Annotated in this window: 45 protein-coding genes and 2 pseudogenes (2 of these 47 only partly in view); 30 read left to right on the forward strand and 17 right to left on the reverse strand. The window is 66.6% G+C overall.

Annotated features, from left to right (window positions below; genetic code table 11):
* Positions 1–70 carry the 5' end (the start) of an AMP-binding protein gene (locus tag UAA55_RS04600; RefSeq protein ID WP_322951477.1) on the reverse strand. Its footprint begins 1,394 nt before the window's first position, so only the first 70 of its 1,464 coding nucleotides appear in the window; it begins with the start codon at positions 68–70; its stop codon lies beyond the left edge, outside the window.
* A 266-nt stretch (positions 71–336) separates the two neighbouring features.
* On the opposite strand from UAA55_RS04600, the gene urtA reads away from it, so the two are divergent.
* The 5 genes from urtA to urtE all read left to right on the forward strand — a co-directional run bounded on the left by urtA (position 337) and on the right by urtE (position 5,255).
* The gene (gene urtA, locus UAA55_RS04605; protein WP_322951478.1) at positions 337–1,542 is read left to right on the forward strand and encodes an urea ABC transporter substrate-binding protein; all 1,206 of its coding nucleotides are present in this window, start codon (positions 337–339) and stop codon (positions 1,540–1,542) included.
* A gap of 151 nt (positions 1,543–1,693) precedes the next feature.
* The gene (urtB, locus tag UAA55_RS04610) at positions 1,694–2,602 is read left to right on the forward strand and encodes an urea ABC transporter permease subunit UrtB (RefSeq protein ID WP_322951479.1); all 909 of its coding nucleotides are present in this window, start codon (positions 1,694–1,696) and stop codon (positions 2,600–2,602) included.
* Positions 2,603–2,624: 22 nt separating this feature from the next.
* The gene (gene urtC / locus UAA55_RS04615; RefSeq protein WP_322951480.1) at positions 2,625–3,737 is read left to right on the forward strand and encodes an urea ABC transporter permease subunit UrtC; all 1,113 of its coding nucleotides are present in this window, start codon (positions 2,625–2,627) and stop codon (positions 3,735–3,737) included.
* On the forward strand, positions 3,734–4,540 hold the full coding sequence (gene urtD, locus UAA55_RS04620; protein WP_322951481.1) for an urea ABC transporter ATP-binding protein UrtD: 807 nt from the start codon (positions 3,734–3,736) through the stop codon (positions 4,538–4,540). The genes urtC and urtD overlap by 4 nt, the downstream gene beginning before the upstream one ends.
* A complete protein-coding gene (gene urtE / locus UAA55_RS04625) occupies positions 4,533–5,255 on the forward strand; it encodes an urea ABC transporter ATP-binding subunit UrtE (RefSeq protein WP_322951482.1) in 723 nt (240 codons plus the stop codon). The genes urtD and urtE overlap by 8 nt, the downstream gene beginning before the upstream one ends.
* Positions 5,256–5,262: 7 nt before the next feature.
* On the opposite strand, the gene UAA55_RS04630 is transcribed toward urtE, so the two are convergent.
* The 5 genes from UAA55_RS04630 to UAA55_RS04645 all read right to left on the reverse strand — a co-directional run bounded on the left by UAA55_RS04630 (position 5,263) and on the right by UAA55_RS04645 (position 11,633).
* Entirely contained in the window at positions 5,263–5,508 is a 246-nt protein-coding gene (locus UAA55_RS04630; RefSeq protein WP_322951483.1) for a PIN domain-containing protein, read from the reverse strand.
* Complete coding sequence (locus UAA55_RS31165; RefSeq protein WP_088874416.1) at positions 5,505–5,756, reverse strand: FitA-like ribbon-helix-helix domain-containing protein; 252 nt, start codon at positions 5,754–5,756, stop codon at positions 5,505–5,507. The genes UAA55_RS04630 and UAA55_RS31165 overlap by 4 nt, the downstream gene beginning before the upstream one ends.
* A 99-nt stretch (positions 5,757–5,855) precedes the next feature.
* Complete coding sequence (locus UAA55_RS04635; RefSeq protein WP_322951484.1) at positions 5,856–6,800, reverse strand: response regulator; 945 nt, start codon at positions 6,798–6,800, stop codon at positions 5,856–5,858.
* Positions 6,793–10,245 carry a hybrid sensor histidine kinase/response regulator gene (locus tag UAA55_RS04640; RefSeq protein ID WP_322951485.1) on the reverse strand — a complete coding sequence of 1,151 codons (3,453 nt, stop codon included), beginning with the start codon at positions 10,243–10,245 and terminating at the stop codon, positions 6,793–6,795. The genes UAA55_RS04635 and UAA55_RS04640 overlap by 8 nt, the downstream gene beginning before the upstream one ends.
* Before the next feature lie 230 nt (positions 10,246–10,475).
* Entirely contained in the window at positions 10,476–11,633 is a 1,158-nt protein-coding gene (locus tag UAA55_RS04645; RefSeq protein ID WP_322951486.1) for a porin, read from the reverse strand.
* Positions 11,634–12,059: 426 nt separating this feature from the next.
* Here UAA55_RS04645 and UAA55_RS04650 point away from each other — a divergent pair, with 426 nt between their 5' ends.
* A complete protein-coding gene (locus UAA55_RS04650; protein ID WP_322951487.1) occupies positions 12,060–12,929 on the forward strand; it encodes an SDR family oxidoreductase in 870 nt (289 codons plus the stop codon).
* Between the two features lie 64 nt (positions 12,930–12,993).
* Here UAA55_RS04650 and UAA55_RS04655 read toward each other — a convergent pair whose 3' ends face one another.
* The gene (locus tag UAA55_RS04655; RefSeq protein WP_322951488.1) at positions 12,994–15,090 is read right to left on the reverse strand and encodes a glycoside hydrolase family 36 protein; all 2,097 of its coding nucleotides are present in this window, start codon (positions 15,088–15,090) and stop codon (positions 12,994–12,996) included.
* A 100-nt stretch (positions 15,091–15,190) separates the two neighbouring features.
* Positions 15,191–15,982 (reverse strand): transcriptional repressor AgaR, encoded by a 792-nt coding sequence (gene agaR / locus UAA55_RS04660; protein WP_322951489.1) that lies wholly within the window; start codon positions 15,980–15,982, stop codon positions 15,191–15,193.
* Between the two features lie 200 nt (positions 15,983–16,182).
* Here agaR and UAA55_RS04665 point away from each other — a divergent pair, with 200 nt between their 5' ends.
* The 6 genes from UAA55_RS04665 (at position 16,183) to UAA55_RS04690 (ending at position 24,642) form a co-directional block, all read left to right on the forward strand.
* The gene (locus UAA55_RS04665) at positions 16,183–17,076 is read left to right on the forward strand and encodes a DMT family transporter (RefSeq protein WP_322951931.1); all 894 of its coding nucleotides are present in this window, start codon (positions 16,183–16,185) and stop codon (positions 17,074–17,076) included.
* A complete protein-coding gene (locus UAA55_RS04670) occupies positions 17,073–18,359 on the forward strand; it encodes a D-tagatose-bisphosphate aldolase, class II, non-catalytic subunit (protein WP_322951490.1) in 1,287 nt (428 codons plus the stop codon). Before UAA55_RS04665 ends, UAA55_RS04670 begins: the two co-directional genes overlap by 4 nt.
* Positions 18,359–19,516, forward strand: coding sequence for an AgaS family sugar isomerase (locus UAA55_RS04675; protein WP_322951491.1), 1,158 nt, complete (start codon positions 18,359–18,361; stop codon positions 19,514–19,516). The genes UAA55_RS04670 and UAA55_RS04675 overlap by 1 nt, the downstream gene beginning before the upstream one ends.
* Positions 19,516–20,478: a BadF/BadG/BcrA/BcrD ATPase family protein gene (locus tag UAA55_RS04680; RefSeq protein ID WP_322951492.1), complete on the forward strand. Its 963-nt coding sequence runs from the start codon at positions 19,516–19,518 to the stop codon at positions 20,476–20,478. Before UAA55_RS04675 ends, UAA55_RS04680 begins: the two co-directional genes overlap by 1 nt.
* 98 nt (positions 20,479–20,576) lie before the next feature.
* Positions 20,577–23,528 (forward strand): TonB-dependent receptor, encoded by a 2,952-nt coding sequence (locus UAA55_RS04685; protein ID WP_322951493.1) that lies wholly within the window; start codon positions 20,577–20,579, stop codon positions 23,526–23,528.
* Positions 23,529–23,538: 10 nt separating this feature from the next.
* Positions 23,539–24,642 (forward strand): amidohydrolase family protein, encoded by a 1,104-nt coding sequence (locus tag UAA55_RS04690; protein ID WP_322951494.1) that lies wholly within the window; start codon positions 23,539–23,541, stop codon positions 24,640–24,642.
* A 121-nt stretch (positions 24,643–24,763) separates the two neighbouring features.
* Here the strand turns inward: UAA55_RS04690 and UAA55_RS04695 are convergent, their stop codons facing one another.
* Positions 24,764–25,663, reverse strand: coding sequence for a DUF2231 domain-containing protein (locus tag UAA55_RS04695; RefSeq protein ID WP_322951495.1), 900 nt, complete (start codon positions 25,661–25,663; stop codon positions 24,764–24,766).
* 3 nt (positions 25,664–25,666) lie between these two features.
* Positions 25,667–26,098, reverse strand: coding sequence for a copper-binding protein (locus UAA55_RS04700; RefSeq protein WP_322951496.1), 432 nt, complete (start codon positions 26,096–26,098; stop codon positions 25,667–25,669).
* 877 nt (positions 26,099–26,975) lie between these two features.
* On the opposite strand from UAA55_RS04700, the gene UAA55_RS04705 reads away from it, so the two are divergent.
* The 10 genes and pseudogenes from UAA55_RS04705 to UAA55_RS04750 all read left to right on the forward strand — a co-directional run bounded on the left by UAA55_RS04705 (position 26,976) and on the right by UAA55_RS04750 (position 37,555).
* A complete protein-coding gene (locus UAA55_RS04705) occupies positions 26,976–27,236 on the forward strand; it encodes a hypothetical protein (protein ID WP_322951497.1) in 261 nt (86 codons plus the stop codon).
* 168 nt (positions 27,237–27,404) lie between these two features.
* On the forward strand, positions 27,405–28,343 hold the full coding sequence (locus UAA55_RS04710; protein ID WP_322951499.1) for a LysR family transcriptional regulator: 939 nt from the start codon (positions 27,405–27,407) through the stop codon (positions 28,341–28,343).
* Between the two features lie 261 nt (positions 28,344–28,604).
* Positions 28,605–30,875 carry a TonB-dependent siderophore receptor gene (locus UAA55_RS04715; RefSeq protein WP_322951500.1) on the forward strand — a complete coding sequence of 757 codons (2,271 nt, stop codon included), beginning with the start codon at positions 28,605–28,607 and terminating at the stop codon, positions 30,873–30,875.
* 25 nt (positions 30,876–30,900) lie between these two features.
* Positions 30,901–32,562 carry an ABC transporter ATP-binding protein/permease gene (locus tag UAA55_RS04720; RefSeq protein ID WP_322951501.1) on the forward strand — a complete coding sequence of 554 codons (1,662 nt, stop codon included), beginning with the start codon at positions 30,901–30,903 and terminating at the stop codon, positions 32,560–32,562.
* Positions 32,563–32,668: 106 nt separating this feature from the next.
* On the forward strand, positions 32,669–34,027 hold the full coding sequence (locus tag UAA55_RS04725; RefSeq protein WP_322951502.1) for a TldD/PmbA family protein: 1,359 nt from the start codon (positions 32,669–32,671) through the stop codon (positions 34,025–34,027).
* Complete coding sequence (gene tldD / locus UAA55_RS04730; RefSeq protein ID WP_322951503.1) at positions 34,024–35,475, forward strand: metalloprotease TldD; 1,452 nt, start codon at positions 34,024–34,026, stop codon at positions 35,473–35,475. Before UAA55_RS04725 ends, tldD begins: the two co-directional genes overlap by 4 nt.
* A gap of 15 nt (positions 35,476–35,490) precedes the next feature.
* Positions 35,491–35,814: a thioredoxin gene (trxA, locus tag UAA55_RS04735; RefSeq protein WP_322951504.1), complete on the forward strand. Its 324-nt coding sequence runs from the start codon at positions 35,491–35,493 to the stop codon at positions 35,812–35,814.
* Positions 35,811–36,659, forward strand: a complete 849-nt coding sequence (locus UAA55_RS04740; protein ID WP_322951505.1) for a hypothetical protein — start codon at positions 35,811–35,813, stop codon at positions 36,657–36,659. Before trxA ends, UAA55_RS04740 begins: the two co-directional genes overlap by 4 nt.
* A gap of 11 nt (positions 36,660–36,670) precedes the next feature.
* Positions 36,671–36,782 (forward strand): annotated as a pseudogene (locus UAA55_RS04745) (IS110-like element ISMmg1 family transposase); the annotation flags it as partial.
* A 173-nt stretch (positions 36,783–36,955) separates the two neighbouring features.
* The gene (locus UAA55_RS04750) at positions 36,956–37,555 is read left to right on the forward strand and encodes a TetR/AcrR family transcriptional regulator (RefSeq protein ID WP_322951506.1); all 600 of its coding nucleotides are present in this window, start codon (positions 36,956–36,958) and stop codon (positions 37,553–37,555) included.
* 26 nt (positions 37,556–37,581) lie between these two features.
* Here UAA55_RS04750 and purU read toward each other — a convergent pair.
* A pseudogene (gene purU, locus UAA55_RS04755) lies at positions 37,582–38,441 on the reverse strand (formyltetrahydrofolate deformylase).
* A gap of 256 nt (positions 38,442–38,697) precedes the next feature.
* On the opposite strand from purU, the gene UAA55_RS04760 reads away from it, so the two are divergent.
* The 6 genes from UAA55_RS04760 (at position 38,698) to UAA55_RS04785 (ending at position 45,841) form a co-directional block, all read left to right on the forward strand.
* Positions 38,698–39,948, forward strand: a complete 1,251-nt coding sequence (locus tag UAA55_RS04760) for a sarcosine oxidase subunit beta family protein (protein ID WP_322951507.1) — start codon at positions 38,698–38,700, stop codon at positions 39,946–39,948.
* 10 nt (positions 39,949–39,958) lie between these two features.
* Positions 39,959–40,237, forward strand: a complete 279-nt coding sequence (locus UAA55_RS04765) for a sarcosine oxidase subunit delta (protein WP_322951508.1) — start codon at positions 39,959–39,961, stop codon at positions 40,235–40,237.
* On the forward strand, positions 40,237–43,170 hold the full coding sequence (locus UAA55_RS04770) for a sarcosine oxidase subunit alpha family protein (protein WP_322951509.1): 2,934 nt from the start codon (positions 40,237–40,239) through the stop codon (positions 43,168–43,170). Before UAA55_RS04765 ends, UAA55_RS04770 begins: the two co-directional genes overlap by 1 nt.
* Positions 43,163–43,741, forward strand: a complete 579-nt coding sequence (locus UAA55_RS04775) for a sarcosine oxidase subunit gamma (RefSeq protein ID WP_322951510.1) — start codon at positions 43,163–43,165, stop codon at positions 43,739–43,741. Before UAA55_RS04770 ends, UAA55_RS04775 begins: the two co-directional genes overlap by 8 nt.
* Positions 43,742–43,886: 145 nt before the next feature.
* Positions 43,887–45,131, forward strand: coding sequence for an MFS transporter (locus tag UAA55_RS04780; protein ID WP_322951511.1), 1,245 nt, complete (start codon positions 43,887–43,889; stop codon positions 45,129–45,131).
* A gap of 32 nt (positions 45,132–45,163) precedes the next feature.
* Positions 45,164–45,841 carry a helix-turn-helix domain-containing protein gene (locus UAA55_RS04785; RefSeq protein WP_322951512.1) on the forward strand — a complete coding sequence of 226 codons (678 nt, stop codon included), beginning with the start codon at positions 45,164–45,166 and terminating at the stop codon, positions 45,839–45,841.
* Here the strand turns inward: UAA55_RS04785 and UAA55_RS04790 are convergent.
* Together UAA55_RS04790 and UAA55_RS04795 are read right to left on the reverse strand one after the other, a co-directional pair.
* A complete protein-coding gene (locus UAA55_RS04790) occupies positions 45,832–47,085 on the reverse strand; it encodes an amino acid deaminase (protein WP_322951513.1) in 1,254 nt (417 codons plus the stop codon). The two genes, UAA55_RS04785 and UAA55_RS04790, sit on opposite strands and share 10 nt — an antisense overlap.
* Positions 47,086–47,117: 32 nt before the next feature.
* Positions 47,118–48,407 carry an MFS transporter gene (locus UAA55_RS04795; RefSeq protein ID WP_322951514.1) on the reverse strand — a complete coding sequence of 430 codons (1,290 nt, stop codon included), beginning with the start codon at positions 48,405–48,407 and terminating at the stop codon, positions 47,118–47,120.
* An 83-nt stretch (positions 48,408–48,490) separates the two neighbouring features.
* Between UAA55_RS04795 and UAA55_RS04800 the strand changes: the two genes are divergently transcribed.
* On the forward strand, positions 48,491–49,948 hold the full coding sequence (locus tag UAA55_RS04800) for a M81 family metallopeptidase (RefSeq protein ID WP_322951515.1): 1,458 nt from the start codon (positions 48,491–48,493) through the stop codon (positions 49,946–49,948).
* Between the two features lie 17 nt (positions 49,949–49,965).
* Here the strand turns inward: UAA55_RS04800 and UAA55_RS04805 are convergent, their stop codons facing one another.
* The 4 genes from UAA55_RS04805 to UAA55_RS04820 form a co-directional block, all read right to left on the reverse strand.
* Positions 49,966–50,988, reverse strand: coding sequence for a dipeptidase (locus UAA55_RS04805; RefSeq protein ID WP_322951516.1), 1,023 nt, complete (start codon positions 50,986–50,988; stop codon positions 49,966–49,968).
* A gap of 21 nt (positions 50,989–51,009) precedes the next feature.
* Positions 51,010–52,494 carry a M81 family metallopeptidase gene (locus UAA55_RS04810; RefSeq protein ID WP_322951517.1) on the reverse strand — a complete coding sequence of 495 codons (1,485 nt, stop codon included), beginning with the start codon at positions 52,492–52,494 and terminating at the stop codon, positions 51,010–51,012.
* A 55-nt stretch (positions 52,495–52,549) separates the two neighbouring features.
* Positions 52,550–54,487 carry a serine hydrolase domain-containing protein gene (locus UAA55_RS04815; protein WP_322951519.1) on the reverse strand — a complete coding sequence of 646 codons (1,938 nt, stop codon included), beginning with the start codon at positions 54,485–54,487 and terminating at the stop codon, positions 52,550–52,552.
* A gap of 77 nt (positions 54,488–54,564) precedes the next feature.
* A complete protein-coding gene (locus UAA55_RS04820; RefSeq protein WP_322951521.1) occupies positions 54,565–56,778 on the reverse strand; it encodes a TonB-dependent receptor in 2,214 nt (737 codons plus the stop codon).
* A gap of 286 nt (positions 56,779–57,064) precedes the next feature.
* Here UAA55_RS04820 and UAA55_RS04825 point away from each other — a divergent pair, with 286 nt between their 5' ends.
* Positions 57,065–57,671 carry the 5' portion of a TetR/AcrR family transcriptional regulator gene (locus UAA55_RS04825; protein ID WP_322951522.1) on the forward strand. It continues 65 nt past the right edge of the window, so only the first 607 of its 672 coding nucleotides appear in the window; its start codon is at positions 57,065–57,067; the stop codon falls past the right edge of the window.

Below are 57,671 nucleotides of genomic sequence, written 5' to 3' on the forward strand. Positions count from 1 at the left end.
CCGCCCTGCCGGGCGACCGGCGTGCGTGGTGGGCCAGAATGGAACTCAGCGCGATACCATCGTCCGACATAGCGACAACGCCTCTTGGGAAGCCTCACCTCCCACCCCTTCTCGTCTTTAGTGCGCGTGGATGGGGTTGGGAATGACAACCACCTACCGTGCGGGCGCTGGCGGGTCAAGTTCATTCATTTAGTGATAAATGAAAATTAAGCGCGACCACGCCGCCGCTACGTTAAACGCCCCATACCCCGTTCCATGCCCCGGCCCTAGCCTTTGCCCTGTGAGCGCCGTGTTCCAAGGCGGCGGAAGACCAAAGCGAACGGGAAGGGGATGGTGATGAGGGGGATGTACAAGCCGGCCGGTCTCGCGGCCCTGCTGCTGGCGGCGACCAGCCTGTCGGCGCCGACGACGGCCTGGGCCGCCGACACGGTGAAGGTGGGCGTGCTGCAGTCGCTGACCGGCACCATGGCCATCAGCGAGGTCACGGTGAAGAACGCCGAGATCCTGGCCATCGACGAGATCAACGCCGGCGGCGGCGTGCTGGGCAAGAAGATTGAGCCGGTGGTGGAGGACGGCGCGTCCGACCCCGCCATCTTCGCCCAGAAGGCGACCAAGCTGGTACAGGACGGCGGCGTGGTCACCGTGTTCGGCGGATGGACCTCCGCCAGCCGCAAGGCCATGCTGCCGGTGTTCCAGAAGCTGAAGAGCCTGCTGTGGTACCCGGTGCAGTTCGAGGGCAACGAATGCTCGCCCAACATCATGTATTCCGGCGCCCAGCCCAACCAGCAGATCCTGCCGGCCCTGCAATGGGCGGTGGAGAAGGGCTACAAAAGCTACTTCCTCATCGGCTCCGACTACGTCTTCCCCCGCACCGCCAACCTGATCCTGAAGAAGCATATCGACGCCGATAAGCTGAAGGTGGCGGGCGAGGAATACGTGCCGCTGGGCGGCACGGATTTCAGCGCCGTCATCGCCAAGGTGCAGGCGGCCAAGCCCGATATCATTTTCAGCACCCTGAACGGCGACAGCAACGTCAGCTTCTTCAAGCAGATGGCCGCCGCCGGCCTGCCCTCGGCCAAGCTGCCCGTCATGTCCTTCAGCATCGGCGAGCAGGAGGCCGTGGCCATGGGCCCCAGCCTGGTGGAGGGCAGCTACGCCGCCTGGAACTACTTCCAGAGCCTGGACGGTGCGGCCAACAAGAAGTTCGTGGCCGCCTATCAGGCCAAATTCGGCGCCGGTGCGGCCGTCACCGACCCCATGGTCCATGGCTATGTCGACGTCTACGCCTGGAAGGCGGCGGTGGAGAAGGCCGGCAGCTTCGATCCGGAGAAGGTGCGGGCGGCGGCGGTGGCGCTGGACTATCTCGACACCGCCATGGGCAAGGTGAAGTTCGCCGCCAACCAGAGCCTGGTGCAGACCGGCTACATCGGCCAGTTGGACCCCACCGGCCAGTTCAAGATCATCTGGCAGTCCAAGAGCACCATCGACCCCGACCCATACGACCCGCTGGTCTTCCCAGGCAAGAAGTGCCCGGCATCCTGACGCAGACCGCGCCAACGGCAAGGGGCCTTTCCCCTTGCCGTTATAGGACGCGACCGTGTCCGCCGGAGATTTCCGGGGAGCGTCAGCGGACTGGAAATCGAGGACAGCCAAGGCCACGGATGTGGCCGCCCGGCGTCTGAGGGAGAAAAAAATGGGTGAGTGGCCCCTTATCGCTGGGCAGGTTTTCAACGGGTTCAGCGTCGCCTCGCTGTACGTGCTGGCGGCCCTGGGCCTGGCGTTGAGCTTCGGCCTCATGCGCGTCATCAACATGGCGCATGGCGAGATGCTGATGCTGGGCGGCTACCTGGCCTACCTTACCCTGCAGGTGGTGCCGGGCCCCTTGGGCATCCTGGTGGCCATGCCCGTCGCCTTCCTGGGTGCTGCCGCCGTGGGCGCGGTGCTGGAGACGACGCTGATCAAGCGCCTGTCGGCCCGGCCGCTGGACACGCTGCTGGCCACCTGGGGTGTCAGCCTCATCCTGCAGCAGGCGGCGCGCAACATCTTCGGCGCCATCGGCGTGGACGTGCGGGCGCCGCAGTGGCTGAACCACGCCTATACCGTCCAGTCCGGCCTGCTGGAGGGACTGACCATCCCCGCCACCCGCCTGTTCATCCTGGCCGTGGCCTTCGCCGTCATGGGCGCGCTCAGCCTGCTGCTGGCGCGCACGCGCATCGGCCTGCTGGTCCGCGCCGTGAACCAGGACCGGGGCATGGCGGCGGCGGCAGGTATCAACGTGAGGGCCGTGGACCTGTCGGTATTCTGCCTGGGCACCGGCATCGCCGGCCTCGCCGGCGTGGTGCTGGCCCTGCTGGGCCCCGTCACCCCCAATGTCGGGCAAAGCTATGTCGTGCCGGCCTTCCTGGTGGTGGTGCTGGGTGGCCTGGGCAGCCTGAAGGGCACGGCCATCGCCTCGCTGATCGTGGGGCTGTTCTCGGCATTGGTGCAGATCCTGGTGGATGTCAGCCTGGCGCAGGTGCTGCTGCTGCTGTTCGTCATCGGGTTCATCCAGTTCCGTCCCCAGGGGGTGGTGGCCGTGCGGTCCCGCGCGCTGGACGCGTGAGGGGCACATGAAGGAGGACGGCATGGATATGAGCCTGCGCAAGAATACGCCGCTGTCGGGGCTGCTGCCCGGCATCACCGTGGGGCGGCCCCTGGTCCTGACGCTGGCCGTGGTGGTCTTGGGCGTGCTGGCCCCCTGGCTGGTCTCGGCCTATGAACTGAACCTGCTGGCCCGCTTCCTGGCCATGGCGCTGCTGGCCATGGGTCTGGTGCTGGTGTGGGGCCAGGGCGGGGTTCTCAGCTTGGGGCAGGGGGTGTTCTTCGGCCTGGGCGGCTATGCCATCGCCATGCACATGAAGCTGGCGGCGCTGGCCGATGGCGAGTTGCCCGACTTCATGGTCTGGAGCGGCCTGGACGCCCTGCCCTGGTGGTGGGTGCCGTTCAAGAGCCCCCTGGTCGCCATCCTGGGCGTGGTGCTGGTGCCGGGCGCGCTGGCGGCGCTGTTCTCCTGGGCGGTGTTCCGGCGGCGGGTGGGGGGCGTCTACTTCGCCTTGATCACCCAGGCGCTGGCCCTGGCCTTCGCCACGCTGCTGATCAGCCAGCAGCCCTCCACCGGCGGCTTCAACGGCCTGACGGATTTTCAGACCTTGATGGGGGTGGAACTGGGCACGCCGGCGGCGGCGCATGGCCTGTACTGGCTGACCTTGGCCCTGGTGGTGGGGGTGTTCGTGACCCTGCGCGCCCTGATGGCGTCGCGCTATGGCCTGCTGCTGCGCGCCATCCGCGATGGTGAGAACCGCATCCGCTTCCTGGGCTACGACCCCACGCCGTTCAAGGTGGTGGCCTTCACCATCGGCGCCGTGCTGGCCGGTCTGGCCGGCGCGCTGTTTACCCTGCACGCCGGCGTGGTGTCGCCAGCCCTGGTGGGCGTGGTCCCCTCCATCGAGATGGTCATCTGGGTGGCGGTCGGCGGCCGGAACAGCCTGGCCGGTGCCATCGCCGGCACCCTGGCCGTCAACCTGGCCAAGGACGGCGTCAGCAGCGCCTTCCCCGACCTGTGGCTCTACGCCCTGGGCCTGGTGTTCGTGCTGGTGGTGACCCTGCTGCCCGGCGGCTTGGCCGGCCTGGTGGCCGACGCTGGTGCTGCCGGCTGGGGAAAGCGGCTGAAAACCCTGATCATTGGTGAGGCGAAATGAACGCGCAGGTGACCGCGCCCCATATCGGCACCACCGCCCCCGCCAGCAACCTGCTGCTGGCGGTGGATGGGGTGACGGTGGACTTCGACGGCTTCAAGGCCTTGAACGGCTTCAGCCTGACCTTGGACCGGGGCACCCTGCGGGTGCTGATCGGCCCCAACGGGGCGGGCAAGTCCACGCTGTGCGACACCATCATCGGCCGGGTGCGGGCCACCAGCGGCCGGGTGATCTTCAAGGACCAGGACATCACCCACCTGCCGGAGCATGAGATCGTGCGCCGGGGCATCTGCCGCAAGTTCCAGACGCCGGGCGTGCTGCCCGGCCTGTCGGTGGTGGACAATCTGATGATCGCCGCCAAGCGTGACCGGCGCTGGTGGGCCTCCTTCCGCCACGGCGTGGCGGCGGAGGAGAAGGCTCGCGTGGCCGACATCCTGGAGACCATAGGCCTGGCCGACCGCGCCGCCGCCCCCGCCGGCCAGTTGGCGCATGGTGAGAAGCAATGGCTGGAGATCGGCATGGTGGTGGCGACGCGCGCCGACCTGCTGCTGCTGGACGAACCCACGGCCGGCATGGGGCCGGCGGAAACCAGCCAGACGGCGGCCCTGATCCGCCGCCTGGTGGGCCGGCACACCGTGCTGGTCATCGACCACGACATGAGCTTTCTGGAGCAGCTGGACGCCCGCGTCACCGTCATGCACCAGGGCCAGTTCCTGAAGGAAGGCAGCGTGGCCGCCATTCGTGCCGACGCGGATGTCGCCGCCGTCTATCTGGGCCGCGCCAAGGAGAACATCCATCATGGCTGAACCGCTGCTGACGCTCACCGGGGCGGCGACATCCTATGGCCAGAGCCAGGTCCTGTGGGATATCGACCTGGCGGTGCCGGCCGGCGGCGCCGTGGCCCTGATCGGCCGCAACGGCGTAGGCAAGACCACCCTGCTGAAGACCATTATCGGCGCCCAGCGCCTGACCGCCGGCCGAATGATCTTCCAGGGCCGCGACGTCAGCGCCCTGGGCCCCCACCAGCGCGCCCGCGCCGGCATCGGCTACGTCCCCCAGGGCCGCCATATCTTCCCCCATCTGACGGTGCGCGAGAACCTGGAGACGGGCCTGTCCGCCCTGGCCGGCCGCGGCGGCGGGGCCATGAAGGCGGGCGTGCCCGACCACATCTTCGACCTGTTCCCCAAGCTGGCGCAGATCATCAACCGCAAGGGCGGCGTGCTCAGCGGCGGCGAACAGCAGCAACTGGCCATCGGCCGCGCCCTGGCGGGCCAGCCCAGCCTGCTGCTGCTGGACGAGCCGACGGAAGGCATCCAACCCTCCGTGGTCCAGCAGATCGAGGACGCCCTGCGCCGCATCCGCGCCGACCTGGGCGTCACCGTCCTGATCGTGGAACAGTACCTGGACTTCGCCTGGTCCTTCGCCGACAGCTATCGCGTCATGCAACGCGGCCGCATCATCCGCGCCGGCAGCACGCGCGAGGAGACGGCGGCCGAGGTGGCGCACTTGGTGAATATTTGAGGCTGAGTCAAGGGGTGTCGAAGGGCAATATTCGGCCGGCGAAGTCGGCGACGAACATCTGTAGCGCGGCATTCTCCAAACCAGTCCGCCGACGTCCCTCTGGGAGCAGGGCAATGCCTGACAGGATTTCAGCCTGGGTGATGGTGGTGGTGAACAATAAGGACGAGGGTTGCCCCGCGAGCCAACGCAAAACGGCATCCGATGGCGCCGGGCGCATCAGCTCCGATAGCACGTTGGTATCAAGAATAATCATTCCGGGAAGCTGGGTGGATTACGTAATAGCTCACGTGGGGGCAACGCCAGCTCCACGCCACCGAACGGGGCGAAGCGACGGCGGATCGATCCTGCCAAATCAGTCGGCGCCGGCGGTAGATCATGGACCAGAACGGCTTGGAGGATGTGCCGAGCCTCTTCCTCCATGGAACGTCCATGGCCGGCGGCTTGGGCCCGTAGGCGGCTCTCCAATGGTTCTTCCATGTTTCGGATGGTGAGGCTGGCCACGGCATCCTCCGGCTATCTGCGCTATAGGAAGTCTAAGCGCTGACGCGTAGTGCGGCAACATCGAGGGAGCACGGAGGCGCCCATTTCAGGGGTGGAACGCTATCCCGCCACCACCCGCACCGCCACGGCGGCGGCGGACGCCCGGTTCTCAACCCCCAGCTTCACGAACACCTGCTCCAGGTGCTTGTTCACCGTGCGGGGGCTGATGCCCAGGATGTCGCTGATGTCGCGGTTGGATTTGCCGTGGGCGATCCAGACCAGCACCTCGGCCTCGCGCGCCGTCAGGCCCAGGGCCTGTTGCAGGGCGCGTTCCTCGCGGCCGGCGCCGGTCTCGCTGATGCGGAACAGGAACTCGTCCGGTTCCGTCTGGCTGAGGTAGGCGACCTCCAGCCGGCGGGTATCGTTCGCCTCAGGGCCGTCGATCAGGATGGACGGCGCGCCGTCGCGGCGCAGCTGGGCCAGGCGCTCCGCCACCGCCAGGGGCAAGCGATCGGGGGCGCCGCCCCCGGACCCATCGTCGGGAAAGAACGCCGCCAGCAGGCGCTGCGCCTGGGGCGTGCACCAGCGCAAGCGCCCGCGCCCGTCGGTCGCCAGCAGATAGCGGCCGGTGGTGTCCAGGGCCACCTGGGCGCCATAGGCGACGCGGGCGTTGGCCAGGTGCACGCGGATGCGGGCCATCAGCTCATCCACCACGATGGGCTTGGTGACATAGTCGACGCCGCCGGCCTGCAGGCCCTGCACCACATGCTCCGTCTCGCTGAGGCCGGTCATGAAGATGACCGGCAGGTGGGCCAGGGCCTGAACGCGCTTCAGCCGGCGGCAGGTCTCGAACCCGTCCAGGCCGGGCATGACGGCGTCCATCAGCACCAGGTCCGGCGTCACCTGCTCCAGCAGCGCCAGGGCGCTTTCGCCGTCCGTCGCCACCAGCACGGTCAGGCCCGCCTGGTCCAGGGCGTCGGTCAGGAATCCCAGGGTTTCCGGCGTGTCGTCCACCACCAGCACGGTGTCGCGGCGCCCGGGGGCGGCCTGGACGGCATCACTCATGGCCATGCTCCACCCGGTCCTGTCCATCGCCTGTACCGCCATCATCCCCTCCCGCCTGTGTCCGTGCCGCCTCCAGCACCGCCATATAGCGTTTCAGATCGAAGGCGCGCACCAGGGTGCGCAGCTGGGCGGCGAAGGCGGCGGTGGCCGCGTCCTCCGTCTCCAGCTCGCGCAGCTTGGCCTCGATGCCGCGCACGTGGCCGATGCGGCCCAGCTGCCACAGCGCCTCCAGATGCGGCCGGGCCAGGGCGGGCAAGACATCTGGGGTCGCGGCCGGCGGCGGCGCGTCGGCGGGCGCGTACAGCCATTCCAGGCCCAGCAGCGCGCCGATGCGCTCCAGCAGCACGTCCATGTCCACCGGCTTGATGACGAAGGCGTCGTGCGCGGCGCTGCCGCCATCCTCCCCGCCCGCGGCGGCGCGGCCGGGGGTGTAGTCGTGGGCGTTGGCGGACACCATCATGATCTTCAGGCGCGGCAGGTCGAGGTCGCGCAGGGCCGCCGCCGCCTCCCATCCCGTCATGTGGGGCATGGAGATGTCCAGCAGGGCGAGATCCGGCCGGCACTCCCGCGCCAGCTCCACACATTCCCGCCCGTCGCTGGCGGCGAACAGCAGGAAGTCCAGCGGGCGCAGCAGGTTCTGGATCAGGGCCAAATGGTCGGGGTCGTCGTCGGCCACCAGCACGCGCAGGCGCGGGCCGGCATAGCCGTGGATGGTCCGGGCCGCCGGCGGGTCGTCCGGGCCGGACTGCGCCTCCGACAACAGCAGGCGCACGGTGAAGGTGCTGCCCTGGCCGGGGGTGCTGGCGACGGCGATCTCCCCGCCCATGATGCGGGTCAGAAGGCGGGTGATGGTCAGGCCCAGGCCGGTGCCGGGCACGGCGCGGGCGCTGGCCGTCCGCCCCCGCTCGAACGGTTCGAAGATGCGCTCCCTGTCCTCGGGCAAAATGCCGAAGCCGGTGTCCGACACCTCGAACTCCGCCACCTGGCTGCGATAGCGCACGCGCAGCGTGGCGTGGCCCTGGGCCGTGTATTTCAGGGCGTTGGACAGCAGGTTGATCAGGATCTGGCGCAGGCGCTTCTGGTCGGTATGGACGAAAGCCGGCAGGTAGGCCGGGCGGTCGTAATGGAACTGGATGCCCTTGGCGGCGGCCTGCAGGCGGAACATGTCCACGATCTGGTCCAAGAACTCCACCAGCCGCACCTTGTCGCGGGTCAGGCGCAGCAGGCCGCTTTCGATCTTGCTGATGTCCAGCAGGCCGTCCACCAGGTTGGACAGATGCTCCGCACTGCGGCGGATGACGCGCACGCCGTCGGGGTTGCGGATGCTGGCGTCGCGCTCCAGCAACTGGGCATAGCCGAAGATGGCGTTCAGCGGCGTGCGGATCTCATGGCTGATGCCGATGATGTAGCGGCTCTTGGCCACGTTCGCCGCCTCCGCCACCTCCTTGGCCTTCTGCAAGGCGGCGTCGGTGCGCTCATGCGCCTCGATCTCCTCCATCAGCATGCCGGTCTGGCGCGCCGTCTCCTCCTCCGCCACGCGGCGGCTTTCCAGGGCCAGCACCAGCAGCCAGGCGGCGACGCCGGAGACGATCAGCAGGGCGAAGAAGACGATCCACAGGGTGGTGGCGACCACGCCGCGCGCCTCCGGCACCGCAGCGCCATACTGCATACCGATGAAGGACAAGAGGCCGCCGTTGACCAGGGTGAACACGGCCATGACGCCCAGGAAACGGGCGGTGCGGGTGCGCACGCCGCCGGCCATGCGGCCGGGCAGCAGGGTTTCCATCAGGCGGGCCAGCTGGTCGGTGATGCGGCTCTGCTTCTTGCAGAGATCGTGGCAGCGGCTTTCCAGCGTACAGCACAGGGAACAGATGGCCCCGGCATAGGCGGGGCAATAGGCCATGTCCCGCCGCTCGAACACGTTCTCGCAAATGACGCAGCGGGCCTCCGCCGCGTTCGCCGGCAGCTCGGTGTCGGGCCGTGCCAGGTAGTAGCGGCCCCGAGTGGCCTTGGCGATCAGGGGGGCGGTGACGAAGGCCACACCCAGGCCGATGAAGGGGGCCATGGCCTGGGGCAGGGGGCCCAGCAGCGGCCCGAAGGCGCCCAGCGAGGCGAGGGTGGAGGCCACGACCGACAGGGCCATGGCGCCCACGCCCACCGGGTTGATGTCGTAAAGGTGGGCGCGCTTGAACTCGATGCCCGGCGGGCTCAGGCCCAGCGGCTTGTTGACCACCAGGTCAGCGGTCAGCGCCCCGATCCAGCCGGCGGCGAAATTGGCGTACAGGCCCAGGATGCCGCCGATCACGCGGAAGATGCCCAGCTCCATCAGCATCAAGGCCAGGATGACGTTGAACACCAGCCAGACGACGCGGCCGGGGTGGCTGTGCGTCAGGCGGGAGAAGAAATTGGACCAGGCGATGGACCCGGCATAGGCGTTGGTGACGTTGATCTTGATCTGGCAGACGACGACGAACACGCCGGTCAGCACCAGCGCCGTGGCGGGCGACGACAGCATCTCCTGGAAGGCGATGTAGAACACCTCCGTCGGCTGGGTGGCCTGCTCCGCCGACAGGCCATGGCGCAACGCCACCACCGCCAGGAAAGACCCGGCCAGCAGCTTCAGCCCGCCCATGGCGACCCAGCCCGGCCCCGTGGTGATCAGCGCCGTCCACCAGGCCCAGCGCCCGGTCTTGCGCAGGGTGGGCAGGAAGCGCAGGTAGTCCGCCTGCTCCCCGATCTGCGGCAGCAGGGACAGCAGCATGCTGGCCGCCATGCTGAACAGCAGCGGGTCGATATGGCCGTCGGCATGGCCCAGCGCGCCGGGGAATTCCCGCCAGGCGGCCAGGTCCGCGCCGTGGTTCAGCGCCAGGTAGGCCAGGGGGGCGAGTTGCAGCAGCAGCCAGAGGGGCTGGGTCAGCAGCTGCATGCGGCTGATTAGGCGGATGCCGTAGACGGCGATGGGGATGACCACCAGGGAACTGACGATGTGGGCCAGCCACAGCGGGATGCCCAGCGCCATCTGCAGGGCTGCCGACATGATGCTGGCCTCGATGGAGAACAGCAGGAAGGTGAAGCTGGCGTAGATGAGGGAGGTGAGGGTGGACCCCAGATAGCCGAAGCCCGCCCCGCGGGTCAGCAGGTCGATGTCCACGCCATGGCGGGCGGCGTAATAGGTGATGGGCAGCCCCACCAGGAACATCAGGATGGCCACGGCCAGGATGGCGGCGCTGGCGTTGCTGTAGCCATAGGTCAGGGTGGCGCTGCCGCCGATGGCCTCGCACGCCAGGAAGCTGATGGCGCCGAAGGCGGTGTTGGCCACGCGGAACGACGACCAGCGCCGCGCCCGCGTGGCGGTGAAGCGCAGGGCGTAGTCCTCCAGCGTCTGGCTGGCGGCCAGCTGGTTGTATTGGCGCCGTTCCCTGACGATCCGCTGCCGCGCGCTCATGCCCCCCGCCTTAATGGCGGCCCTGCTATCCCCCATCGTTCCCCGTGCTTCTTTCCCAAAGAGGCGGCCCCGCGACCGACTTTACCGGTCGCAGGGCTGTAAGGAAGCCCCCTCAGCCCTGTCCCCCCAAGAAAGGGGTCCCAGCCGGGGGCAAGGTGGCTAGCCGCCGCCGGCAGCATAGGGGCGGGGGCGGGGAGAACCCCATGGGGCGTTTGACGTATGGGTATGTCTCAGAACTGCAGCTGCACGCCCAGCACCACGGCATTGCCGTCGGATTTGCCGGTGGTGCTGGTGATGACGTACTCGGCGCTGATGCGGGCGTTGTGGCCGTCGATGATGTAGTTGACGCCCAGGTCGGTCTGGCTGGTGGAGATGCCGGTCAGGTCGGCATCGAAATGCTGGTAGCGCACCGTCGGCTGGAACTGGCCCCAGCCCACCTTGGCCGGGATCAGAAAGGCGCCGCCCACCAAATAGGCCTTGCCCTGGGTCAGGCCGCCGACATTGTCGGTGGGGCCGGCGCCGCCGAAGCTGCTGGGCACGTCGGCCACGCCGCCGGTGTCGTACTGGTAATAGGCGCCTTCCAGCGTCACCACGCCGATGCCGTCCAGCTTCTTCTCGAACAGGCCGTCCACGTTCCAGGCGGTGTAGTCGCCCCGGCGGGCCAGCGTGCCCACGCCGTCCTGCTGGTACTGGGCGGCGAAGGCCAGGGTCAGCACGTCGACGGAACCGTAATAGGTGCTGCTGGTGTAGTAGGCGGGGTCGGGCTCGGCATCCAGGAAGTTATAGGCGACGCGGCCGGCGTACAGCAGGTTGTCGGACTGGTTGCTGGCGCCGGTGATACGGTTGTGCCCCTCGAACGCGCCCAACGAGTAGACCAGCTTCTTGTCCAGCAGCTTGCCCCAGACGGTGGCGCCGTCGTCGCGGCCGGCGAACTTGGCCGGGTACTGCGACACGGTGCCGGGGTAGGCCCAGGTGTTCAGATAATAGGGGCCGTCCAGGTTGGCACGGTCGCTGGGCGGCAGCATGCGGCCCACCCACAGGTTGATGCCATCCGCCGGCTCGAACTGGGCGTAGCCGTCCAGCACCTCCACCCGGCCGGCGCTGTCGCGCTCGGTGTTGAAGGTCGCCTTGATCATGGGCGTCAGCTGGCCGCTGATGTAGAGGCGCACGCTGTCCAGGTTGAAATCGGCGGAGCGCGAGGTGCCATCCGGCGCCCCGTCCTCCACGCTGGTGAAGCTGGCGCGCACGCCCAGCCCCACCGTGATGGATTTGTCGCCGCCAGCGGAAATGGTCTCGCCCGCCTGCGTCGCCAGGGCGGGCAGGGTGAGGGCGGTGGCCAGAAGCGCCAGGCGCAGGCGGCGTTGCGTCGTGTTGATGATGCCCGACATGATGTACTCCCCCGTCCTTAGGTCCCGTTGCCGTTATCGGTGCCGGGAACTCGGGCCCCGGCGTCGGCTTCGGGGGCAGGATGGGGGTGGGAAGCGGAAATCCTAATACGTCAAACTGCGTATGTTTTGTTTTCTGGTGTCGCGGTAAATGTCGATTCATTGGGTGGAGAGTTGAATTCTTGCCGGAACATACGATTTCGGCCTGGTAATTTATTCTTTATTGCGATGTCTTTGTGATCGGTAAACCGGCAGCCGGGCTTGGCCGTCACGAGCGATCTCTTCAGGGCCGGGACCTGGAATATCGCCGCCGCCCGATCCAACCGTTCCGTTGGTGAGACGGCACGTCCAGAATCGGCGTCTAGCGGGTGGAATTTGGATCAGTCATTTACGGGGGGTGTCTTCTGACCCCAACCTGGAGTGATCCCCATGACCATCCTTGTTACTGGTGCCACCGGCCGCGTCGGCCGCCATGTCGTCGACCAGCTCGTCAAGCGCGGCGCCCCTGTCCGGGTGCTGACCCGTGACCCGTCCAAGGCCAATTTCCCCGCTGGCGTCGACGTGGCGCAGGGCGATCCGCTCGACATCGACGCCCTGCGCGCCGCCTTCGCCGGCGTGGACACGCTGTTCCTGCTGAACGCCGTCACCGGCGATGAATTCACCCAGGCGATCATCACCCTGAACATCGCCCGTGAGGCGGGCGTGCGGCGGCTGGTCTACCTGTCGGTGATCCACGCCGACCGTTTCGTGAACGTGCCGCACTTCGCGGTGAAGCTGGGCGCCGAACGCATGATCGAACAGATGGGCTTCAGCGCCACGATCCTGCGGCCCAGCTACTTCATCGACAACGAACTGATGATCAAGGACGTCATCGTCAATCACGGCGTCTATCCCATGCCGATCGGCGGCAAGGGGGTCGCCATGGTCGACGCCCGCGACATCGCCGAGGTCGCGGCCATCGAGCTGATCCGTCGCCGGCAGGGCCCGGCCGACGTACCGGTCGAAACCATCAACCTGGTGGGCCCCGATACGCTGACGGGTGCCGACGTGGCGGCGATCTGGTCGGACATCTTGGGGCGCCCGATCGCCTATGGCGGCGACGACCCCAGCGGCTTCGAGCGCACCATGGCCAGCTTCATGCCGAAGTGGATGGCCTATGAGATGCGCCTGATGGCCCAGCGTTATGTCAGCGACGGCATGATCCCCGACGCTGGCGATGTCGAGCGGCTGACCCGCATCCTGGGCCGTCCGCTGCATTCCTACCGCGACTTCGCGCGTGGGCTCGTACCCTCGGCCTGAACCGAAACCTGCCTCAAAAGCGCGCCCCGGGCTTCCGGCCCAGGGCGCGCCTTGAAAGCAGGCGCTATGCTCGCGCCGGCGACACTTCCAGCAACAGCGACTTCTCGAAGCTGACCGTCAGTACCGGATGGGCCGCCGGCATGATGCCGAAATCGCGGTCGTCGACATAGTCGCGCACCCGGAAGCGGCCCCCGGCCGGCAGCCCGCGCAGGGTCAGGGGGCCGCTCCAGCGCGGCGCGTAGAAGGCGTAGTAATAGCGTCCGCCGCTTTCCACCAGGTGCCCTTCCGGCTTGTCGAAGCCGATGTCGTAGACGTCGCCGCGATAGAGGCCCTCGGCCAGGCGCTTGTCGCGGTAAAGCCCGATCCATTTTTTCCAGTGGGCCTCGCGCTCCGGTGTCAGCAGAAAGGAATCCTTGGGCTTGGGGTCGACCGGCCAGGTGAACTTGGTGGAGACGATCCCGCCGATTCCGACGGTGGAGGCGAAGTCGTCGCCACCGTCGGACAACTCGACATGGTCGCCGGCGAAGGGCGCCGACGGGCCCATCAGCGCCTTCAGCGTCTTGCCCTTCAGCCGCACCTGCCACGAGGATTTAGGGTCCGAGGCCGGCACCTGGTTGACGTAAGGGAAGTCGTAAACGCTGTAGGCGGTGCCGCAGGGGCAGAGTTCGACGATGTTGTCCTTGTCGATGGCCATCGCCGCTTCGTAGATCGCGCGGAAGAAGCCGGGCAAGGCCTCGACCGACTCCTCGGGCCGGGCATGGTTGTGCGCCGGGTTGTAACAGGGCGCCACCCCGTTCAGGTGCTGCCCGTCGATCTTCAGCCCCTTGAATCCCCAGTCGCCCAGGAACTTCCTCACCAGGGCCACGGTGTGGGCGCGGGTCGGCTCATAGGCCGGGCACAGGTAGAAGCTGTTCCACCAGGTGACCAGCTGGGGCGCGCCCTCCTTGGACAGCAGCAGCATGTCGGTATGGTCGTGCAGCAGGTCGCTGCCGGGCGCCGCCGCCAGCGGCGCATACCACAGGCGCGGCTTGAGGCCGCCCTGGCGGATGCCGCCCACCAGTTTCAGGAAATCGGCCTCGCGCCCCGGGTATTTGGCGGGGTCGACCACCCAATCGCCGATCGCCTTCTGCCAGCCGTCGTCGATCACCGCCCAGTCCAGCCCCAATTCCTTGGCCTTGGGTAATGTGGCCTCGATCAGCTCCGGCGTGCACGACCGTTCATAGCCCCAGGCACACCAGATGGGTTCGAAAGAGGCGGCGGAGGGTTGCGGTGGCCGCACGCCGCGGTCGGCAGCGATGCGGCGGTAGGCATCGAGCGCCGCGAAGTAATCGCCCGCATGCACGGCCACAAGGGTTTCCAGCGTGTCGAACGTCCCGCCGGGCGCCAGCACGACATCGCGCACGGCGGTCAGGGCCAGGCGCGCGCCGCCCTTGTCCTCGCTGACCGGCAGCGACACCAGTTCCGGCACGGGCGCCAGATGGCCCACGGCCAGGCCGCCCTCGCGCCGCCACAGGTCCACGATTGGCGGGCCCCCGCCGTAATCCGAGGAGGACATGCCCAGGTAGTTGTCCTGGGCGAAACCGGCCTTCACCGGCTGCAGCCAGTCGCGACGGTCGGCATAGGTGCCGCCGGAATAGGACCAGAAGGCGGGGACCGAACCGCCCGGTTGCAGCCCCGGTGGCAGCAGGCGATGCGCCCCGTTGCGCCAGCCGGTCGCCGCCACGGCCTTCGCGGTGGTGTTGCGGTAAGAGACCTGCATGAACGCCACACCGGGGTAGCGCGCGTACTGGCGCAGGGTCAGGGTCTTTTCGATGCCCTGCCCAGACAGACCGGCCAGGCGGACCTGCCGGCCGGGGCCATGGCGGTCGTTGATGGCCTGCGAGGTTGTGTCGCGCAGCGCGAACAACACGGCGTCATGGCCGCCGACCAGGGACAGGGTCTCGCCGGCGTCGACACCGGTCAGCCACAGCGGCTTGCCACCCGTCACCAGGGCGACGCGCGATCGCATCTGGTTGTCGAATTCAATGCGCAGCCGATCGTCCGCGAACACCACCACCCTCCCCGGCGCCGCCAGCGCACGCATCGGCGTGGCCATGGGCGCGGCCAGCGCCAGGCTCGTCGTCATCTTGAGAAAGGCGCGGCGCGAGGAGGGCTGCTTCATGGCGAGTCCAGACGATTGTCGATGTCGTTCGTTTGCCAAGGCTATGGCGAACGAAATCGAAATTCAATAGGGGTATCGCAATAAAACGAAACTTGCGTCGCTATACCCGCCGCAAATCCACGCCCAGCGACCGGCAGGCGGTGGCGATGGCATCGGGTGCCGCCTCGTCGGTGATCAGCATGTCGATCTCGCCCACGCCGATGATGCGATGCAGGCAGACCCGGCCGAATTTCGAACTGTCGGTGACGGCGATGGTCTGACGCGCCACGTCGGCCATCTTGCGGTTGAGGATGGCCTCGGCCTCGTGATGGGTGGTGACGCCCCGGTCGATGTCGATGCCATCGACGCCAAGGAACAGCTTGTCGACCGCCAGCTCGCTCAGCGCCGCCACCGTCTGGGCGCTGTAGAACGCCATGTTCTTGCGGCGCAGCTCCCCGCCGATCAGCACCACGCGGATATGGCTCTTGCCGGCCAGCTCGGTCACGATGTTGAGGTCGTTGGTGACGACGGTCAGGTCTTCGATATCCGGCAGGAAGCGGGCGATTTGCAGGGTGGTGGTGCCGGAATCCAGCACGATGGACTCACCAGGATTGATCAGGCTGGCGGCGAAGCGGCCGATGCGCTCCTTCTCCGCGTGCTGCAACTCCAGCTTGGCCGCGACTGGGGATTCGATGGCGGCTGTCGTCGCCGAGGCGACCACGTCGGAGGCGATGGCGCCGCCATAAGAGCGCGCCATGACGCCATGCTCCGTCAGGAAGTGCAAATCCTTGCGGATGGTCTGCATCGAAACGCGGAACCTTTTGGCCAGGTCCGCCACCTGGACGCTGCCGTGCTGGCGCACCATGGCGCTGATCTGGCTGCGCCGCTCGCTGGTATCGCGCTTGATGCTCATCTTTCGTTTTCCTGACCTTGGGTGCCTACGAGTGCGGCACTTGCCCAGGCGCGTCAATTGGAAAAACTGCCCGCCAGGGTTTCGCGTCCAAGCGCACGATTCAGCGTGTTGCGTTTTCCATCTTCTTTCGATAAGGTCGCGAAGTGACAAGAAAACGAAACTTAGCAAAACAAACCTCATGGGAGTGCCGCGTGTCCAGTATGGCCATCCCCGCCTATCGCCGTCCCTGGCTGCTCTTCGCGCTGCTGACCACCGGTTTGTGGGGGGTGTGGGGCGCCTTCGCCGGTGCCCCGGCGGAAAACGGTTTTCCCGAAACGCTGATCTATGTCGTGTGGGCGTTCACCATGATCCCGCCGGCGCTGTACGCCCTGTGGCGGGTCGACTGGAACTGGCCATGGGATCGCCGCTCCCTGATCTATGGCGCGGCGGTCGGGTTGCTGGGCGCCGGCGGCCAGATGGTCCTGTTCCACGCGGTGCGGATCGGCCCGACCTATCTGATCTTCCCGGTCATCGCCCTGTCGCCGCTGGTCACCATCGTCCTGTCGGCCGCCATCCTGCGGGAGCGGGTGACCTGGATCGGCGGCCTGGGCATCTTGTGCGCCCTGGTGGCGCTGCCACTGTTCGATTTCTCGCCGGGCGGCGCCGGGACCGGGCAGGGCCTGGCCTGGTTCGTGCTGGCGCTGCTGGTGCTGGTCGCCTGGGGCGTGCAGGGCTTCTTCATGAAATACGCGGCGCCGGTGATGAGCGCCGAGGCCATCTTCGCCTACATGGCGTTGACCGGGCTGCTGCTGGCCCCTGTCGCGCTGGCCATGACCGACTTCTCGCAGCCGATCAATTACGGCTGGTCGGGCCCGGGTTTGGCCGCCGCCACCCAAATCCTGAATTCGATCGGGGCGCTGACCCTGGTCTACGCCTTCCGCCACGGCCGGGCGATCGTCGTCTCGCCGCTGGCCAATGCCGGCGCCCCGCTGATCACCGCGCTGATTTCGCTGGCGGCGCTGGGGCTGGTGCCCGCCCTGCCCAAGCTGGCCGGCATCGGACTGGCCTTCGCCGCGGCGGCCCTTCTGACCATTGAACCCGAGGACCAGGCATGAAAGCGATACTCGATCTGATCGAACGGCACCGCGCCGGCGAACCGGTCGGCATCTATTCCGTCTGCTGCGCCCATCCGCTGGCGATCAAGGCGGCGCTGCGCCACGCCCGCGAGGCGGGCGGCCAGGCGTTGATCGAGGCGACCTCCAACCAGGTGAACCAGGAAGGGGGGTATACCGGCTTTCGCCCCGACGGGTTCCGCGACCTGGTCATGGGCCTGGCGGACGAGGCCGGCCTGCCGCGTGACCGCGTGCTGCTGGGTGGCGACCATCTCGGGCCCAACGCCTGGCGGGCGATGGACGCGGACGAAGCGATGAAGCGCGCCGCCGTGATGGTGGCGGATTATGTGACGGCCGGTTTTCGCAAGATCCATCTTGATTGCTCGATGTCCTGCGGCGGCGATCCGCGTGGCCTTTCGGACGCGGTGATCGCCGAGCGCACCGCCACCTTGTGCGAACGCACCGAGGCGGCCTGGAAAGACGCCGGCGGCGAACCGCCGGTTTATGTCATCGGCTCGGAAGTGCCGATCCCCGGCGGCGCGCAGGAGGCGCTGGATGAACTGGCGGTGACTGATCCCGATGCCGCCCGCGCCACCATCGAGGCGCATCGCCAGGCGTTCGTCCGGCACGGGCTGGAGGCGGCGTGGGAAAGGGTGGTCGGCCTGGTGGTCCAGCCGGGCGTCGAGTTCGACAACCACCATGTGGTCGATTACGTGCCGGCCAAGGCCCGGAAGCTGAGCGCCTCGATCGAAGGCCAGCCGCATCTGGTGTTCGAGGCCCATTCCACCGATTACCAAAGCGCCGCCGCCCTGGCCGCCCTGGTGCGCGACCATTTCGCCATCCTCAAGGTCGGTCCCGGCGTCACCTTCGCCCTTAGGGAGGCGCTGTGGGCCCTGGACCGCATCGGCCAGGAATGGCAGGGCGACGATCGGTCCGCCAGCCTGCGCGACACCGTGCTGGCGGCCATGCGTGACGACCCGACTTATTGGAAGCCCTATTACGGGGGGCGGGGCGCTGAGCTGGACCTGCAGCTGCAATACAGCCTGTCCGACCGCATCCGCTACTACTGGCCGACCGGACGGGTCGCCCGCGCGGTTCGCCGCCTGTGCGCCGCGTTCGACGCCGACCCGCCCCCCTTGGCCTTGGTCAGCCAGTACATGCCCGCCGCCTACGAGGCGATCCGCGCCGGCGCGCTGGCCTTGAAGGGCGAGGACCTCGTCATCCACCACATCCGGGAGACGCTGACCCCGTACTCCCGCGCCTGCGATCAACGGAGCACCCATTAATGACTTTCACCGGATTGGCCGCCGACGAGCTGGAGGCGCGTGGCGGCGGGTGGACGGCGCGAGAGATACGTCAGCAACCCGCCATGTGGGCCGCCACCGAGCAGCTCGTGCAGGCGCTGCGCCCGCGCGCCGAGGCGTTCCTGGCGCCCTTGATGGCGCGCACTGACCTGCGGGTGGTTCTGACCGGCGCCGGCAGCTCCGACTATATCGGCCGCTCGCTGGTGCCGGACTTGCTGGCCGGCCTCGACCGCCGGGTTGAGGCGATCGCCACCACCGATATGGTGGTGGGTGGCGCCCAGCTCTTGCAGCGCGACGTGCCGACCTTGCTGGTGTCCTTCGCCCGCTCGGGCAACAGCCCTGAGAGCGTCGCCGCTACGGAGATCGCCGAGACCTACCTGGCCGAGTGCCGCCATCTGATCATCACCTGCAATGGCGACGGCGCCCTGTATCGGCGCCATCACGGCAGGCCGGGCAGCCTGGTCGCGCTGCTGCCCGAGGCGACCCATGATCGCGGCTTCGCCATGACATCCAGCTTCACCTCCATGGCGCTGGCGGCCCGGCGCATCCTGCTGCCCGCGCAGCCTGTCGACGTCGCCCGCATAGGCGCGGCCGCGGATCAGGTTTGCGCCGATCACGGCGGTTCGCTGGTGGCTGCCGCCAACGGCGGATTCAAGCGGGTGGTCTACCTCGGCAGCCGTGGCTTGGCGGGCATCGCGGACGAGGCGGCGCTGAAACTGCTGGAACTGACCGATGGCGAGATCGTCGCCATGGCCCAGACGCCGCTGGGCTTCCGCCATGGCCCGAAAACCTTCGTCGACGGCCAGACTCTGGTGGTGCTGTTCCTGTCCAACGACCCGCAGGCGCGCCGCTACGAATTGGACGTGGTGCGCGAGATCGCCGGCGACGGCATCGCCGGCAGGCTGCTGGTGCTGGCGGGGCAGGGGGACGGCCTGGACGGCCTGAGCGCCGACCTGCTGCCCGGGCTGGAAGCCGCATCCGACGCCGAGCTGAGCTTCCCTTATCTGGCCTGGGCCCAGGCCTTCGCCCTCGGCCGTTCGCTGGCCCTGGGCCGCACGCCCGACAACCCCAGCCGCACCGGCGCGGTCAACCGGGTGGTGCAGGGCGTGACCATCTATCCCGAGCCGGGGAGGGCCTGATGTTCCTCGGCGTCGATGGCGGCGGCACAAAGACCGCCTTCTTGCTGCTCAGCCCCGAGGGCGCAGTGCTGGCCCGTCATGAGGGCGGCTCCTCCTACCATCCCGAGGTCGGGGTCGAGGGGGTGCGCGCGGTGTTGAACGATGGCGTGCGCGCGGTGCTGGCCCAGGTCGGCCTGCCGACCGCCGCCATCCGCCATGCCTTCTTCGGCTTGCCCACCTTGGGTGAGGATCCGGCCACCGACCCCATCTTGGCGGATGCGGCCGGTGCCGCCGTTGCCGGCGGCCGGTACAGCTGCGGCAACGACATGATCGGGGGCTGGGCGGGCGCTCTGGCATGCGAGGACGGCATCGTCATCACCGCCGGCACCGGCTCGATCGCCTACGGTGAATACCAGGGCCGTGGCGCCCGCGCCGGCGGCTGGGGCGAGGTCTTCGGCGACGAAGGCTCGGCTCATTGGATCGGCCGCGAGGGCTTGGCCCTGTTCTCGAAGATGAGTGACGGGCGCACGCCGCCCGGTCCGCTGCTCGATCTGGCCCGCGACCGCTTCCAGCTGGCCCGCGACATCGACCTGTGCGGCCTGGTCAACAGGCCGGGCGGTGCCGCGCGCAGCGCCGTCGCCCAGGTATCGCAGACCGTGGCCGCCGCCGCACAGGCCGGCGACGCGGCGGCCACGGCGATCTTCGTCCGGGCCGGGGGCGAGCTGGCCCGCCTGGCCGCCGCCGTCCGCGCGGGTCTGGGCGTGCCGGACGGCGAGGAACTGGCCCTGTCGTACGTCGGTGGGGTGTTCCGTGCCGGCGCCCTGGTGCTCGACCCCTTCGCTGCGGCGCTTGAGGCCGGCGGCCATCGCTATCGCCTGCGGCCGCCACTGCTGACCCCCGTGGTCGGCGCAGCCCTTTATGCCGCCCGCGCCGCCGGGATCCGTTTCAGCCGCGAGCAGGTGACGACGCTCGCATCAAAATGAAAGCGGCCTCGAATGCCGCGACCGAACAGGAGGTGGAAGGAATGAGGAGAGGTCTGAAGACGACTTAAAGAACGCCGCAAAGCGCCTGGATCCTGCCGATGATCTTGGCGATGGGATGTGGGGGCGGGGCCTGGGCCCAATCCACCAATGTCCCATCCGCCACGGGCGACTTGGAGGAGATCGTGGTCACCGGCATCCGCGCCGACCTGGAAAAGTCGCTGGAGGTGAAAAGGAACGCATCGGTCGTCCTTGATTCCATCAACTCCACCGAGCTGGGGCGCTTTCCGGACGCGGACGTCGCCGACTCACTGGCGCATCTGCCCGGCATCACCATTTCGCGCACCACCGGCGGCGAGGGGCAGAAGGTCAGCGTCCGGGGCCTGGGCGCGCAGTACAATATCGTCACCTGGAACAACCGTGTCCTGGCCACCGACGATGACGGCCGCGACCTGGCCTTCGACGTGCTGCCGTCCGAGGTGATCACCGCCGCCGACGTGCTGAAATCACCCCAGGCGTCGGCGCTGGAGGGCAGCATCGGCGGCACGGTGAATTTGCGCACCGCCAGCCCCTTCGACAATCCCGGCCTGCATGGCGGCGTCCATGCCGAGGGCGACTACAACGACATGTCGACCCTGCACGGCCAGAAATATACGGCCTTCCTGTCCGATACCAATTCAACCGGCACCTGGGGAATCCTGATCGGCGCCGTGCATTCGGACAACAATATCCGTACGGACTCGCTGAACGCCTACCAGCAGAACATCTACGGCCCCAACACCTATCCGTTCGATGGCAGCGGCAACCCGCACGCCCTGGCGGCGACGCCCTGCTGCATCACCTTCGGCTCGATCTATGACGAGAAGAAGCGCGACGCGGTCTCGGGCAGCATCGAATGGCGCCCGACCGACACGCTGAAGATCGCCGTGGATGGCCTGTGGACCCGGCTGCAGGACCCCCAGGTCGGCTATAATGAAAGCTATTACTTCCCCTATGGCAGCGACCAGAACGGCAATCCGACCTGGAACAACGCCACCTACCAGAACGGCATCATCAGCGGCGTGTCGGTCAACGACTTCCAGCCGGAAATGGTCAACAACACCGTGGCCCGCAAGGTCGACACCAGCCTGGTGGGCATCAATGCCAAGTGGCAGGCCACGTCACGGCTGTCCCTGGCGGTGGACGCCTACCGCTCCGCCGCCGACCGGCCCGAGGGCGGCAAGGACACCTTCATGACCGCCGGCCTGGTGTCCGCCACGCCCTATGCCGAGGACATCCTGAACATGTCCGATACCGTGCGGGGGCTGCCCAGCCTCAACGTCGCCATCCCGCCCAGCCAACTCGGCCTCGGCGCCTGCCCCTCGGGAACGGCCAGTTCGACCAATGCCGGCTATTGCTCCTACACGGCGCTGATGAATTCCGGCTTCCTCAACGACAACAAATACTGGTCGACTCACTATGTCGGTCTCAACGGCTACACCGTGAAGGACCAGGTGCGCGGCATCAATCTCGACGGCACCTATGACGTCAACGCCTTCTTCATCGACCGCCTCACCTTCGGCGGAGGGGAAACGCGGCGCGAGAAAAGCCGCCAGGACATCAGCAACGACTGGGACAACGGCTCGGGCCAGTATGGCACGCTGTACAACACCGCCGGCTGCCCCATCCAATGCAACCCCTATTCCTTCGCCTCGCAGGGTTATGACGTGGTCACCATGGTCAGCCCGCCTAATTTCATGCAGGGCGCCGGCGGATCCTTCCCGACCACGCTGCCGCGCCTCAATTCGGCGGCGCTGCTGAACTTCCTCAGGAGCCTGAACGGCAAGCCCAACCCCTTCTATTGCCAGAATTACCCGACCGTCTGCGCAGCACCCTATACGCCGTTTGACTTCTCGCAGACCCTGCCGCAGGAAAACCCCTACAACTCCTACAGCGTCAAGGAACGCACCGACAGCTTCTATGTCGAGGCGGAGATGTCGGGCGCGCGGTGGTCGGGCAACATCGGTGTGCGCGTGGTGCGCACCGAAACCGACGCCAGCACCGCCGCGGCCGTGCCGGTGTCGCTGTGGACCCCGACCGCCGTCGGTGCCACCCAGACCTGGAACGTGCAATACGCGACCGGCCAGGCCTCAAACTCGCATGGCTCCTACATCATTCCGCTGCCGTCCGCCAATTTCGCCTATTGGGCCATGCCGGAGGAACTGCAGCTGCGCGCGGCGGTGGCCCAGACCCTATCGCGCCCGAACCTTAACCAGCTGGCGCCGACCTCGTCCAACAACGCCATCAACGGCGAGCCCCAGCTGTTCTACGGCGGCACCGCCGGCCTGCGCCCCATCAAGGCCTGGCAGGCGGACCTGTCGGCCGAGTGGTACTACATGCCGCACGCCGCCTTCACCGTCGCCCTGTTCGGCAAGCGGATCCGCGACGACATCTATGAGGGGGTGACGACGAATGTGGATCTCGGCACCATGCAGTACGTCGGCGGCCCGCCTGGCACCGTGCCTGGCACACCCTTCCTGTGGACGGTGACGGCCCCGTCCAACGGCGCCAAGAGCACCTTCGCCGGCATCGAACTGACCTGGCAGCACATGACCGATCTGGGCGTGGGCATCCATGCCCAGTTCACCGCCACCAGCAGCCAGGGCTACGACCAGAATGGCAAATCGCTGGGCGCCATCGACCCGGTGCCACCGATCACCTCGTCGCTGAGCCTGATCTACGACAAGGACGGGCTGTCCGGCGACATTACCTGGGACCACGCGTCGGGCTACACCTACGCCTGCTCGATGTGCACCGAGGTGCCCGGCTGGCCGGCCAAGGCCAACTCTTTCGACTGGGTCACGGCCAGCGTGCACTACAAGTTCCTGCATGGCTTCGACGTCTATGTCGAGGCCAAGAACCTGACCAATTCGGTGGCGCGGACCTACCTCAACGGCAACCCGCTGCTGCCTTGGGCGCCCGGCCAGTCGGTGGGGCAGAGCACCAGCGGCGTGGGGGCCGGATATTCCGCCTATGGCCGCACCTTCGTGGCCGGCGCGGCCTATCAATTCTGAGGGCGAACCCATGTCCAAGCTTGCACTGGCATTCGCCGTGGCGCTGCTCGCGCTCGCGGCGAACGCCGACGAAGCGCTCTACACCGAGGCGGATTTCGCCTCGGTGCCCAAATTCGACGCCCATGTCCACGCCAACCGGCGGGGGCCTGAGTTCCTCGACATCGCCCGCAAGGACGGGTTCGAGCTGCTGTCCATCAATGTCGATTATCCCGATTTCCCGTCGCTGGCCGATCAGGCCCAGGTGGCGCACGCGCTGAAGGCCGAAGAGCCTGAGCGCTTTCACTTCGCCACCACCTTCTCCATGAAGGGTTATGGCCGGAAGAACTGGGCCGCCGACACCATCCGCCGTCTGGATGCGGAATTCGCCCAGGGCGCGCTGGCGGTCAAGGTGTGGAAGAACATCGGCATGGTGGAAAGGAACGCCAAGGGCCAGTTGATCATGCTTGATGATCCCGGCCTGGACCCGGTGATGACCCATCTGGCGCAAAAGCGCATTCCGCTGATCGCGCATCAGGGCGAGCCGAAGAATTGCTGGCTGCCGCTGGACCAGATGACGACGGAGAACGACCGCAGCTATTTCCGCGAGCATCCCGAATACCACATGTATCTGCACCCTGAGCAGCCCAGCCTCGAGACCATCCTGGCCGCGCGCGACCGGATGATCGAACGTCATCCCGATCTGGCCGTGGACGGGGCGCATATGGGCAGCCTGGAATGGGACGTCGATCTGCTGGGCCGGTTCCTCGACGCCCATCCCAACGCCGTGGTCGATCTGGCCGCCCGCCTGACCAATGTGCAGTACCAGTCGGTGCGCGACCACGACAACGTGCGGGCCTTCTTCATCCGCTATCAGGACCGGCTGCTGTACGGCACCGACCTGACCGACAACCCGCCCTCACCGCGGGAGCGCGCCCAGAACCCGCCCCGTGAAGAGGGCGGGATCGCGGCGGAGGCCGATCATTCCTGGCGCTCGGACTGGCGCTACCTGGCCACCACCGCAAGCCAGCGGATCGATGCGCTGAACGCTGAGGTCAAGGGCCTGGGCCTGCCGAAGGCGGTGATCGACAAGATCTACTGGTCCAATGCCCGCCGCGAGTTCCATCTGCGGCCTTAGGGACCTGGTGCACGGGATAGCCGCCGCCGGCAGGCTATTGATCGCGCTTTGGCGATCGCGAGGGGGGAGGTTGGCGGATACCGGCGGATGCCATGGTGGCGTCCGCCGGTATCCGCATGGATCAGGGGGCGATGGAATGATCCGACCAGTGGATATGGACGATCCGCCAGCCGGCATCCGTGGGTTTCAGCACCATCGTTTCTGATCGCACGCCGTCCCCCGACCGTTCCAGGCTCGCGATCCAGGCGACGGGACCGGCCGTCCCGCCCGCGCGCGAAATCAGCATGCGGGGGGTGGACCGCGCCCGGGCGACATCAGCCGCCAAATACCGACCCACATAGTCCTGGCGCGAGGCGTCCTGGAAATCGTCGCCGTACAAGCGCGCTTCGGGGGCCAGCAGGGCGGCGGCACGGTCCCCGTCACCGGCCGCCAGCGCCGCATGGAAAGCGTCCACCACCCCCACCGGATCCAGCCCGTCGCCGGCGTTGCCGGCGGCCGGACCGGTTCCGGTGGCCGGCCGCGCTTCGTGGTGGCTGTGGGCGTGACCCTGGTGATCGTCCAGCGCCGATGGGTCGGGCAGGCGCCGCACGCCTATGCCGTGGCGATAGACGTTTTCCGCCCCGAACCAGCCCGTCACCGCCACCAGGCCGATGCCGGCCGCCAGGCACAGCATCAGCAGGGGATGGGCGCCGGCTGGTCGCCGCCGGTCCAGCCAGGCGCCCAGGGACGCTATGGCCAGGGCTCCCGCCGTGCGATAGGCCCAGGACAGATGGACATGCACGTTCTCATGGCCGGCCAGGTCCATGGACGACGTGTTCATGGCTTGCTGGCCCGTCAGGATGGCGGCCAGCGCCGCCGCCGTTCCCAGGTACAGGGACCAGCGGGCGGCGAGGGTCAGCGCCGGGGCCGCCGCCAGCCGGCGGCCGGCCAGCGCGGCCCCGAACAGCAGGAAGGCCAGAAGCGGCAGGGCCACGGCGAAGTGGACCACCGCGGGATGCCAGTTCGGCAGAATCTCCGGCATGGATCAGCCCCCATGATGATCGTGGCCGGCGGGCATGGCGGCGCCGGCGGGCATGACATGGTCGACCCAGTAGGTGCCGGCGGGGGACTTGCCCAGGGTGAACATGACCTGGCTGCCCGGCGCCACGCCGCTGAGATCGATCCCCGGCGCCACGGGGAAGTCCATGGTCATGCCCGGCCAATTCAGGGCGGCGACCGGGCCGTGGGTCAGGTTCAGGGTATGGCGCGCCGGGTCCACCGCGTTGACGGTGCCGGTTCCCGACGGCTTGGCCGCCTCGTCCGGCGCCTGCTGTCCGTGACGGTCATGGACCGGAAGGATATGGGCGCTCTCCGGGCGGCTGGGGGCTGAGGGGTGGATTGAAGGGGCGGCCAGGGTGCTGGCATGGGGCAGGGTGAGCGCCGCCAAGGTGGCGAGCGCGACGGTCTTCGCGGACATCTGGTGTCTCCCAGGGATAAGGCGACGGCCGCCCGGACGGGCGGCGTCATAAAGGCGCGGACTTCACAGTCAGGCGCCACTCCTGGGAGGTTCGAGCGGAGGAGGCGGGACTATGCCGAGGCCCATAGCCATGCCCGTCATGACGCCAAGCCCCTTCCTGCCGGGCCAGCCCGGATGGGGCGGCGAAGCGAGAATCAAACCTTGGCAGGTCGCGGCGCAGCAGGCTGCCGCGCCGTGGCAGCAGCATCCGTCCCGGCAATCGTGATCGGTCGTATCCGCCGTCAGGACCGTTGGCGTCATGGGCGTGGCGGTATGGTAGGCCGTGGCGGCGACAACCTGCCCCGCCTCATGGGCCGCGGCGCGGCCGGCCCATCCAAGGACGCAGCCGACAATGCAGAGCAGGACAAAGAATTGGCCGAGCGAACGGAGGTTCATGCGGGGACTATACATGATGGGGACGACACGGTCTCTGGATTCAGCTTGTGCCCGGCGGCATAAAATGCGGCACCGCACGCTTCATGCCTGGGGCCGCGCCGACGTTCCAACCGGGTTCGGACCTGTCGACGGCCGCAGGCTCGCGGGCTGCCCGGCACAGTCACCTTGCTTGCTGATTCCACCCAGCCTCGACCAGAGCGCCTGACAAACGGTGGTTTGATCACCGCCCCTCCGCCATCATGAATTTGGGCAGCATCGGCACGATCGGCAATTCGGACGTGGCCACGGCTGTGCAGGTTGGTGGTATGCAGGCAGCTGACAACATGCCCGGAAGAGCGATCGACAAAGTCGCGGCCTTCCATAAGCCGTCCGTCCGTCCGGCTGGCTCGGTAAAGACTGGCAACATATTATAATGAAACGATATTTTCATTGATGTAACAACGTGTTCGGAGATGTGTGTTCGCTGTCGCGCCACGTTACTCACCCCGGCACCTGGGCGGAGGGCCGCCTGTCGGGCGGGCTGGAGTTCCGCTACCTGGGCGCCCATCCGCTGGCCGAGGACAACAGCATCCAGTCCAACGGCTACAATGAATGGAACCTGACCCTGGATTACAGGCTGGAGAACGGTTTCCGCTTCGGCGAAAGCTCACTACGAAGATGCGCCACAGCCGCGCTTTCCGAGACTATGCGCCAGCGCCCTTGAGGTCAGGGCTTTGCGGTCAAGATGATGTACCGGGCGTGAGAAGGTCCAATGACGATGCCTGAATTGCAGGCATTAATATATCCGGGATGATTGTCGCGACATTTTTCCTCTTGTCGGCTTTTACGGTAAAGGAGGAAGCTGGCATGCTGAGATTATGTGAGGTCGATTATGGTTAATGCAGAAGTTGATTTTATAAAGAGAAGTAATTTAAACCAATTTTACGCCTTGGATGCCATCTTGAACACGACCTCCATAACAGAGGCCGCAGCCCGCATGCATATTAGTCAGCCTGCGATAAGTCTCGCTCTCAAGAAGTTGCGGGACCACTTTAGCGATGAGTTGGTCGTATACAGTAACGGCCAGAGGCAAATGACGGCGTTGGCCGAAGCGTTGCGTCCCCGCGTGCGCCATTTGTTGCGGGAAGCGGCAGACGTTTTCGGCACGACCTTGAGCTTCGATCCGGCAACGGATCGGAGGACCATTCGCATAGCGGCGCCGGATATGGTGGAGATCACCTTCCTGCCCCTCGTCATTCGGCGCCTTCAGAAGGAGGCACCCGGCGTGGACATCCACATCGCCCCCTTTCAATATGCGAATGCGGAAGTGTTGCTGGAAAAAGATATCGACTTGGTGATCGTCTCGGAAAATTTTCAATCAAACAGCCTATCGAAGATTCATCTCTTCTACGAACAGCTCTCATGCATGGTTTGGAAGGATCATCCGGCTGTTGAGTATGAAATGGAATTGGAGACCTATTTGGCGGGTCGTCATGCGGCGATGTTCCAGTCGATGGAAATATTGGTAAATGTAAACGCTGAAACGCTGGATATTCTGGATCGCCGTCATGTGGCGGTCCGGACTGCGCGCTATGCGATGCTGCCAAATATTGTGATTGGTACGGATTTGATCGTCACGACCGTTTCACGGTTTGCGCAGTTCTTTGCCAATATATTGCCGGTGAAGTGTATCCAAACGCCATTCCCAAGCGAATACACGTCCATCATGGCGCAGTGGCATACGCATCGCGACCAGGAACCACTCATGCGCTGGCTGGTGTCCATCCTGCATGATGAGGCGTCGCGCTTCCCCCTTCATAAATTAAGGTGATGTGGGCATTGGCAGAACTGATTTGCCAGATCGGCGCCATTCTCCCAATCTAACTATCAGCTTCTCACGAAGAAGCCGCCAATCACCTCCGTGATAGGGGTGAACGGCTAGCTACTAAAAAATAAAATTCGGGCAGCTGCGCGCCATTCCTTAACGGTTTGGTGACAGCGGAATAATAATATTCAGCCTACATAACATTGTAGTCCGGAATCATTTGAAAACTCCGGCAACGATGACGGCTGACAGAACAGGAGCAGGGGAATGAAGAGATGGGACCTGTTGGCCGGTGTTTCGGCCGTGACGGCCTTTGCGGTGGCGCTGCCCGCCGTGGCGCAGAATGTGAGCATCAGTGTGCCGTCGATGCCGATGGAACAGGCGCTGAAGGAGATTGAACGGCAGTCCGGCCATCGCATCGACTATGATCCCGATGCCGTCAAGGGCTTGAAGTCCGTGGCCGTCACCGGCGCCAAGGACGAAAACGATGCCATTGAAAAGGCCATCGCGGGCACGCGCCTGGTCCTGATCGATGGCAACGGCGTCCCCACCATCATCAGCTTCGTCGTCGTCATGGCGCACCGCGATGAGGCCGAAACCAGCCTGCTGGTTCGCGACGCCTCCACCTCCAGCCGCAGCGGCGCGTCCTTGCGTGAGCAGGCCCGCAACACGACGGTCATTTCCAGCAAGCTGATGGAAGATCAGCAGGCGCAGAGCGTGACGGACGCGCTTCGGGACGCCGGCGGCGTCATCCCGAACTTCGCCACCGTCCAGGGCGGCACCAGCTACAGCGTCCGCGGCTTTGGCAGCACCGGCTTGACCAACGGCCTCTCTTCCTCCGTCGGCAACAGTTCCATCGCGGGGGCGTCGCAACCGGTGGCGGGGCTGGAGCGTGTCGAGATTCTGAAGGGGCCGGACGCCCTGCTGAACGGCTCCTACAGCCTGGGCGGCACCATCAACCTGGTGACCAAGAAGCCGACTGCCGATCCTTTGCTGAACGCCTCCGTGGAATATGGCAGCTATCAGACGCGCAAGGGCACGATCGATGCCTCCGACGCGTTGAGCGACGACGGGAGGATAAGCGGCCGCCTCATCCTCTCCGGCTCCGATGCCGACCGCAACATGCAGAATTACCGCGGGGACCAGAATTATCTGGTCGCTCCCAGCCTGCGCTACAAGGATGAGAAGACGGACGCGATCCTGAGCGCCCAGTTCTACGAGCAAGATACCGGCGTGAACCCCTATACCTACATGTATAAGGGGCAGATCGCCCCGGTGAGGACGCAGCCCATCGGCCCCGCCGACGCCGGCTTCAACGCGAATGACAAGGAAGTCACCTATTCGGTTGAACACAAGGCCACCGACTGGCTCACGGTCGTCAGCCGCGGGCAATACCAAAACCAGGACCTCAGCTTCGGGTTCTACGCGCCCTACGCCGCGCTGGCGCCCACCACCCTGTTGATAAGCAACGGTCAGAATGAGCAGCGCAACAGGACCTGGTCTCTGGACGACTATGCCAGGCTGAAATTCGACACGTTTTTCATCAATCACAACATCAACATTGGTTATAGCTTCGTTCAGACGCACGACGACGCGCTGGATTCGTCAAAGTCCAGTACGGCCCCCTTCAACTTGACGACCGGTGTCGTCAAACCGCTTGCGCCAATCGATGAGCTGTCCTACACACTGGACTATAATGAACAGGCGTTTTACTTCCAGGATATCATGACCTGGGGGCCGGCGCACTTCATTGGCGGGGTGCGACAGAATTGGTATGACAGCTCCAGCCAGACTTATGGGCGACGGCCGACGACCAGCGAATCTTCCGCCTCATCATCGGTGCCCAGTTTCGGTGCGGTGTACGATATAACCGATGATTTGGCGTTGTTCGCGAACTACGCGCTTGGCTTCATTCCGAATTTTAACCTGGATTATACAAAGAACCGGCTGCCCGACATCTCCTCCAAAAACCTTGAGGGCGGCGTGAAGCTGTCCATGATGGATCAGAAGCTGGAATTGGTGGCATCAGTCTTCCGCCTGCAGCAAAGCAACGTCGTGATTTCCGACCCGGCCCACCCCGGCTATTACATCGCCGGCGAGGGCCAGGAAAGCAAAGGCGTCGATCTCGATTTGCGCGGCACGATCCTGCCCGGCTGGACGGTCGTTTCCACCTTCACCTACAGCAAGTTTGATCAATTGAACATCAAGGCTGGCGCCTATGTGGCGGGCCAGCCACGTGTCAAGTACAGCCTCTATACGTCCTATACCCACCCGGTGGGCGAAGACTTGAATCTGACCGTGTCGGGGGGGCTGTACGGAAACTCCAGCTCCTACGTGAATACCAAGGGGACGGAAAAAGTCCCGGACGCCAAGCAATTCGATATGAATGTCATTGGCGCCTATAAATCATGGCAGCTCAATGTGGGCGTCAAGAACCTGTTCGACCGCCGCAACTACGGTGTGTCGACTGTCGACAGCTACATTCCTGTTCTGGAACCGCGCACCTGGCACGCCACCTTGTCCTACAAATTCTTCTAATTCTCCGAGATCGGGCGACGCCTGAATGAGCATGTCGAACCATACAGTGAAGGGGGCCCGGCCGCTGGCCGGGCTTCCGACCGTCAGCATCGGGGTGCGGATACGTCATTTTCTCAAACTGCTGACATCGTATTGGCTGTCGTCCGATTGGATGTTTGCTTGGTTTGGTGTTGCCGTTCTTCTCGCGCTCCAGTCCGCCATAGTTTATACATTGGTTATGTCAAATAATTGGCAGCACTCTTTCTACAATATCATCCAAAATAAACAAGTCGATCTGTTCTTTCCCCTGACTATCAAGTTCTTTCTGATCAACGGCTGCCATGGTTTGGCCAGCGTATTCAATATCTATATAAGCGGCATGTTTACCATCAGATGGCGAACCTTCCTGACCATGGAATATGTGGCGCGGTGGATGAGGAACAATGGGTTCTATTCCATGGAAAAAGCCACGGTGATAGACAATCCGGATCAACGAATAGCCGAAGATATTAAGGATTTTTCGTCCACCATTTTGCAGACTACTTTAAGTATTTTTTCCTCAATAACATCTGGCATCAGCTTCGGGTACCTACTTTGGAATACGGCGGCGCCAATACGGTTTCTGATCGCCGGATATCACATCTCCATACCCGGCGATATGCTATGGTATTCCCTGCTGTATACAGTGCTGTCCACAACGGTCATCATTTGGGTCGGCCGGCCCGTGATTTCACGTACCATGCGCCAGCAGCACCTGGAGGCTGATTTCCGGTTCGGCTTGGTCTACGTTCGCCGCAACGCGGAACAAATCGCCTTCCTGAATGCCGCGCCGACGGAACAGCAGTCCCTGCGGGAGGCATTCAGCCATCTCAGGAAAAATTATCACCGGCTGATCCTGGCACAGATGGGTCTCCATGCGTCTCAAGACGTGTCCAATAATATTGGGCAGGTTTTGCCCCTATTTCTGACCATCCCGAGATATTTCGCTGGCGCGCTGACATTTGGCGATGTGATGGCCGCTAAGGATGCTTTCATTCGCATGACCAATTCCCTTGGGGTCTTCGGCGCGTCCTTCAACGGAATCGCGCAGCAGGTCGCCAACGTTAACCGTATCTGGGCTTTCGATCAGGCGCTGGACCAGAAGGGCGGCACCGGTATTCAGGTAATAAAGGAAGATAGCGGCGCCATCTCCGCCCGCGATCTTCGGCTGGATTTCTATCACAACGCGTCCCTGACCATCGGCGATTGGACGGTCCTGCCGGGTCAGCGCTGGGTTGTGGTGGGGCCGTCGGGAATTGGCAAGAGCTCCACCATGAGGGCCATCGCCGGCTTGTGGCCGGATGGGGCTGGTGTGGTCCAGGTGCCGTCCCAGGGCCTGACGATGTTCGTGCCCCAGCGCCTCTACCTGCCCATCGGGACCTTGAAGAACGCCATCTGCTTTCCCGGTTCGCCGGATGAATACGACGACGATCTAGTCATCTCCCTGCTCAGTGTCGTTGGGCTGCAGAAGCATGCCCAGCGGTTGCATGAATCCCATTCCTGGGCCGACCAGCTTTCCCGGGGGAGCAGCAACGATTGGCCCTCGTCCGTATTTTGCTCTACCGGCCGGATCGCCTGGTCCTCGATGAAGCCACCAGCGCCTTGGACATGGCGAACGCGCTGCATTTTTACGCCACCCTGCTTGAGCGCCTGCCGTCCGTCACCTTGATCAGCGTCGTCCATGATGAGCGCCTGAAGCCGTTCCATACCCATTGCCTGCGGTTGGCGGCGGAGGGGGTGACGCAGTCCGCGCTGGACCCCGAAGAGGAAACCGTATGTTAAGCGCCTATATCAGCGACAGCGAGGCGGACCTGCGCGCGGCCAGCCAGCAGGCCGTGGAATTGGCCCTGCGCGCGGGCGCCAAGGATGCCAGTGCCAGCGCCTTTTCCGGTGGCGGGCTTCAGATCGGCTTGCGGGATGGGCGGCTGGAGACGGCCGTGCGTAGCGGCCATCGCTCCCTTAACCTGACGGTCTTCCAGGAAGGCAGGGTGGGTGCCGCGTCCACGACCACCCTCGACCCCGAGGCCATCCAGCGCCTGGTGCAGGAGGCGGTCAGCATCATGCGCTGGGCGCAGCCGGACGCCGACAACGGCTTGGCGGATGCCGCGGATCTGGCCCATGACGTTCCCCACCCCCCGCAGTATGAGCCGGTCAGCGACGATGCCGCGGCCATGGCCGAGGAGGCGCAGGACATGCAGCGCGCGCTGGGCGCCGTCGAAAAGCCGGCCGGCACGGAGCTGCGGACGTCGGAAGTCGGGCTCAGTTGCTCCGAGACCTTGTCGGTGATGGTCACCTCGTCCGGCTTCTGCCGTGCCAGCCTCGGCTCCAGCCAGGCGCGCTGGTGTTCTGTGACGGCGATGCGGGACGGTGCCATGGCGCGGGACTATGCGCATTCCGCGGCCCGGAGGCGAAGTGACGTTCGCGGGACGGATTGGCTGGTGGACCGCGCGGTGCAGGGGGCCGCCGGGCAGTTGGGGGCCCGCACCGTGCCATCCGTCACCGGGCCGGTCCTGTTCAGTCCGCGACTGGCGCAAGTGCTGATCGAGGATGTGATCGGCGCCCTCATGGGCGCCGCCCAGTACCGGCGCGCCAGCTTCCTGGCCGGTGCGCTGGGGGACCTGGTCGCGGCGGACCATATCGACCTGATCGAGGATCCGTTCGAGCCCTGGGGACTGGCCAGCGGCGCCTACGACGGTGAGGGCGTCGCCGGCAGCCGCCGTCCGATCCTGGATGCCGGTGTGGTCAAGGGCTACTTCCTGAACAGCCTGAACGCCCGGCGCCTGGGGATGCGGACGACAGGCAACGCCAGCGAACCGTACAACCTGACGCTTTCCAGCCGCCGTCCCGGCGGCGACGGCTTGGCGATGCGGCGGCATCTCGGCACCGGTCTGCTGGTCACCGCGATCACCGGCGGACGAACCGACCCGGCGACCGGGCATTGGAGCCGGGCGGTCGAGGGATATTGGATCGAGGATGGCGTCCAGCAATTCCCGGTCGCCGGCATCACCTTGAGCGGGGATATGCGCACGATGCTGCGGGGAATCACCCATGTCGGCGACGACGTCGAGCGATTTGGCGCCTTTCGCACGGGATCCATTCTGGTTGACGCGATGCATATCGGAGGACGGGCATGAACAATCCGTCACACATGGATTGGGCCCGGCGTCTGATCCTCCATCCCAATCAGTTGGATGAGGTCGAGCTGTCGCGCGCGCTGGAACAGTTGGCGGCCGGTGCCGACTTCGCCGACATGTTCTTCGAAAGCACCAAGTCGCGCGAGTGGCGGCTGGACAACGGCAAGGTTTCGGCGGGCAGCTTTTCCATCGGCCAGGGGCTCGGCTCCCGCGCGGTGCGTGGCGATCAGGTTTCCTTCGCGCATACCGGTGACTTCCGCCCGGAGGCCATAAGATCCGCGCATCGGACGGTGCAGGCTCTGACCCGGTTGGGCGGCGGGGTGGCGGCCGCTCCCTCGGTGTCGCTCGTCCCACAGTTGACGGACCACGGGCTGTACCCCCGGAAGGACCCCTTGGCGTCCGCCGACCTGCTGCCCTGGGTCCAACTGCTGGAGAAGGTGGACATGCTGGCCAGGGCGGCGCATCCCGGCGTTCGCCAGGTCAACGCGTCCTTGTCATCGGCGCATCGGGTGGTGTTGATCGCCAATACCGATGGGCAGTTGGTTGCCGACGTGCGTCCCATGACGCGGCTGTTCATCCATATCGTGCTGGAGCGTGCCGGGACCCGCGCGCAAGGAAGCGCGGGCGTTGGTGGACGGTACGGCCTGGAGGGCCTGGAGGATGAGGTGGTGGCGTCCACCATATCCCAGGCCGTGCGTGTCGCCACCGTCAACCTGGACGCCCGGCCGGCACCAGGGGGGGTGATGCCGGTGGTGCTGGGGCCGGGCTATGCCGGCGTCCTGTTCCATGAGGCGGTCGGCCACGGCCTTGAGGGCGATCATCACCGCAAGGGCCTTTCCGCCTTCACCGGCCGCATGGGGGAACGGATCGCGCCCGAGACGGTGACGGTGCTGGATGACGGATCCTTGCCCGGCCAGCTGGGCAGCGTCGGCATCGATGACGAAGGAACGCCTGGGCAAAGGAACGCCCTCATCGAGAACGGGATATTGACGGGGCTGATGCAGGACCGCCTGAACGCCCGCCTCATGAACATGAGGCCGACGGGAAATGCGCGGCGCCAGTCCTATGCGCATCTTCCCATGCCGCGGATGACGAACACCTTCCTCCTGGCCGGCCAGGAGGATCCGACCGACATCGTCGCGTCGGTGGGGCGTGGCATCTATGCCCCCCGCATGGGGGGCGGCCAGGTGGATATCACCAGCGGCCGTTTCAACTTCACCGCCGTCGAGGCCTATCTCATCGAGGGCGGCAAGATCACCGCCCCGGTGAAGGGCGTGACGCTGGTGGGCGTGGGACATGAGGCGCTGCGCCACATCCGTGCCGTCGGCCATGACTGGGCACTGGATGAGGGAATCGCGACCTGCGGCAAAGCGGGCCAGACGATAAGCGTCAGCGTGGGACAGCCGACCCTGCGGATCGACGAAATGGTTGTAAGTGGCAGTGTGTGACGTGGAGGAATTGGAATGAAAAAAGCGACCAGCGTGAATACAGCCGAATTTGATTCAAAGGTCATTGGTGCCGAGAAGCCGGCACTGGTGGACTTCTGGGCACCTTGGTGTGGCCCTTGCCGTGCGCTGGCACCGATACTTGATGAGGTCGCCACCGATTTTGATGGCGAGATGAATGTCTATAAAGTGGACATCGAGGCGGAGCCGGACGTGGCCGCCCGCTTCGGGGTGCAGGCCGTGCCCGTGCTGATCCTGTTCAAGGGCGGCGAGGAGATCCATCGCCGGGTCGGCACCCTCTCGCGCACGCAGCTCACGGCCATCATCGAGCAGAAATTATGACGGTCAGCATGTCCGCGTTTCACGGCCGTCCGGAATTGAAGCAGAGGCTGCTCGATAGCATCGACGGGCTGATCGGCCACGGGCATATCCAGGGCCAACGGAATGCCAAACCGCTCACCAGCCTGATGTCCACCGACTGTGAGGCGTTCTCGGAGTTCTACGGCTTGCCTCTGTCCTTGGTCATGTTGTTGGACAGCATGCCGGTCTATGCGGGCGATGAGGTCGCCATCGCGGCCTGGCGGGACTTGGTGGTGGCCATCAGGCCAGGAGCGGACCTGAACCCCGCGTTACATGGCTACCTGCTGATGATGATGGCCTCACCCCGGGACGACATTGATCCATCGGATATCCAAGGCCGATTGTCGAAACTTCACCAGAGGCTTTTCGCGGGGGAGGTGGTGCCGCGTGCCGAGTGGGCCAGCCTTCGCAAGGAACTGGTCGCCTTGTCGGAAGAGAAGCTCCCGCCGGGCGATCGTCGCAAGTTGCAATATTCCGTTTGGGAAGCGGCGGCCTGGCCGCTGAGCAACTCCCCCAGCATGCTGGTGCAGATGTTCAGGAATTGGGGGCTCCTGAGCGAGCTGGAGCCGGATCCGGAATGGTCCGATGCCGATGAGGCCCGCAAGGATAAGGTTCTCAGCGAGATTTGGGAGGAACAGGCTCCGGCGCGCACCGCGGGCAAACTGCCGGAATACCCAGCCTTGTTCAGGGCGCGCGAGCCTGACCTGGCGGGCCGGTTCGAGGCCCATCTGGCCCGTGCCAACGCAGGTGTCCGCGCGCGATGGGGCGAGGCGATCAAGTATTTGGCGATGCTGTTCAGGGAGAACGCCACCGCGGGGGAGGCCTGACGGAACGCTTGAGAGGTCCGCCTGGTGTCGCCGGAATATGTGCGTCCCCACGTCAAGGCGCAAAAGAACGACGACCGGGATGCGGCGGCGACTGCGGAAGCGGCGACGCGGCCGACACCGCGCTGTTAATCGGCGTGAAGCTTGTATGCAACGGGGGGCTGTCCCCCGTTCCGACGGAGAATACCAAGACAGTTGCGGGCACCGGGCGGCTTTGCCAATGTCCGCCCCAGTCACCGTCTTGAATTGGGACTGAAATGCAGCAGGATGGGCCGGAAGCCGAGCCAGTGGATATTTCCTTGACCAAAAGGCCGCGCCGGGCGCCCTCGGGACCACGCCTGGGGCGGGAGGACTGGGTGCTGGCGGCCAAGAAGACCCTGGTGGCGCGCGGGATCGAGGCGGTGAAGGTCGACCGGCTGGCCAAGGGCTTCGGCGTCACCCGGGGCAGCTTCTACTGGCATTTCAAGAGCCGGGGTGAGCTGCTGCAGGCGCTTCTGACCTATTGGCAGGACACCAACACCACCGCCTTGCGCGCCGCCGTTGCCAGCAGCACGGACGGCATCGCGCAGTTCCGGGCGGTCATCCGCGTCTGGGTCGACGAGAAGGACTTCTCACCCAGCTTCGACACGGCTGTCCGCGACTGGGCGCGCCAGGCGAAGGCCGTGGCGGCCCTGCTGCGCAAGGTGGATGAGGAGCGCATCCAACTGCTCAGCGGCATCTTCCGCAACCTTGGTCATGACGAGGCGGAAAGCGCGGTGCGCGCCCGGGTGTTGTACTACCACCAGGTCGGCTATTACGCGCTGGCCATCAAGGAAAGCCGCGCGGACCGCTTGGCCACCCTGCCGTATTATTACAAAATCCTGACCGGCCTGACGCCGCCGGCCAACGGCATCCTTTAAGCCGCCGCCTATCCACAGGTCGCGCCTCAGGAAAAGACCACGGTCTTCCGGCCGTTGAGGATAACGCGGTGCTCAGCGTGCCAACGCACCGCGCGCGCCAGGACCGTGCACTCGATGTCCCGGCCCATCTCCACCAGCCGCTCGGGCGTCTGACTGTGGTCCACCCGCTCCACTCCCTGTTCGATGATGGGGCCTTCGTCCAGGTCGGTGGTGACGTAGTGGGCCGTGGCGCCGATGAGTTTCACACCGCGCGCATGGGCCTGGTGATAGGGCTTGGCGCCCTTGAAACTGGGCAGGAAGCTATGATGGATGTTGATGCAGCGGCCGGCCAGCGCGGCGCACAGTTCCGGCGATAGGATCTGCATGTACCGCGCCAGCACCACCAGGTCGGCGCGCGTCCCCCCACCAGGTTCAGCAGGCGCGCCTCCTGTTCCGTCTTGGTCGCGCTGGTGAGGGGAAGGTGGTGGTAGGGCAGGCCGCTCCATTCCACGAAGGAGCGCATGTCGGCGTGGTTGGAGACGACGCCGACCATCGTCACTGGCAACAGGCCGGCCCGCCAGCGGTGCAGCAAATCGAACAGGCAATGCCCGAAGCGGGAAACCGCGATCAGGACGCGGGGGCGGACGGCCATGTCGAACAGCGCCCAGGTCATGGCGAATCCTTCGCCAACAGCGGCGAAGCCCCTTTCCAACCGCGCCAAATCCACGGCCGGATCCTCCAGCCGGAATTCCACCCGCATATAAAAGGTCTCGGTGTCGGGATCATTGAACTGGCTTGATTCCACGATCGATGCGCCATGGGCGGCCAGGAAGCCGGCAACCGCGGCGACGATGCCCCGCCGGTCAGGACATTTCAGCGTCAGGACGCAGGTGGAAGGCGCCGACATGGGGCGGAACTCCGCTGGCAGGGGGCTGGGGAAGGTGGCGTCGCGGGGAGGTTGGTTCGTAGTCGCGGAACAATACAGTAGTGTACTGTTTCTCCATGTCAACGGTCATGTCTCCGCCGGGTGTCGAGATTCGGCCTCGGTCACTCGGACCGTTTTCTTTTGTGCCCAAGAATGGGCCAAAGATCCCTTGTTAGCGACATCTCATTGCGCTACGGTCAAACATACAGTTCTGTATTGAATGATAAGAGATCGGGCAATGGGCGGCTATTCGGCGTTGGGTTTGCTGCGACACGGCTTGGGCGCGAAGGCTTGGCCGCCGGCATGGCGGGAGGCATCGCCCCGGGAACGCTACCGGGTGGTCATCATCGGCGGCGGTGGGCATGGCCTGGCCACCGCCTACTATCTGGCCAGGAACCACGGCATCCGGGACGTGGCGGTGCTGGAAAAGGGCTGGATCGGCGGCGGCAACACCGGCCGTAACACCACCATCGTGCGGTCCAACTACTACTACCCGGAAAGCGCCGCCCTCTATGATCTGTCACTCAAGCTGTATGAGGGCCTGTCGCGCGAGCTGGATTACAACATCATGCTCAGCCAGCGCGGCATGATGACCGTGGCTCACAGCCGGCACGAACTGGACATGGTGCGGCGGTGGGCTGGCGCCATCCGGGCCAACGGCATCGATTCCGAATTGCTGAGCCCGGTGGAGGTCGCCCGCCTGGCGCCCCTCTTCGATACCAGTCCGCAGGCCCGCTATCCCGTCTGGGGTGGCTTCATCCAGCGGCGCGGCGGCACGGCCCGGCACGACGCCGTGGCCTGGGGGTATGCCCGGGCCGCCAGCACGTTGGGCGTGGACATCATCCAGAACTGCGAGGTCACCGCCATCCGCCGCGATCCCACCGGCCGGGCGACCGGGGTGGGGACGTCGCGGGGGGAAATCGCGGCCGACAGCGTGGTCATGGCCGTCGCTGGCCACAGCACCGCCGTCGCCGACATGGCGGGCTTCCGCCTGCCTGTCACCAGCTACGCCCTACAGGCCATGGTGTCGGAACCGGTGAAGCCTGTGCTGGACGTGGTCGTGCTGTCGCTCGCCACCGGTCTCTATGTCAGCCAGAGCGACAAGGGGGAGATGGTCCTGGGCGGCGCGCTGGACCTCTACAATTCCTACGGCCAGCGCGGCAATCTGCCGACGGCGATAAACGTGGCCGGTGCCGCGGCGGAGCAGTTTCCCGCCCTGGGGCGGCTGCGCATGCTGCGGCAATGGGCCGGCATCGTCGACGTCGTGCAGGATTCAAGCCCCATCCTAGGCGAAAGCCCGGTGCCGGGCCTGTACATCAACTGCGGCTGGGGCACCGGCGGCTTCAAGGCCATACCCGCCGGCGGCTGGCTGACGGCCCATCATGTGGCGACCGGCCATTCCCACGCCATTGCGACCCCGTTTTCCCTCCGGCGGTTCACCACCGGCGCCCTGATCGACGAGGCCGCCGCGGCCGGCATCGCGCACTAGAGGTTCCCTGATGTTGCTTATTTCCTGCCCCCACTGCGGCCCGCGCGACGAGGTGGAATTCCGCTGTGGCGGAGAGGCCCATCTGACCCGGCCCGGGCCACCGGACACGGTCAGCGACGACATTTGGGCTGGCTACCTGTTCATGCGCCGGAACCCGCGCGGCCTGCACTACGAACGTTGGCTGCACGCCGCCGGGTGCCGTACCTGGTTCAATGTGGCCCGGGACACCGTCACGCACGAGATCAAGGTGGTCTACGCCATGGGCCAGCCCCGGCCGGAGTGTACGTGATGGCCCGCCAGTCCCATCGACTGCTGGCCGGCGGCCTGGTCGACCGCACCCGCCCCTTGCGCTTCACCTTCGATGGCCGGCCCTACCAGGGGTACCAGGGGGACACCCTGGCTTCCGCCTTGCTGGCCAACGGTGTGACGGTGGTGGGCCGCAGCTTCAAGTATCATCGACCCCGGGGCATCATGGCCGCCGGCGTGGAAGAGCCCAACGCCATCGTCACCGTGGGCCAGGGCGCCGCCGCCGTCCCCAACCTGAAGGCCACGGAGGTCGATCTGACCGATGGCCTGGTGGCGACCGCCGTGAACTGCTGGCCGTCCGCCCGCCGTGACCTGGGCGCGTTGATCGGCCTGCTGGGCCCGTTCATGCCTTCCGGCTTCTATTACAAGACCTTCAAGTGGCCGCATTGGCACTGGTATGAGGGCCTGGTGCGCCGGGCCGCCGGCCTGGGCAAGACGCCCACCGGCCCCGACCCGGACAGCTATGAGCATCTGCACGCCCACTGCGACGTCCTGGTGGTGGGAACCGGTCCCGCCGGGCTGGCGGCGGCCATGGTGGCCGGTGCCGCCGGAGCGCGGGTGCTGGTGGTGGAGCAGGAGGCGGCGCTGGGCGGCAGCCTGCTCTATTCCGGTGCCGTCGTCGATGGCATGCCGGGACGGGAGTGGGCGGCACGCCGGATCCATGCCCTGGCCGCGATGCCCGAGGTGACGCTGCTGCCCCGCACCACTGCCACCGGCTACTACGACCACAACGCCCTCAGCCTGCTGCAGCGGATCGATGACGGCAGCGGCAGGCCCCGGCAGCGCCTGTGGCAGGTGCGCGCGCGCCGGGTGGTGCTGGCCACCGGCGCCCTGGAGCGGCCGCTGGTGTTCCCGGGCAACGACCGGCCGGGCGTCATGCTGCTATCGTCCGCCTGCCGTTATGCCAACCACTACGGCGTGGCGGCCGGCCGGCGCCTGGTGGTGTTCACCAACAACGATACCGCCTACGGCCACGCCCTGGCGCTGTGCGGCGCCGGGATCACCGTGGCCGCGGTGGTCGACTGTCGCGAGGTCCGTACGACGGCGGCGGTGGCGCTGGAACAGGCCGGCATCCCGGTGATCCGGCAGGGCGTGGTGGAAAGGACCCACGGGCGGGCGGGGCTGACCGCCGTCACCATCGCGACGCCCGGTGGCCGCCGGCGTGTGTCATGCGATGCCCTGGGCATGGCCGGCGGCTGGAACCCGGTGGTGCATTTGCATTGCCAGGCGGGCGGGGGCCTGCGCTGGGACGAGGCGGGCCTGATGTTCACGCCTGGCCCGGCGCGGCAGGCTTGCCGCAGCGCCGGGGCCGGCAACGGTAGCCTGGGGCTGGCGGATTGCCTGGCGGAAGGGCACGCGGCCGGCCTGGACGCGGTGGCCGCCTGCGGCCTGGCGCCAACCGGGACCGCCACCCCGCGAGCGGAAGCGGCATCCTCCCTGGCCATCCAGGCGCTATGGAGTGTGCCCGGCGGCAAGGCCTGGGTGGATTTCCAGAATGACGTCACCGCCGACGACATCGTTCTGGCGGCGGCCGAGAACTTCCGCTCCGTCGAGCACCTGAAGCGCTATACCACCCTGGGCATGGCGGTGGACCAAGGCAAGACCAGCAACGTCAACGGCCTGGCCATCCTGGCCCGGCAATGCGGCCTCAGCATCCCGCGGACCGGAACCACGCGCTTCCGGCCGCCCTATACGCCCGTGACCTTGAGTGCCTTTCGCGGTCCCTACCGGGCGAACCTGTTCCGGCCCCGGCGCCTGATGCCGGCCCATGACTGGCATCAGGCCCATGGCGCCGTCTTCGAGGACTTCAGCGGCTGGCAGCGACCGGCCCACTACCTGCGGCCAGGCGAGGATCGCGACCAGGCGGTCCGCCGCGAAGCCTTGGCCGTGCGCACCGCCGCCGGCCTGTTCGAGGGATCGCCCCTGGGCAAGATCGAGGTCAAGGGCCCGGATGCCGCCGATTTCCTGGATCGCGTCTACGTGAACACGATGTCGACCCTGAAACTCGGGCGCCTGCGCTACGGTCTGATGGCCAATGAGAACGGCGTTATCATGGATGACGGCGTGGTGGCGCGGCTGGCGCCGGACCATTTCCTGGTGGGCACCAGCAGCGGCAACGCCGGCCGCGTCGCTGAGTGGCTGGAGGAATGGCTACAGTGCGAGTGGACCGGCCTGCGGGTGTTGACCGCGCCCGTGACCAGCGCCTGGGCCACCCTGACCCTGACGGGGCCTCGGGCACGCGCCATCCTGGACCAGGTCGGGGTGGATTTCGATCCAGGTGCCCAGCATTTCCCTCACATGGCCTTCCGCGACGGCCATGTGGCGGGCATTCCCGCCCGCGTCGCCCGGGTGAGCTTCACAGGCGAAGTGTCCTACGAGATCAACGTGCCGGCGGGGGAAGGGACCGCCCTGTGGCGGCGAATCATGACCGTGGGCGCCCCCCTGGGGCTGCAACCCGTGGGCGTGGATGCCTGGATGGATCTGCGTACGGAGAAGGGCTACCTGCATGTCGGGGCCGACACCGACGGCACCACCACGCCCCTGGACGTGGGCTGGGGTCCGGTCATCGCGCGCAAGGCCAAGGATTTCGTGGGCAAGCGCTCGCTGATGCGGCCGGATGCCTTGCGTGGCGACAGGCTGAATTTCGTCGGCCTGGAACCCGTGGACCCCACCCAGCCCCTGCCTGTGGGGGCCCAGTTGACGCTGGATGCCGCCGAGGGCGGCCCGACGGGCGGTCATGTCACGTCCGGCTGTGTCAGCGCCGTGCTGGGCCGTCCCGTGGCCCTGGCCATGATACGCGGCGGACGGGACCGCATGAATCAGCTGGCGTGGGTCCTGGGACCGTCCAGTCCCATCCCGGCCCGCATCGTCCCACCCTTATTCTATGATCCGGAAGGAGAACGGCTGAATGCCTGATGGACAGCGCGATGTCGGCTGCGCCCAGCCGTCCACCCATCTTGGACCGGGAGTGTGTGTCCAGCATCTTGGCCCCCGCCCGGCGCTGGTGTTGCGCGTGTTGGCGGCGGACGTGACGCGGGCGGCGATGGCCCTGCGCCAGGCGGGATTGGACTTGCCCCTGGCGCCCAACACCGTCCGCTTGGGCGGCGTGCGCCTCCTGTGGACGGGCCTGGGGGAATGGCTGTTGACCACGCTGGGGGAACGCCTGCCCGACGGCACGGCGATAGCGGCTGCTCTGGAGGATATCCCCCACCTGCTGGCTGAGGTCACGGACGGCCGCACGGTGGTCACACTGTCCGGCGACCAGGCCCGGACGGTGTTGGCCAAGGGCTGCGGCCTGGATCTGCACCCCCGCGCGTTCACGACGGGCCAGTGTGCCCAGACGCTGCTGGCCCGCGTGCCCGTCCTGCTGTTCCAGACATCGGATGAGCCGTGTTTCGAACTGTTCGTCGATCGCAGCCTGGCGGCCTACCTACGGGACTGGATGGCGGGTGCCGCGGCGGAATTCGATGGGACGGCAGGGGCCTGAGCGCCACCGCCGTACCAGGGTGACGATCTCGGGGGGCAATACGATGGAGGCGACGATCAGCGACAATCAATCCAAGGCGCCCGAACCCAGGGCCCCGGGACAGCCGGAGGTCGCATGGCCTTCGGCCGGACGGGCCTGGTGGGCCATGGCGGCGTTGTTCGCCGCGGCGGTGCTCGCCTATACCGACCGTCAGGTGCTGAGCCTGCTGGTCGATCCCATTCGCCATGACCTGGGGATCGGCGACACGCAGATGGGCCTGCTGCAGGGGCTGGCGTTCGCCGCCATCTATTCCTTGGCGGGCCTGCCGCTGGGCCGGTTGGCCGACATGGCCTCGCGGCGCTGGATCATCATCGTCGGCGTGCTGATCTGGAGTGTGGCCACCTTCCTGTCCGGCTACGCGCAGTCCTTCGGCGCCCTGTTCGCGGCCCGGGTGTGCGTGGGCATCGGCGAGGCGGCGTTGACCCCGGCCGCCACGGCCATGATCGCCGATTATTTCCCGCCGCAGCGGCGCGGCGCCGCCATCGGCTTCTTCAACATGGGCATGGCCCTGGGCGCCGGCGGGGCCATCGCCATCGGCGGGGCGCTGCTGCAGGCGGCCAATGCCGGCCGGTTCGCCGGCGTCCCCGGCCTGGCCGGGGTGGCGCCCTGGCGCGCCGTGCTGCTGACGCTGGGCCTGCCGGGCTTGGCGGTCATGGCCTTGCTGCTGGTGACCAAGGATCCGCCGCGGCGGGGCCGGGTGCCGACCGGAGGCCGCATCCTGCCGCTGCGCGACGTCCTTTCCCTATTCGCTAAGCGCCGCGCCACGCTGCTGCCCCTCTACCTGGGGCTGGCGCTGATCTCGGTGGCCGATTTCGCCGTCCTCAGCTGGACGCCGGCCCTGCTGTCGCGCCGTTTCGCCCTGTCACCGGGGGAGATCGGCGTGGCGCTGGGCGCCATCACCCTGTTCACCGGCACGGTCGGGACCTTCGGCGGCGGCTTGTTTTCCGACCGCTTGGCCCGGCGGGGCGGGGCGCGGGCGCGGCTGACCCTGGCGGTCGGCACCTCGGCGGTCTGTGTCGTGGGGGCGGGCTTGGCCGCCGTGGACAGCGCCGCCGCCATCCTGGTGCTGGCGGCCGTCGTGCTGTTCGCCGGTACCGTCAGCGCCAGTGTCGGCATCACCTCGGTCCAGGATCTGGTGACCAGCGACATGCGTGGCCTGGCCGCCGCCATCGTTTCCTTCGGCAACATCCTGATCGGCCTGGGGGTGGGCGCCATGCTGACCGCGGCCCTGACCGACCACCTGTTCCATGATCCGCTGGCGGTGGGCGGTTCGCTGGCCCTGGTGGTCACGCCGGCGGCGGTCCTGGCCGCCTTCGGCTTCTGGCGGGCGGCGGCGGCCGTGCCCCGATAGCGGGCGGTGCGGGGGAGGAAGCGGTGAACCAGATGACGGCCCCGCGTGGGAAACTGGGTCCCCTGATCCGGGCCCTGCGTCTGCGGCGCAACTGGACGCTCCGGCAGATGGGCGAGCGGTGCGGCATCTCGGCCTCCTCCCTGTCCAAGGTGGAGAACGACAAGCTGTCACTCACCTACGACAAGATCGTGGACCTGGCCCAGAAGCTGGGTATCGGGATCGCCGAATTCTTCGCGGAGGAGGATGAGGTCCAGGACACGCCGGTGACCGGTCGGCGCAGCATCGTGGCGGACGCGGCGTCGGGCTTCCAGGTGCGGACCGCGAATTACGATTACCGCTATCTCTGCACCGATCTTCGCCACAAGCGGATGATCCCCATCCTGACCCATATCCGCGCCCGCACTCTCGCGGATTTCGGCGCGCTGGTTCGGCATTCGGGTGAAGAATACCTTTATGTCCTGACCGGTGCCGTCACTGTCCATACCGAATTCTACCTGCCCGTGACCTTGGACGCCGGCCAGTCGATCTACCTGGACAGCACCATGGCGCACGCCTACACGGCGACGGGCTGCGAGGAGGCCGTGGCCCTGTGCCTGTGCTCCAGCCCTGATGAGCGCCTGCATGACGAACTGGTCGACACCCACCATCCCGACACCGTGATCACGCCATCCCTGGGGCCATCCCAGGGACGGCGGGCTGATCAGAAATAGGTCCGGTAGGCGTCCACCACCGTGTAGTCGTCATCGACCACCAGCAGCAGCTGCCACTTGTCCAGCGTGGTGCAGGGGTGGGACACGCCCAGGCCGACACGGTCGCCCACCTTCAGGTCGGCGCTCGCCGGGACGCGCAGGTAGGCATGCTGGTCATTGACGCCGACGATCTCCCACCCCAGCCCGTCCATCGATACCGGGGTGGCGCCGTCACGGGACCGCAGCAGGGGAACCGGCAGGCCCGCATCCGTCCCGAAATCGCGCCGCCCGGCGGTCAGCAGCGCCAGCCCCGGTTCGGGCCGCGACTGGACGTAGGCCCAGACCTCCAGCGCGCGCTCCAGCCCGGCCGCCATGTCCCGCTTGGCCCGGAGCGCGTCATGCGCCTTCTGGTAGATGCCGGAGTCCTGGGTTACATAGCAGCCGCTGCGGGTGACGACGCGGGCCTCCAACCCGGCGAACGCCTCCAGGACCAGATCGTAGTGGATGGACCCGCCGGCGGTCAGGAGGGGCTGCGCCACGCCGAACAGCCCTTCGTCGCGACAGCGCCGGTACACGGTCGCCATGTCGGCCAGGAATTGGTGCACGGTGGGTTGGCCCAGGGGCGCGGCCACCGGCAGCATGCCCTCGAACCCCTCGACCCCGGCCAAGGCCAGGGCTGGGCCCGCCTGGTGGACCGCGCGGGCCACGGTCAGGGCCTCATTCACGCCGCGGGCGCCCGTGCGGCCGCCGGTATAGCCCAGTTCCACCAGCACCTGGACGGGCCGTTCCAATCCCTTCCTCAGGGCCGCCTGGGCCAGCAGCGCCACGCCGGCCGATGAATCCGCCAGGCAGTAGAAATCCAGCCCCGGATCCTGTCGCAGTTCCTCCATGATGCCTGCCAGTTCAGCCACCCCCACCGGCTGGTTGGCCAGGATGATGCGCGCCGCGCCCCAGCGGCGGCAAACGCGCATCTGCTGGACGGTGGCGACGGTGACGCCCCAGGCGCCATCGGCCAGCTGGCGGCGCATGATGGCCGGGCACATCGTCGTCTTGACGTGGGGCGCCAGCAGCGCCTCGGCATCCTTGACGAAGGCCTGCATCCAGCGGGAGTTGCGTTCCAGCGCCGGCAGCTTGATGACGGCGGCGGGCAGGGGGATATCCCCACGCAACAGGTTCCATCCCCGGCCGCCCACCTGCGACAGAAGGGACTGCTGGTGCGGCGGGAAGCCTTTGACCGTGTCGTCCTGCATCACATCCTCAAGCACTCTCGTTCTCCCCGTGTTTTGCATGAAGGATTTCAGCGCCGCGCGGCGGCGCGGGCGCGCGTGAACAGCGCCAGTCCGGCGACGGCGGCCGGCAGCGCGACCGTGACGATGGCCCAGCCCACCGCCGCCGCGTCGCCGTAGACATGCTCCGTCACCAGGGCGACCAAGCTGGGACCTAGCCCCAGGCCCAGGGCCATGTTGAAGAAGGACGTCAGAGACATGCCCACGCCGCGCAGTTCGTTGGGCAGCAGTTCCTGCAGGGCGGCGACCCCGGCGATGCCGATGATGGTGGTGCCCAGCATCCAGATGGTGAAGCCGGTGACGGCCAGGGGGGCGGTGCCGGGCAACAGCAGCAGGACCCCGGGCAGGGTGCACGCCGCCCCGGCCATGGCGAGCGCCAGCCGTGCCGGCAGGCCCCCCCGGCGTTCGGCCCAATCCGAGGCGACGCCCGTGGCGATGGAGCCGATGACGCCTGTGACGGCGACGATGGTCCCCATCATGCCGCCGATCTCGGCCGAGCCCAGGCCGTAGCGCCGGGACAGCAAGGTCGGGACCCAGGCGAACATGGCGAAATCACCGATGGAGACGATGCCCATGCCCAGGTACAGCGGGCCCAGCCGGGCCCGGTCGGCCAGGAAATGCCGCGCGCCCGCGCGTAGGCTGCCCTTCCCGGCGGCACCCTGTCGGGCCGGTTCCCGTATCGTTGCCACCAGGGCCAGGATCAGGATGCCGGGCAGCCCGGCCAGCAACAGCACCAGCCGCCAGGAGGACAGGGCACCCAGGACGGGCAGGCTGGCGAACCAGCCCCCTTCCGCCGCGCTCAACAGCACGCCGCCAATGGTGATGGCCGCGCCGGTGCCGATGACGCAACTCATCAGGAAGGTGCCCATCGCCGTCGCCCGGCGGGCGGGCGGAACGGAATCGGCGATCAGGGAGATGACGGCGGGGGCCAGGGCCGCCTCACCGATGCCCACGCACAGCCGGGCGGCGAACAGGCCCCAGAAGGTGGGGCTGAAGGCGCAGGCGATGGTGCCCAGGCTCCACGTCGCCACACCCGCCAGGACCAGGTTGCGGCGATTCCCGCGGTCCGCCAGACGGCCCAGGACCAGCCCGGCGAAGACGTACAGCAAGGCGAAGGCGGGGCCCTGCAGGTAGCTGACCTGCAGGTCGGTGATCCTCAGATCGCGGCGGATGGGATCCACCAGTTGGTTGAGGATCAGGCGGTCGGTGTAGGAAACGATGGCCGCCAACGAGAACACGGCGACGCCCCACCACGCCTGGGCGTCGGGGGGATAGGATGTCCGGTCCGCGCCTGAGGCCATTCTTGAAAATCTCCATATGGAAAGAATTGGCTATAGGTATAATATTCTCCATATAGAGAATTAGAAAGCGGGAGTGTCGGGGAATGCGGATTTTCATCGCCGGCTTGATGACGGAGACCAACACCTTCGCGCCTTTTCCCACCGGCCGGCGGGCGTTCGAGGAAGGCGGGCTCTATCATGAGAACGCCAGTAGCGCCGCCGAGGGCGCGCCCAACCTGATCGCCCGGCTGTTCCGCGACCGGGCTACGGCTGACGGGCATGAGGTGGTTGAGGGGCTGTCGGCCTTCGCCCAGCCGGGCGGCCGCACGGTGCAGTCCGTCTACGAGGCGTTCCGGGAGGAAATCCTGCAGGCGCTGCGTGCCCAGGGGCCATTCGATGTCGTCCTGCTGGCGCTGCACGGCGCCATGGTGGCGACGGAGTGCGACGACTGCGAAGGCGACCTGCTCCGCCACGTGCGCGGCGTGGTGGGGGACCGCACGGTGATCGGGGTGGAACTCGATCCCCATTGCCATCTGACGGACGCCATGGTCCGCCTGGCCGACGCCATCGTCATCATGAAGGAGTACCCGCACGTCGACTATCTGGCGCGGGCGGCTGAACTGTATCGCCTCTGCGTCGACGCGGCGGCGGGCGCGGTGCGTCCGGTTTCCGCCGTCTTCGACTGCCGCATGGTGGGCTTCTACCCCACGACCACCGACTGCATGGCCGGCGTCCTGCGGCTGATGTGGGCGGCGGAGGCGCGGCCCGGTGTTTTGTCCGTCAGTTTCGCGCACGGTTTCCCCTGGGCCGACGTGGCCGATGTCGGGTCCAAGATGCTGGTGGTGGCGGACGGCGACCGCACGTTGGCGGAAACTGTGGCGGGGGAGTTGGGGCGAGAGGTGGTCCGCTTGCGCGAGGCGCTGATGCCCCGTTTCCCCACCATCGACGCGGCCCTGGACCTGGCCGTGGCCACCCCCGGCCGCATCGTCCTGGCGGACACCGCCGACAACGCCGGCGGCGGTGCCGCCAGCGACAATTCGGCCCTGCTGCTGGCCTTGCTGGAACAGCGGCTGCGAGGCGTGGTGTTGGGCGCCTTCTGGGACCCCACGCTGGCCCGCGTCTGCGCCGAGGCCGGGGAGGGGGCCAGCCTGCCCATCCGGCTGGGGGGCAAGCACGGGCCGGCGTCGGGCCAGCCGGTGGACCTGACCGTGACCGTCCGCGCGATCCGCGAGGACTTCGAGCAGGCCGGGCTGGGGGCCGGCACCCGCCAGCCCATGGGCCTGACCGTGTGGGTGGAGGCGGAGGGCATCGACCTGGTGATCAATTCCGTCCGCACCCAGGTCTTTTCGCCCGACGCCTTCACCGGGCTGGGCATCGACCTGGATGCCAAGCGCTTCATCATCGTGAAGTCCAGCCAACATTTCCAAGCCCTGTTCGCCCCCATCGCCGACCGCGTCATCCAGGTGGCGACGCCGGGTGCCCTGGGCATGGATTTCGCGGCGCTGCCCTATACCAAGCGCGACCCCAACTACTTCCCCCGCGTCGCCGACCCCTTCGCCTGAGGCCGGCGCGGGCCCGTCTATTTCCAGACCGACCGCGCCACCCGGACCCAGTTGAGCCCCAGGATCGCGCGCACGTCGTCCTCGGAATAGCCGCGTCGTAGCAGGCCGTCGGTGATCTCCGGCAGCTGTTCCGGCTGGGCCACGTTGATGACCAGGTTGTAGGCGCCGTCGGGATATGTGGCGGCCGACTTCCTGACCTCCGCCATCAGGCTGTCCATGTCGTAGACCCAGTCCAGGCCGATGGCGACATGGGCCGGTCCGACGCGCTGCACCAGATAGTCCACGTGCTGCAGGTAGCGCTCGGTGGAGGCGTCATTGCCGCCCAGGAACACACCGATGCCGTTGACGCCGATGACCCCGCCCGTGCGGGCGCAGGCGTCGATCTGGTCATCCGTGATGTTGCGCGGATGGTCGTGCAGGGCTTTGGCGTTGGAATGCGAGAAGATGACCGGCGCCGTGCTGTGTTCCAGCGTCTCCATCGCCGTGCGATAGCCGGTGTGGGAGCAGTCGACCATCATGCCAACCCGGTTCATCTCCTGGATCAGGGCCACGCCAAACCGACTGAGCCCGCCGTCGGTGCGTTCATGACAACCGTCGCCCACGTGGTTTTTCTGGTTGTAGGCCATCAGCGCGTGGCGGACGCCCAGCTTGTAATAGATTTCCACCAGCCCGACGTCGCGGGCGAAGGCGTTGGTGCCCTGGAAATGGAAATTGACGCCCAGCAGCCCCGCCGCCTTGGCCGCCAGGATGTCGTCCACCGTCTCGCACAGCCGGAAGCGGCTGGGGTCGGAGAGGAAGTAGGCGCGTTCCTGGCCAAGGATCTCGATGGTCTGCGCCACGGAATGGCCGTCCGTGGCCACGGTGACGGAAACGAAGTCGGCACCGGCGCCGATATGGTGCGCCAGCGCCTGGGCCTTCAGCTCGGCACGGCCGAAGCCCGACCAGGGCACGGTGTTGTCCCAGACCAGGGCGTCGGCGTGCAGGGCGGCGGCGGCTGGCGACAAGCCCCAGCGGGCCGTGGCGTTGTCGGTGGCGGGCATTTTTCCTCCAGGATGTTGTTCTCAGAGTCCGTGTCCCCGCGGCGCGATCCGCACATCCGGGCGCAGCCGGCGATAGGGAAAGTGCCGAGGGTCGGTGATGTTGAAGCCGGGGGAGTCGACCACCAGCACGGCGGCGGCCATGTCCTGGAAGTCGTTGCGGAAATGGACGCTGCTTTTCAGCACCAGGATTTTCTGGGCGGCCGGATCCAGGCCCAGGTGACGGAGCACCTCCTGGTCGTAGGGCTGCATGCGGGCGCTGGCGACGACGATGCGGATGCCGCCGGTGCGCAGCAGAGCCGTGCGGCCCAGCCGCATGGTCTGGCCGCGCATCATCGGGCCCTTGCCGGTCACGATGCCGTCGCTGATCGCCTCCACCGTGAAGCGGGCGACCAGGGGCGTCTCCCGCCCGTCGCCCATCTTGGCGCCCAGCGCCAGTTCCAGTTCGGCACCCACCCGGGCGGCGTGCGCGGCGGCGGCCGCAGCCGGATCATGGAGGATGGCGAGGGCCGCATCCTCGGCGCCCGCGTCCACCAGCGCTTTCAAGACGCCCACCGTGTCGCTGCTGCCGCCCCCGCCGGGGTTGTCCTGGGTGTCGGCCAGGATGACGGGCCGCCCGTCGTATAGCCGCGCCGCCTCGCGCACAGCTTCCGCCGGCGCATAGATCCGTCCGGCGAAGTCCGCCTCGCGGCTGAGGATCAGGTCATGCAGCGCGTCCGCCGCCGCCTGGGCTGACGCCTGGTCCTGGGCATAGGCCAGCACCGCCGGCCCGCATTCGTAGATGTCGGACGCCGGGAACCCCTCCGCGAAGGACAGGCTGAGCAGGGGCGGCGCCTGGCGCGCGGCCAGGGCCGCATAAATCGATCGGGCCGGCTCGATGGTGGTGCACTGCCATACCGGCGGGATGAGAAAGGGGATCTTGCGGAAGGCTTTGGCCGGCGCGTGGCCGGTGCGCAGGATGCCGTCCAGCAGCCGCGCCGCCTGGCGGCCGCAATCGGCCATGTCGATGTGGGGATAGGTGCGATAGACGATCAGCGCCGTCGCCAGATCCACCATTTCCGCCGTGACGTTGGCGTGCAAGTCCAGCGTCGCCACCACCGGGATGTCGCCCACGGCGGCACGGACACGACGCAGGATTTCCCCGTCGCCGTCCTCATGGCTTTCCGTGACCATGGCGCCATGCAGGCAGAGATAGACGGCGTCGGCGGGCAGGGCGGCTTGGATGCCTGTGACGATGTGGCCGCAGAGGGCGTCGAACGCCTCATCCTCCACATCGGCGGCCGGCTGGGCGATGGCCCAGGTGGTGAAGACCAGCTCATGGCCCAGCGTCACCGCTTCGTCGCAGAAGCCGCCGATGCCCCAGTTGGTCCGCCGGATCTCATCCAGCGACACGGGGGCCTCGGCATCGTAAGGCCGGCCCAGCACGTCGATGAAATCGGCGAAGGTCGTCCTGCGGGGATAGAAGGAATTGATTTCGGCCTGGAAGCCGCCGACGACGATGCGGGCCATCCCATATTTCCCTTCGCTTGTCTCTCGATCAGTCCGCGCTCGATGGTACGCCGGTTCAGAAATCCAGACTCCAGCCCAGCATCTGGAAGGCGATGCCGAACCAGACGGTGGCGGCGCAGGCCAGGGCGATGGCGCCGCTGGAAATCCGTGCCCGCCAGTCGCGCCTGCGCATCCACGCCGCTCCCGCATCCGCAACGGCGGCCAGGCTGCCCAGCGCGCCGATCAGGCCGAAGATCTGGAAAAGGCGTAGCCAGCCGTCGATGCGGTCGTTCAAGGGCACGCGGCCGGGTGAGATCACGACGATCACGAACACCAGGGCGCCGCCCAGGAAGATCAGGTTGGCCACGGCTGCCAGGCGCGCCAATCGGCGCCGTGTCAGTTCCGCCGCGGTGCATGTCGGCGGGGCCTTGCGCCGCAGCCGGCGCACGAGGGCACCCAGGGGCCACAGCACGGTCGTCCCCAGCAACACCGTCAGGGTGGCCAGCAGCAGGGGCAGGTTCCACCCGGCGCTGCGCCAGGCGGGCACAGGCTGCAGGACGTAGAGGGGCGGGGCGACGATCCGGGCCACCCGATCCCCTTCCAGCTGGACTTCCAGCCGGTCCGCGCCGGCCAAGTCCCGCCAGACATGGGGTGCCACCTCCCGCCACCGTTTGGGCGCGCCATCAGGGCCCATCAGGGTGCTGACCGTCAGGATACCGCCACCCTCAACGCTGACGTGGGTCTGGCCCAGCAGGGCGAAGAAGGCGCCGAAACTGCTGTCGGACCGCTGCGTCGCCTCATAGATGCCCGCCGCCTGCCGGCCGTCGGCCAGGGCGGTTGGCAGAGCCGCTTGGTCGGCGCGCGCCTGCGGAAAGTAGCGGTCGGCGAATTGCGCCAGTACCTGTTGCCGCAGGCGGCTGGCCGTATCGTTGGCGCCGGCGCTGTTCATGGAAATGAAGATGCCCAGGTCCTGGTCCAGGAACAGGTGCATGTCGCTGTGGAACAGGATAGTGCCGCCCGCGTGGCCGATAATGGCCTGGCCGTTGCGGTCCTCCCGCCGGAAGCCCAACGCCAGCCCGTTGACGACGGGGGATGCTTGCAGCGCCGTCGCGTGCATCAGGCGCGCGGTCTCTTCGGTCAGGATCCGCGCGTCGCCCAGCCGCCCCAGCCGCAGGTGCGCGGTCATGAACCTGGCCATATCCTCCGCCGTGGTGGACAGGCCGCCGGCCGGGGCCGGGCTGATGACCTCAAAGGGCTGTGCCGCCGCGACGCCAGTCAGATACCCTGCCGCCATGCCTTCCTTCAGGGCCGGTGGCAGCGGCTGGCGGAAGGTGGTGTGTCTCATGCCCAGGGGGGCCAGGATGTGGCCCTCCACATAGTCCGCGAAGGGCTGGCCGGACACACGGGCCACGATGTACCCAGCTAGGGCGGCGCCGTAGTTGGAATAGGCCGTGACCGTGCCGGGCGGGAACATGCGTGGCGGGATCCAGGACTTCAGGAACTGCTCGTTATTCAGCGGATCCTGGTCTTCGGTGAAGACAATGTCCTTGACGCGGTCCTCGAACCCGCCGGCATGGGTCATGAGCTGCCGCATGGTGATGGGCTTGCCCCAGGCGTCGGGGATGCGGAAATCCAGATAGGCGTTGATGTCCCGGTCCAGGTCCATGCGGCCCGCCTCCACCAGCTGCATGACAGCGGTCCAGAGCAAGGTCTTGGAAATCGATCCCGGCCGGAACAGCGTCCGGCTGGGGTCGACTGGACGCCGCGTGGCCAGGTCGGCATAGCCATAGCCCTTGGTGAACAGCACGTCGCCGTCCTTCACCACGATGACGACGGCGCCGGGAATGCCGCCGCGCTCCAGGGCTGGTGGGACGAGACCGTCGAAGAACGCGTGAACGTCGTCGGCGGTCAGCGGGTGCTCCGACGCCAGAGGTTCCGCCGCGGCCGCCGCTGCCGTCAGCAGGCATGTCGCCATCACCAGCCGTCGTGCCAGGGTCGGGAAGAAGGATATCAATGCTCAGCTCCTGGTCCGTGCCGATCCTGGCGCGATGACGGCGGGCCGCCCGCCGAAGCGGCCCGCCCCATCAGGCTTCAAAAGGACTTGGAAACGCGCAGTCCGAACTGTCGGGGGGCGCCGGCCTGCGCCAGGCTGCCCAGCGACAGGGAGGAGATGTAGTGCAGGTCGAACAGGTTGGTCGCGTAGGCGACCACCGACCACTTCGACGGCGTGTCGTAGGCGACCTGCGCGTTGAACAGGTTTTGCGCGGCCAGGCGGTCCGTGGGCGAAACGGCGAACACGCTGGCCCACCGGGAACCGACCATGCCGTAGTCCAGCCGTGGCGTCAGCGTGGCGTCCCCGATGGCGAAGGCGTACTGGACACCGGCGTTCACCGTCCAATGCGCGGCGTTCGGCTGCTGCCGCCCGGTCAGATCCTGGAAACCCAAGGTGGGGAAACGGCCGTCGACGGCGGAGAAGGCGCCCAGCTCGGTATTCAGGTAGGCGGCGCCGAAGTCGAGGGAGAGGGCGCCGAACACCGCCTGCGCCTGCGCCTCGACGCCATCGATGATGGAGGTGCCGGTGGCGTTGTGCAGGGCGCTCAAGCCGGTGGTCGGATCGAAGGTCGAGACCTGGTAGTTCTCATAGACATTGTAAAAGCCGCCGACCTGGGTGCGCAGGTGGTTGCTGAAGAAGGTGCTTTTCCAGCCGATTTCATAGTCCGTCACCTCCTCCGGCTTGAAGGCTGGCGCCGGCGTGCCCGCCGGCAGCCCGGTGGCGGCGAACGGGTTGATGCCGCCGGACTTGTGGCCGGTCGCGACGAAGGCGTAGACCATGTCGGTGTCACTGACATGGAAATTGACGTTCGCCTTGCCGGTGAACTTTGAGTCGCTTTCCTTCTGGCCCACGATGGGGTGGTGGATCAGCGGAGCGCCGTTGAACAGGACATAGAGATCATCCGTCAGGCTCATGTGCTGTTCGGAATAGCGGCCGCCGAGCTGGAACTCGATCAGGTCGTTCAATTCATAAGTGGCTTGGCCGAATATGCCCCAGCTCTCGATGGGCGTCCGGTAGTTGGCCTTCAGGGCCAGCCCCTGGGACAGGGTGCCGAAGGGCCCAGCCGATTGCACCAGGCCGCCGTCGGGAAGTTCCACCAGTTCATTCTGGTAGACGCCGCCCACCACCCATTTGAGCGGTCCCGTGTTGGGGGAGATCAGGTTGATTTCCTCCGAGACCGTCCGGTCGCTGCCCACCACGTCGTAGATCATCGGCCCGGGGCCGGCTGGCGACACCAAGTCGGTGCCGTCGTAATCCAGATCGTACGAGGTGCGGGCGTACTGATAGCCGGCGATGGACCGAAGCGTATAGCCGCTGTCGAAGTCGTAGCTGACCTGCAGGACCGATCGCATCCCCCTTTCAACGCCCGCCAGATGGGCGTCGGAGGTGAGGTCGAACAGATGGTCCGTTCCGTCCCGCGCCGGGCCGGCGGGCGAGCCACCGTGGTTGATGTACATGAAATCGTTCTTGAGGACGATTTTGAGCTGGTCCGTCGGCTGCCACAGGAAACTGATGCGGCCGTCGGCCTCGCGGTGGTTGCCCGGGTTGCCGGTCCAGGGGCCGCTGACGTTGTAGAAGCTGTTCCGCCGTTCGTCATTGGTGGCGATGCGGATGGCGAAGTCCCGGCTGACGGGGATGTTCAGGACGCCCCGGAAGCGGACGTCGTCGTAATTGCCGTATTGCAGTTCGGCGGAGCCGCCGAGCTTGTCCAGCGACGGATCGTTCTCTCGGATGAACAGGGCACCGCCGGTGGCGTTCTGCCCCGCCAGGGTGCCCTGCGGGCCGCGCAGCACCTCCACGCTGGCCAGGTCGTAGTACGGCTCGTTGCTCATGAAGCCGCCAGGAGAGGCCGAGACGCCGTCGCGATAGATCAGGACGCCGGAAGGGTCCTGGATGCCGCCTTCGCTCTTGCCGATGCCGCGGATGTTCACCAGCAGGTTCTCGCCCGTGTCCTGGATGGTCAGCGATGGGGTCGCGAACTGCAGGTCGACGATGTTGGTGATGCCCTTGGCGTCAAGCTCGGCGCCGGAATAGACGGTCGCCGCCACCGCGGTCTTCTGCAAGCCGACCGACCGGCGCTCGAAGGTGACGACGATCTCTTCCAGCGTGTCCGGCGTTGTGCCGGTGGTCGCGGCCGGTGCGGTGGCCTGGTCCGCCGCTTCCGCCCGGGCCGTGGGGGCCAGCAGGCAGGCGGTCGTAAGGAAGGCCGCCGACACCGTTGCGTACCGCCAATTTCCCAAAGTCTTAGCCATGAAACCCCTCTCTGTCCCCGGCCGGTCAGGTTGCGATTGCCCCGACCTATGCCCTTTTGTTTTCTTTGCTAATAACATTAAATATGTAATGTATGTTTATGTCAATCGACATTGGCGCCGCAGTCGGGCTAATTGGCGCGGGGAACGCTTTGTGGCCGGAAGTTTGCGCAATATCAGTCGGCTAGCGGGTGGTGCCGGATGTCGCGGCATATAGCTGTTGCGAGGATGTCCGGGGATGGTTAACCGTTTGCGCGGGCCGTGCCTCGCAGAGGTAGAGAGGATCGACGTGGCAGAGCACACTACACATCCCACGCGGGAAGAGACGGGCGACAGGGCGGGGCGGGGCGGCCGGGTGCGGCGCACCCAGGAAGAGCGCAGCACGGAAACCCGGCGCAAGCTGGTGGATGCGGCCATCCTGGTCGTGCAGGAATCCGGCTACGCCAACCTCACCATCCAGAAGGTGGCGCAACGTGCCGGCATGACCAACGGTGCCATGCAGCACCACTTCCCTGCGCGCGAGGACCTGCTGTTGGCCGTGCTGGACGCAGTCTATCCCGTGCTGGAAATGCCTTTTGAGCGGATAGCCGCGCGGAAACTTACGATTCCGCAGCGCATGGACACGCTGGTGGACCTGTTCTGGGAAATCTATTGCCGCCCGGAATATCTGGTCATCTGGGACGTGGCGTTCGGCACGCGCAACGATCCGGCCCTGCGGCAGCGCCTTGAGGGCTATCAGCGGGCCATCCAGGCGCACCTGATCAAGAACCTGACGGCGCTGTTCCCGGAAGTGGACATGACCAAGCCCGGCGCCAGCCAGGTCTTCACATTGGCCATCAGCTATCTGCGCGGCATCGCCCTGCAGGCCGTCTTCGGTGTCACCCATGGTCGCGAGG

This window comes from Nitrospirillum guanabarense (assembly GCF_034653355.1).
In the GTDB taxonomy this organism is placed as follows: domain Bacteria; phylum Pseudomonadota; class Alphaproteobacteria; order Azospirillales; family Azospirillaceae; genus Nitrospirillum.

Coding starts and splice junctions, on each gene's coding strand:
- urtA (WP_322951478.1), top strand. CDS start 337: ATGAGGGGGATGTACAAGCCGGCCGGTCTCGCGGCCCTGCTGCTGGCG.
- urtB (WP_322951479.1), top strand. CDS start 1,694: ATGGGTGAGTGGCCCCTTATCGCTGGGCAGGTTTTCAACGGGTTCAGC.
- urtC (WP_322951480.1), top strand. CDS start 2,625: ATGGATATGAGCCTGCGCAAGAATACGCCGCTGTCGGGGCTGCTGCCC.
- urtD (WP_322951481.1), top strand. CDS start 3,734: ATGAACGCGCAGGTGACCGCGCCCCATATCGGCACCACCGCCCCCGCC.
- urtE (WP_322951482.1), top strand. CDS start 4,533: ATGGCTGAACCGCTGCTGACGCTCACCGGGGCGGCGACATCCTATGGC.
- UAA55_RS04630 (WP_322951483.1), bottom strand. CDS start 5,508: ATGATTATTCTTGATACCAACGTGCTATCGGAGCTGATGCGCCCGGCG.
- UAA55_RS04635 (WP_322951484.1), bottom strand. CDS start 6,800: ATGAGTGATGCCGTCCAGGCCGCCCCCGGGCGCCGCGACACCGTGCTG.
- UAA55_RS04640 (WP_322951485.1), bottom strand. CDS start 10,245: ATGAGCGCGCGGCAGCGGATCGTCAGGGAACGGCGCCAATACAACCAG.
- UAA55_RS04645 (WP_322951486.1), bottom strand. CDS start 11,633: ATGTCGGGCATCATCAACACGACGCAACGCCGCCTGCGCCTGGCGCTT.
- UAA55_RS04650 (WP_322951487.1), top strand. CDS start 12,060: ATGACCATCCTTGTTACTGGTGCCACCGGCCGCGTCGGCCGCCATGTC.
- UAA55_RS04655 (WP_322951488.1), bottom strand. CDS start 15,090: ATGAAGCAGCCCTCCTCGCGCCGCGCCTTTCTCAAGATGACGACGAGC.
- agaR (WP_322951489.1), bottom strand. CDS start 15,982: ATGAGCATCAAGCGCGATACCAGCGAGCGGCGCAGCCAGATCAGCGCC.
- UAA55_RS04665 (WP_322951931.1), top strand. CDS start 16,183: ATGGCCATCCCCGCCTATCGCCGTCCCTGGCTGCTCTTCGCGCTGCTG.
- UAA55_RS04670 (WP_322951490.1), top strand. CDS start 17,073: ATGAAAGCGATACTCGATCTGATCGAACGGCACCGCGCCGGCGAACCG.
- UAA55_RS04675 (WP_322951491.1), top strand. CDS start 18,359: ATGACTTTCACCGGATTGGCCGCCGACGAGCTGGAGGCGCGTGGCGGC.
- UAA55_RS04680 (WP_322951492.1), top strand. CDS start 19,516: ATGTTCCTCGGCGTCGATGGCGGCGGCACAAAGACCGCCTTCTTGCTG.
- UAA55_RS04685 (WP_322951493.1), top strand. CDS start 20,577: ATGATCTTGGCGATGGGATGTGGGGGCGGGGCCTGGGCCCAATCCACC.
- UAA55_RS04690 (WP_322951494.1), top strand. CDS start 23,539: ATGTCCAAGCTTGCACTGGCATTCGCCGTGGCGCTGCTCGCGCTCGCG.
- UAA55_RS04695 (WP_322951495.1), bottom strand. CDS start 25,663: ATGCCGGAGATTCTGCCGAACTGGCATCCCGCGGTGGTCCACTTCGCC.
- UAA55_RS04700 (WP_322951496.1), bottom strand. CDS start 26,098: ATGTCCGCGAAGACCGTCGCGCTCGCCACCTTGGCGGCGCTCACCCTG.
- UAA55_RS04710 (WP_322951499.1), top strand. CDS start 27,405: ATGGTTAATGCAGAAGTTGATTTTATAAAGAGAAGTAATTTAAACCAA.
- UAA55_RS04715 (WP_322951500.1), top strand. CDS start 28,605: ATGAAGAGATGGGACCTGTTGGCCGGTGTTTCGGCCGTGACGGCCTTT.
- UAA55_RS04720 (WP_322951501.1), top strand. CDS start 30,901: ATGAGCATGTCGAACCATACAGTGAAGGGGGCCCGGCCGCTGGCCGGG.
- UAA55_RS04725 (WP_322951502.1), top strand. CDS start 32,669: ATGTTAAGCGCCTATATCAGCGACAGCGAGGCGGACCTGCGCGCGGCC.
- tldD (WP_322951503.1), top strand. CDS start 34,024: ATGAACAATCCGTCACACATGGATTGGGCCCGGCGTCTGATCCTCCAT.
- trxA (WP_322951504.1), top strand. CDS start 35,491: ATGAAAAAAGCGACCAGCGTGAATACAGCCGAATTTGATTCAAAGGTC.
- UAA55_RS04740 (WP_322951505.1), top strand. CDS start 35,811: ATGACGGTCAGCATGTCCGCGTTTCACGGCCGTCCGGAATTGAAGCAG.
- UAA55_RS04760 (WP_322951507.1), top strand. CDS start 38,698: ATGGGCGGCTATTCGGCGTTGGGTTTGCTGCGACACGGCTTGGGCGCG.
- UAA55_RS04765 (WP_322951508.1), top strand. CDS start 39,959: ATGTTGCTTATTTCCTGCCCCCACTGCGGCCCGCGCGACGAGGTGGAA.
- UAA55_RS04770 (WP_322951509.1), top strand. CDS start 40,237: ATGGCCCGCCAGTCCCATCGACTGCTGGCCGGCGGCCTGGTCGACCGC.
- UAA55_RS04775 (WP_322951510.1), top strand. CDS start 43,163: ATGCCTGATGGACAGCGCGATGTCGGCTGCGCCCAGCCGTCCACCCAT.
- UAA55_RS04780 (WP_322951511.1), top strand. CDS start 43,887: ATGGCGGCGTTGTTCGCCGCGGCGGTGCTCGCCTATACCGACCGTCAG.
- UAA55_RS04785 (WP_322951512.1), top strand. CDS start 45,164: ATGACGGCCCCGCGTGGGAAACTGGGTCCCCTGATCCGGGCCCTGCGT.
- UAA55_RS04795 (WP_322951514.1), bottom strand. CDS start 48,407: ATGGCCTCAGGCGCGGACCGGACATCCTATCCCCCCGACGCCCAGGCG.
- UAA55_RS04800 (WP_322951515.1), top strand. CDS start 48,491: ATGCGGATTTTCATCGCCGGCTTGATGACGGAGACCAACACCTTCGCG.
- UAA55_RS04805 (WP_322951516.1), bottom strand. CDS start 50,988: ATGCCCGCCACCGACAACGCCACGGCCCGCTGGGGCTTGTCGCCAGCC.
- UAA55_RS04810 (WP_322951517.1), bottom strand. CDS start 52,494: ATGGCCCGCATCGTCGTCGGCGGCTTCCAGGCCGAAATCAATTCCTTC.
- UAA55_RS04820 (WP_322951521.1), bottom strand. CDS start 56,778: ATGGCTAAGACTTTGGGAAATTGGCGGTACGCAACGGTGTCGGCGGCC.